General features: G+C 70.9%; 54 protein-coding genes and 1 pseudogene (2 of these 55 running past the window's edge). 24 read left to right on the top strand and 31 right to left on the bottom strand.

Annotated elements, in window-relative coordinates; all coding sequences use genetic code 11:
• Window positions 1-1036 carry the 3' portion of a zinc metallochaperone GTPase ZigA gene (gene zigA, locus BM228_RS08005; RefSeq protein ID WP_092038826.1) on the top strand. 182 nt of this gene lie to the left of the window's left edge, so the window shows 1036 of its 1218 coding nt (coding positions 183-1218); its start codon lies beyond the left edge, outside the window; the stop codon is at window positions 1034-1036.
• Between the two features lie 87 nt (window positions 1037-1123).
• Here zigA and BM228_RS08010 read toward each other — a convergent pair whose 3' ends face one another.
• The 3 genes from BM228_RS08010 to BM228_RS08020 form a co-directional block, all read right to left on the bottom strand.
• The gene (locus tag BM228_RS08010; protein WP_092038827.1) at window positions 1124-1750 is read right to left on the bottom strand and encodes a MarR family winged helix-turn-helix transcriptional regulator; all 627 of its coding nucleotides are present in this window, start codon (window positions 1748-1750) and stop codon (window positions 1124-1126) included.
• 84 nt (window positions 1751-1834) lie between these two features.
• Window positions 1835-2224, bottom strand: coding sequence for a response regulator (locus BM228_RS08015; RefSeq protein ID WP_092038829.1), 390 nt, complete (start codon window positions 2222-2224; stop codon window positions 1835-1837).
• 133 nt (window positions 2225-2357) lie between these two features.
• On the bottom strand, window positions 2358-3626 hold the full coding sequence (locus BM228_RS08020) for an adenosylmethionine--8-amino-7-oxononanoate transaminase (RefSeq protein ID WP_092038830.1): 1269 nt from the start codon (window positions 3624-3626) through the stop codon (window positions 2358-2360).
• Between the two features lie 139 nt (window positions 3627-3765).
• Between BM228_RS08020 and BM228_RS34595 the strand changes: the two genes are divergently transcribed.
• On the top strand, window positions 3766-3933 hold the full coding sequence (locus BM228_RS34595) for a hypothetical protein (RefSeq protein WP_167367691.1): 168 nt from the start codon (window positions 3766-3768) through the stop codon (window positions 3931-3933).
• Window positions 3934-3979: 46 nt separating this feature from the next.
• Here the strand turns inward: BM228_RS34595 and BM228_RS08025 are convergent, their stop codons facing one another.
• From BM228_RS08025 to BM228_RS08035, 3 genes are all read right to left on the bottom strand, one after another.
• A complete protein-coding gene (locus tag BM228_RS08025) occupies window positions 3980-5194 on the bottom strand; it encodes an MFS transporter (protein WP_092038832.1) in 1215 nt (404 codons plus the stop codon).
• Between the two features lie 11 nt (window positions 5195-5205).
• Complete coding sequence (locus BM228_RS08030) at window positions 5206-6072, bottom strand: NAD(P)-dependent oxidoreductase (protein WP_092038833.1); 867 nt, start codon at window positions 6070-6072, stop codon at window positions 5206-5208.
• 64 nt (window positions 6073-6136) lie between these two features.
• Window positions 6137-6721: a TetR/AcrR family transcriptional regulator gene (locus tag BM228_RS08035; RefSeq protein ID WP_092038835.1), complete on the bottom strand. Its 585-nt coding sequence runs from the start codon at window positions 6719-6721 to the stop codon at window positions 6137-6139.
• A 115-nt stretch (window positions 6722-6836) separates the two neighbouring features.
• Here BM228_RS08035 and BM228_RS08040 point away from each other — a divergent pair, with 115 nt between their 5' ends.
• From BM228_RS08040 to BM228_RS08050, 3 genes are all read left to right on the top strand, one after another.
• Window positions 6837-7970: an aminotransferase class I/II-fold pyridoxal phosphate-dependent enzyme gene (locus tag BM228_RS08040; RefSeq protein WP_092038836.1), complete on the top strand. Its 1134-nt coding sequence runs from the start codon at window positions 6837-6839 to the stop codon at window positions 7968-7970.
• 72 nt (window positions 7971-8042) lie between these two features.
• The gene (locus BM228_RS08045; protein WP_092038838.1) at window positions 8043-8552 is read left to right on the top strand and encodes an OsmC family protein; all 510 of its coding nucleotides are present in this window, start codon (window positions 8043-8045) and stop codon (window positions 8550-8552) included.
• Window positions 8553-8565: 13 nt separating this feature from the next.
• Window positions 8566-9420 carry a class I SAM-dependent methyltransferase gene (locus BM228_RS08050; protein ID WP_092038839.1) on the top strand — a complete coding sequence of 285 codons (855 nt, stop codon included), beginning with the start codon at window positions 8566-8568 and terminating at the stop codon, window positions 9418-9420.
• 11 nt (window positions 9421-9431) lie between these two features.
• Here BM228_RS08050 and BM228_RS08055 read toward each other — a convergent pair whose 3' ends face one another.
• Window positions 9432-11027: a gamma-glutamyltransferase family protein gene (locus BM228_RS08055; protein WP_092038840.1), complete on the bottom strand. Its 1596-nt coding sequence runs from the start codon at window positions 11025-11027 to the stop codon at window positions 9432-9434.
• Window positions 11028-11148: 121 nt separating this feature from the next.
• Between BM228_RS08055 and BM228_RS08060 the strand changes: the two genes are divergently transcribed.
• Together BM228_RS08060 and BM228_RS08065 are read left to right on the top strand one after the other, a co-directional pair.
• Window positions 11149-12600, top strand: coding sequence for a carbohydrate porin (locus BM228_RS08060; RefSeq protein WP_092039125.1), 1452 nt, complete (start codon window positions 11149-11151; stop codon window positions 12598-12600).
• A gap of 53 nt (window positions 12601-12653) precedes the next feature.
• Window positions 12654-14189, top strand: coding sequence for a cation:proton antiporter (locus BM228_RS08065; RefSeq protein ID WP_092038842.1), 1536 nt, complete (start codon window positions 12654-12656; stop codon window positions 14187-14189).
• 7 nt (window positions 14190-14196) lie between these two features.
• Here BM228_RS08065 and gshB read toward each other — a convergent pair whose 3' ends face one another.
• Window positions 14197-15153 carry a glutathione synthase gene (gene gshB / locus BM228_RS08070; RefSeq protein ID WP_092038843.1) on the bottom strand — a complete coding sequence of 319 codons (957 nt, stop codon included), beginning with the start codon at window positions 15151-15153 and terminating at the stop codon, window positions 14197-14199.
• 46 nt (window positions 15154-15199) lie between these two features.
• A complete protein-coding gene (locus BM228_RS08075) occupies window positions 15200-15493 on the bottom strand; it encodes a hypothetical protein (RefSeq protein WP_092038845.1) in 294 nt (97 codons plus the stop codon).
• A 402-nt stretch (window positions 15494-15895) separates the two neighbouring features.
• On the opposite strand from BM228_RS08075, the gene BM228_RS08080 reads away from it, so the two are divergent.
• A complete protein-coding gene (locus BM228_RS08080) occupies window positions 15896-16096 on the top strand; it encodes a hypothetical protein (RefSeq protein ID WP_092038847.1) in 201 nt (66 codons plus the stop codon).
• A gap of 43 nt (window positions 16097-16139) precedes the next feature.
• Window positions 16140-16985: a hypothetical protein gene (locus BM228_RS08085; RefSeq protein WP_244537066.1), complete on the top strand. Its 846-nt coding sequence runs from the start codon at window positions 16140-16142 to the stop codon at window positions 16983-16985.
• Between the two features lie 4 nt (window positions 16986-16989).
• Here the strand turns inward: BM228_RS08085 and BM228_RS08090 are convergent, their stop codons facing one another.
• The 3 genes from BM228_RS08090 to BM228_RS08100 are packed head-to-tail and all read right to left on the bottom strand — an operon-like array spanning window position 16990 to window position 20613.
• Entirely contained in the window at window positions 16990-17616 is a 627-nt protein-coding gene (locus BM228_RS08090; RefSeq protein WP_092038849.1) for a DUF1254 domain-containing protein, read from the bottom strand.
• Window positions 17604-18308: a DUF1214 domain-containing protein gene (locus BM228_RS08095; RefSeq protein WP_092038851.1), complete on the bottom strand. Its 705-nt coding sequence runs from the start codon at window positions 18306-18308 to the stop codon at window positions 17604-17606. Before BM228_RS08095 ends, BM228_RS08090 begins: the two co-directional genes overlap by 13 nt.
• Before the next feature lie 4 nt (window positions 18309-18312).
• Window positions 18313-20613 (bottom strand): transglycosylase domain-containing protein, encoded by a 2301-nt coding sequence (locus BM228_RS08100; protein WP_092038853.1) that lies wholly within the window; start codon window positions 20611-20613, stop codon window positions 18313-18315.
• 240 nt (window positions 20614-20853) lie between these two features.
• Here BM228_RS08100 and BM228_RS08105 point away from each other — a divergent pair, with 240 nt between their 5' ends.
• Window positions 20854-21345, top strand: a complete 492-nt coding sequence (locus BM228_RS08105) for a YcgN family cysteine cluster protein (RefSeq protein WP_092038855.1) — start codon at window positions 20854-20856, stop codon at window positions 21343-21345.
• A 3-nt stretch (window positions 21346-21348) separates the two neighbouring features.
• On the opposite strand, the gene BM228_RS08110 is transcribed toward BM228_RS08105, so the two are convergent.
• The 6 genes from BM228_RS08110 to BM228_RS08135 all read right to left on the bottom strand — a co-directional run bounded on the left by BM228_RS08110 (window position 21349) and on the right by BM228_RS08135 (window position 25475).
• Complete coding sequence (locus BM228_RS08110; RefSeq protein ID WP_092038857.1) at window positions 21349-22011, bottom strand: NrsF family protein; 663 nt, start codon at window positions 22009-22011, stop codon at window positions 21349-21351.
• Window positions 22011-22568, bottom strand: a complete 558-nt coding sequence (locus tag BM228_RS08115) for an RNA polymerase sigma factor (protein WP_092038859.1) — start codon at window positions 22566-22568, stop codon at window positions 22011-22013. Before BM228_RS08115 ends, BM228_RS08110 begins: the two co-directional genes overlap by 1 nt.
• 110 nt (window positions 22569-22678) lie before the next feature.
• Window positions 22679-23395, bottom strand: a complete 717-nt coding sequence (locus BM228_RS08120; RefSeq protein ID WP_092038861.1) for a DUF1223 domain-containing protein — start codon at window positions 23393-23395, stop codon at window positions 22679-22681.
• A gap of 70 nt (window positions 23396-23465) precedes the next feature.
• Complete coding sequence (locus BM228_RS08125; RefSeq protein ID WP_092038863.1) at window positions 23466-24260, bottom strand: creatininase family protein; 795 nt, start codon at window positions 24258-24260, stop codon at window positions 23466-23468.
• 187 nt (window positions 24261-24447) lie between these two features.
• Window positions 24448-24981 carry a protein phosphatase CheZ gene (locus BM228_RS08130; protein WP_092038865.1) on the bottom strand — a complete coding sequence of 178 codons (534 nt, stop codon included), beginning with the start codon at window positions 24979-24981 and terminating at the stop codon, window positions 24448-24450.
• Window positions 24982-25091: 110 nt separating this feature from the next.
• Window positions 25092-25475: a response regulator gene (locus BM228_RS08135; protein WP_007560016.1), complete on the bottom strand. Its 384-nt coding sequence runs from the start codon at window positions 25473-25475 to the stop codon at window positions 25092-25094.
• Between the two features lie 292 nt (window positions 25476-25767).
• Between BM228_RS08135 and BM228_RS08140 the strand changes: the two genes are divergently transcribed.
• Complete coding sequence (locus BM228_RS08140) at window positions 25768-26754, top strand: bifunctional riboflavin kinase/FAD synthetase (RefSeq protein WP_092038867.1); 987 nt, start codon at window positions 25768-25770, stop codon at window positions 26752-26754.
• A 52-nt stretch (window positions 26755-26806) separates the two neighbouring features.
• Entirely contained in the window at window positions 26807-27025 is a 219-nt protein-coding gene (locus tag BM228_RS08145) for a DUF2093 domain-containing protein (protein ID WP_092038869.1), read from the top strand.
• Here BM228_RS08145 and lpxK read toward each other — a convergent pair.
• The 3 genes from lpxK to BM228_RS08160 are packed head-to-tail and all read right to left on the bottom strand — an operon-like array spanning window position 27003 to window position 30114.
• Entirely contained in the window at window positions 27003-28001 is a 999-nt protein-coding gene (gene lpxK / locus BM228_RS08150; protein ID WP_092038871.1) for a tetraacyldisaccharide 4'-kinase, read from the bottom strand. The two genes, BM228_RS08145 and lpxK, sit on opposite strands and share 23 nt — an antisense overlap.
• Entirely contained in the window at window positions 28001-29332 is a 1332-nt protein-coding gene (locus tag BM228_RS08155; protein WP_208612002.1) for a 3-deoxy-D-manno-octulosonic acid transferase, read from the bottom strand. Before BM228_RS08155 ends, lpxK begins: the two co-directional genes overlap by 1 nt.
• A complete protein-coding gene (locus BM228_RS08160) occupies window positions 29329-30114 on the bottom strand; it encodes a lysophospholipid acyltransferase family protein (RefSeq protein ID WP_092038875.1) in 786 nt (261 codons plus the stop codon). Before BM228_RS08160 ends, BM228_RS08155 begins: the two co-directional genes overlap by 4 nt.
• A 287-nt stretch (window positions 30115-30401) precedes the next feature.
• On the opposite strand from BM228_RS08160, the pseudogene BM228_RS08165 reads away from it, so the two are divergent.
• Window positions 30402-30896 (top strand): annotated as a pseudogene (locus tag BM228_RS08165) (VIT1/CCC1 transporter family protein); the annotation flags it as partial.
• Between the two features lie 65 nt (window positions 30897-30961).
• A complete protein-coding gene (locus BM228_RS08170) occupies window positions 30962-31870 on the top strand; it encodes a metallophosphoesterase family protein (protein ID WP_092038878.1) in 909 nt (302 codons plus the stop codon).
• A gap of 66 nt (window positions 31871-31936) precedes the next feature.
• Here BM228_RS08170 and BM228_RS34600 read toward each other — a convergent pair whose 3' ends face one another.
• Window positions 31937-32098, bottom strand: a complete 162-nt coding sequence (locus BM228_RS34600; RefSeq protein WP_167367692.1) for a hypothetical protein — start codon at window positions 32096-32098, stop codon at window positions 31937-31939.
• A gap of 320 nt (window positions 32099-32418) precedes the next feature.
• On the opposite strand from BM228_RS34600, the gene BM228_RS08175 reads away from it, so the two are divergent.
• Both BM228_RS08175 and BM228_RS34605 read left to right on the top strand, forming a co-directional pair.
• Window positions 32419-33813 (top strand): amidase family protein, encoded by a 1395-nt coding sequence (locus BM228_RS08175; RefSeq protein ID WP_092038880.1) that lies wholly within the window; start codon window positions 32419-32421, stop codon window positions 33811-33813.
• A 75-nt stretch (window positions 33814-33888) separates the two neighbouring features.
• Entirely contained in the window at window positions 33889-34053 is a 165-nt protein-coding gene (locus BM228_RS34605; RefSeq protein WP_167367693.1) for a hypothetical protein, read from the top strand.
• A gap of 2 nt (window positions 34054-34055) precedes the next feature.
• Here BM228_RS34605 and BM228_RS08180 read toward each other — a convergent pair whose 3' ends face one another.
• The 5 genes from BM228_RS08180 to BM228_RS08200 are packed head-to-tail and all read right to left on the bottom strand — an operon-like array spanning window position 34056 to window position 41527.
• Window positions 34056-34976: an NmrA family NAD(P)-binding protein gene (locus tag BM228_RS08180; RefSeq protein ID WP_244537067.1), complete on the bottom strand. Its 921-nt coding sequence runs from the start codon at window positions 34974-34976 to the stop codon at window positions 34056-34058.
• Complete coding sequence (locus tag BM228_RS08185) at window positions 34973-36115, bottom strand: M20/M25/M40 family metallo-hydrolase (protein WP_092038882.1); 1143 nt, start codon at window positions 36113-36115, stop codon at window positions 34973-34975. Before BM228_RS08185 ends, BM228_RS08180 begins: the two co-directional genes overlap by 4 nt.
• On the bottom strand, window positions 36112-37593 hold the full coding sequence (locus BM228_RS08190; protein WP_092038884.1) for a M81 family metallopeptidase: 1482 nt from the start codon (window positions 37591-37593) through the stop codon (window positions 36112-36114). Before BM228_RS08190 ends, BM228_RS08185 begins: the two co-directional genes overlap by 4 nt.
• A gap of 35 nt (window positions 37594-37628) precedes the next feature.
• On the bottom strand, window positions 37629-39986 hold the full coding sequence (locus BM228_RS08195; protein ID WP_092038886.1) for a penicillin acylase family protein: 2358 nt from the start codon (window positions 39984-39986) through the stop codon (window positions 37629-37631).
• The gene (locus tag BM228_RS08200) at window positions 39983-41527 is read right to left on the bottom strand and encodes an acetolactate synthase large subunit (RefSeq protein ID WP_167367698.1); all 1545 of its coding nucleotides are present in this window, start codon (window positions 41525-41527) and stop codon (window positions 39983-39985) included. Before BM228_RS08200 ends, BM228_RS08195 begins: the two co-directional genes overlap by 4 nt.
• 208 nt (window positions 41528-41735) lie before the next feature.
• Here BM228_RS08200 and BM228_RS08205 point away from each other — a divergent pair, with 208 nt between their 5' ends.
• Together BM228_RS08205 and BM228_RS08210 are read left to right on the top strand one after the other, a co-directional pair.
• On the top strand, window positions 41736-43337 hold the full coding sequence (locus BM228_RS08205; protein WP_092039130.1) for an ABC transporter substrate-binding protein: 1602 nt from the start codon (window positions 41736-41738) through the stop codon (window positions 43335-43337).
• A 5-nt stretch (window positions 43338-43342) separates the two neighbouring features.
• The gene (locus BM228_RS08210; protein ID WP_092038889.1) at window positions 43343-44734 is read left to right on the top strand and encodes an amidase; all 1392 of its coding nucleotides are present in this window, start codon (window positions 43343-43345) and stop codon (window positions 44732-44734) included.
• Window positions 44735-44746: 12 nt separating this feature from the next.
• Here the strand turns inward: BM228_RS08210 and BM228_RS08215 are convergent, their stop codons facing one another.
• Window positions 44747-47077 carry an FdhF/YdeP family oxidoreductase gene (locus BM228_RS08215; protein WP_092038891.1) on the bottom strand — a complete coding sequence of 777 codons (2331 nt, stop codon included), beginning with the start codon at window positions 47075-47077 and terminating at the stop codon, window positions 44747-44749.
• Between the two features lie 119 nt (window positions 47078-47196).
• On the opposite strand from BM228_RS08215, the gene BM228_RS08220 reads away from it, so the two are divergent.
• Window positions 47197-47445, top strand: a complete 249-nt coding sequence (locus tag BM228_RS08220; RefSeq protein WP_092038893.1) for a hypothetical protein — start codon at window positions 47197-47199, stop codon at window positions 47443-47445.
• 110 nt (window positions 47446-47555) lie between these two features.
• Here the strand turns inward: BM228_RS08220 and BM228_RS08225 are convergent, their stop codons facing one another.
• Window positions 47556-48257 (bottom strand): sigma-70 family RNA polymerase sigma factor, encoded by a 702-nt coding sequence (locus BM228_RS08225; RefSeq protein WP_092038894.1) that lies wholly within the window; start codon window positions 48255-48257, stop codon window positions 47556-47558.
• 197 nt (window positions 48258-48454) lie between these two features.
• On the opposite strand from BM228_RS08225, the gene nthA reads away from it, so the two are divergent.
• The 3 genes from nthA to BM228_RS08240 are packed head-to-tail and all read left to right on the top strand — an operon-like array spanning window position 48455 to window position 50078.
• Window positions 48455-49102 (top strand): nitrile hydratase subunit alpha, encoded by a 648-nt coding sequence (gene nthA, locus BM228_RS08230; protein ID WP_092038896.1) that lies wholly within the window; start codon window positions 48455-48457, stop codon window positions 49100-49102.
• A complete protein-coding gene (nthB, locus tag BM228_RS08235; protein ID WP_092038898.1) occupies window positions 49099-49758 on the top strand; it encodes a nitrile hydratase subunit beta in 660 nt (219 codons plus the stop codon). The genes nthA and nthB overlap by 4 nt, the downstream gene beginning before the upstream one ends.
• Entirely contained in the window at window positions 49755-50078 is a 324-nt protein-coding gene (locus BM228_RS08240; protein ID WP_092038900.1) for a nitrile hydratase accessory protein, read from the top strand. The genes nthB and BM228_RS08240 overlap by 4 nt, the downstream gene beginning before the upstream one ends.
• On the opposite strand, the gene BM228_RS08245 is transcribed toward BM228_RS08240, so the two are convergent.
• The gene (locus BM228_RS08245; RefSeq protein ID WP_092039132.1) at window positions 50066-50941 is read right to left on the bottom strand and encodes an MBL fold metallo-hydrolase; all 876 of its coding nucleotides are present in this window, start codon (window positions 50939-50941) and stop codon (window positions 50066-50068) included. The two genes, BM228_RS08240 and BM228_RS08245, sit on opposite strands and share 13 nt — an antisense overlap.
• 143 nt (window positions 50942-51084) lie before the next feature.
• A complete protein-coding gene (locus BM228_RS08250) occupies window positions 51085-52104 on the bottom strand; it encodes an SDR family oxidoreductase (protein ID WP_092038902.1) in 1020 nt (339 codons plus the stop codon).
• A gap of 191 nt (window positions 52105-52295) precedes the next feature.
• On the opposite strand from BM228_RS08250, the gene BM228_RS08255 reads away from it, so the two are divergent.
• Complete coding sequence (locus BM228_RS08255; protein WP_092038904.1) at window positions 52296-52556, top strand: hypothetical protein; 261 nt, start codon at window positions 52296-52298, stop codon at window positions 52554-52556.
• A 270-nt stretch (window positions 52557-52826) separates the two neighbouring features.
• On the top strand, window positions 52827-55290 hold the 5' portion of the coding sequence (locus BM228_RS08260) for an acyl-[ACP]--phospholipid O-acyltransferase (protein WP_092038906.1). The gene runs 950 nt beyond the window's last position; 2464 of the gene's 3414 nt are visible here — the first part of the coding sequence; it begins with the start codon at window positions 52827-52829; the stop codon falls past the right edge of the window.

Raw genomic sequence — 55290 nt, forward strand, 5'->3', positions numbered from 1 at the left:
GTCCCGGACCGACGAGACGCTGGTCGAGATGACCAACGGCTGCATCTGCTGCACCCTGCGGGACGACCTGCTGGAGGAAGTCCGGCGCCTGTCCGAGGCGGGGCGGTTCGACTACCTGCTGATCGAGGGCACCGGCATCGCCGAGCCGCTGCCCATCGCCTCGACCTTCTCGTTCCGGGACGAGGCGGGCCGTTCGCTCTCCGATCTCGCCCGCCTCGACACGATGGTGACGGTGGTCGACGCGGTGAACCTGCTCAAGGATTACGGCTCGGCCGCCTTCCTGCGCGAGCGCGGCGAGACCGCGGGCGCCGAGGATACCCGCACCCTGGTCGACCTGCTGGTGGAGCAGATCGAGTTCGCCGACGTGGTGGTGATCAACAAGGCACCGGACGTCTCGGCCCAGCACCTCGCCCTGGTCCGCTCGGTGGTGCGCGGCCTGAACGCCGACGCCCATATCGTCGAGACCGATCACGGGCGTGCGCCCCTCGACGCGATCCTGGATACGGGGCGGTTCGACGAGGAGAAGGCGCAGGCTCACCCGCTCTGGTTCAAGGAGCTGTACGGCGCCCACGAACACGTGCCGGAGACGGAGGAATACGGGATTTCCTCGTTCGTCTATCGGGCCCGGCGGCCGTTCGATCCGGAGCGGTTCAACGCCTTCGTCAACGCGACCTGGCCGGGGCTGATCCGGGCCAAGGGCCATTTCTGGCTGGCGACGCGGCCGGACTGGGTCGGGGAGTTTTCGCTGGCGGGCGCCGTGGCTCGCGTTTCGGCGATGGGTTTCTGGTGGTCGGCCGTGCCGCGCCGGCGCTGGCCGGATGCGCTCGAGTTCCGCGAGCGCCTCGACGCGGTCTGGAGCGAGGTCTGGGGCGACCGGCGCCAGGAACTTGTGTTCATCGGCACCGGCATGGACCGGGAGGCGCTCACCGCCGCCCTGGATGCCTGCCTGGTGGAGACCGGCACGGATGCGGCCTTCGATCCGGACGCCTATCGCCACCTGCCGGACCCGTTCCCGGCCTGGAAGCGCGCGGCCTGAAGCGGAACCCGGCTGTCCGACATCATCCTGCGACAGGTTCATCCCGAGAGGTGGCACCCACCTTTCGGGATGATGCTTTTGAAGCTCTCAGATCGAGAGCGCCTCAGCCTCGTCTTCCGCCTCGATCTCGGCGTCGACCTCGGTGATCTGGCCGGAGGCGCCGGCCGCCTCGGCGAGGCCGCGGGCGGCCTTGCGCAGGAGCTTGCGCAGGCGGCGCCGGTCGGTCTTGTCGAGATGGTCGAGCAATTCCGCCTCAACCTCTTCCTGGATCCGCTCGATCGCCTCGGCCTTCGCCAGGCCGGCCTCGGTGAGCTGCACCCGGACCACGCGCCCGTCGCCCGATTCGGCCCGGCGCTCGACGATGCCGAGCGCCGCGAGGCGGGTCACCGTCTTCGAGGCGGTGGGGGGCCGCACCCGCAGGAGGGCGGCGAGATCGCCCATCGTCATGGTGCCGGCCGCGGCCAGGGCCTGCACCACCTGCTCCTGCCCGGCGAAGAGGCCGAGCTTGGCCAGCCGGTCGCCGGTGCGCGCCCGATGCAGGCGCGCCGCCTGCACCAGCGCCCAGCCGACGCTGCGCACGTTGGGCGGCCGCATCTTCTTGGAGGAGCCCTCCGACGCGGCCGCGTCCTTGATCTCACGATCGCGTTTCTGCCTGTCGCCCACCGGAGCGCCCGCATCTATGCCGGCGGCCGCCGGACCATCCTGAAGCTGCACGATCCACTCCCGTCCTGCGGCCGCTCGGGATCGTGTGGCGCGGACGGGTGACGCTGCGATGACGGGCGCCGAAAACCTGGTGCATCAGCAGGGCATCAGACGCTGGAGCCGGTCCAGGATATCCTCGCCCGTGCAGGGCCGGGCGATGAAGTCGGCATGCGCCGGCATCCGGGCCGGATCGGGGGCCGCCCGCCCGGACACGATGAGAATCGGCAATTGCGGGCGGGCCTCGGCCACCGCACTCGCCAAGTCGAAGCCGTCGGTCTTCCCCGAGAGCTGCACGTCCGTCACCAGCCCGCAGATATCCGGGCGCGCCTGAAGAATGCTGAGCGCCCGCTCGGCGGAGGCACATTGCACCGTGTCGTAACCGCCATCCTCCAGCACGTCCCCGAGGTCCATGATCGTCAGCGCCTCGTCCTCGACGAGGAGGATCACCGGCCGATCGCCGCCCGAAACCGTCTGCTCGCTCGCCACTGTACACTCCCTCCGGCAGCGTCCGGCGGCGTAGGCCGCCGCACGCATGGTCAGCCGTGAGCCCAACGGCAGAAACGGTTCCAGGTTGCAGGCCGCCGCCGCCGCGCCTCGCGGGACCGTGTTGCGGACGCGCTCAGGACAGGGCCGCCGCCTGCTCAGGCACCACGGCGACGACCGCCTCGATCAGCCGGTCGAGATCCGCCGGCTCGATGGTGAGGGCGGGGGTGAGATAGACGATGTCGCCGAACGGCCGCACCCAGACGCCCCGGTCGAGGAAGGCCGCCTTGAGGGCGGGGAGGTCGGGGGCGCGGGCGAATTGCACCGCCCCGATGGCGCCAAGGGTCCGGACATCCGCCACCCCGGGCAGGCCCTTCAGGCCGGCGAGCCCATCCGCGAGGCGGTGCGCGATGGCGCGGGCCTGGTCGAGGCGCGGCTCGGTCTCGAACAGGTCGAGGCTGGCATTGGCGGCCGCGCAGGCCAGCGGATTGGCCATGAAGGTCGGGCCGTGCATCAGCGCCGCGGCGGGATCCTCGGACCAGAACGCCTCGAACACCGCCGTCCGGGCGACCGTGGCGGCGAGCGCCATGGTGCCGCCCGTGAGCGCCTTCGACAGGCACATGATGTCCGGTACGATCCCGGCCTGTTCGCAGGCGAAGAGGCTGCCGGTGCGGCCGAACCCGGTGAAGATCTCGTCGGCGATGAGCGGCAGGCCGTGGCTGCGGGCGAGGCGCGCGATCGTCGCCAGCACTTCCGGCGGGTGCATGACCATGCCGCCCGCGCCCTGAACCAGCGGCTCGACGATCACGGCAGCCAGCGTCTCGCGATGGGCGGCCAGCGCCGACTCGAGCGCCGCGGTCTCGGCGGCGCTGCGCGGCAGATCGCAAAAAACCTGGCTGGGCAGGTAGGCGCCGAAGCGGCGATGCATGCCCTCCTCGGGGTCGCAGACCGACATCGCGCCCATCGTGTCGCCGTGATAGCCGCCCCGGAAGGCCAGCACCTTGGTCCGGCCGCTCACCCCACGGTTGAGCCACATCTGGGCGGCCATCTTCAGCGCGACCTCGACGGCGACCGAGCCCGAATCGCTGAAGAACACGTGGTCGAGATCCCCCGGCAGCAGCGCCGCGAGCCGCGCCGCCAGCCGCTCGGCCGGGGCATGAGTCAGGCCGCCGAACATGACGTGGGGCATCCGCGCCAGCTGGTCGGCGACCGCCTCGGCGATGTGCGGATGGTTGTAGCCGTGCACCGCCGTCCACCAGGACGCGATGCCGTCCACCAGCGCGCGGCCATCGGCCAGCACGATGCGGCTGCCCCGCGTCGCCACCGCCTCCAGCGGCGAGGGCGCCAACCGCATCTGCGTGTAGGGCCGCCACAGGTTTTTTTTGGAGGGGAGATCGGACGTCATGGCGCTGGGATGAGCGGCTTGGCGGGGGTGGTCAAGCGGAGCGCCCCCTCTGGTTTCGGTGCACCGCGACGCATATCCTCCACGCGCGGGAAGCGTAGTCCGTGATGACGGCCCGATGCCGGCCCGGGAGCCTGCGGGAATGCGCTGGTCGGATCTCTATCTCATGGCCCTCGGGCCGGTTCTCGCCCTGGCCGCGGGCCTGTTCATCTACCTCACGGCGACGATGGGACAGGCGAACCGCGCGCAGAAGACGCCCGGCGCCTGGGAAAAGCTTCGTCCCGTGCCGGGGCGCGGCGAAGATCGATAGCGCGCTGAAGCCAATCCGCGCCGCAGCGCTCGAGCGACAGCCGTCGTCACGCCCCCCGGCCCCCAACCCGGAAACCATGACTCGTCGCTCGCCACGTCGTCGCCAGCGCGAGGACGGTCAAGGGCAGGAGCGTCCAGGGCAGGCGATCGGCGCCGGCCCAATTCACCACCAATCCGCCGGCCACGCCGCCGCCCGCCACGGCCAGGTTGAAGACGGTGACGAAGATGGATTGCGCCACGTCGGCCTGCTCGCCGGCGCTATCGGCCAGTGCCGTCTGCAACAAGGTCGGGGCGCCTCCGAAGGTCAGGCCCCAGATCACGACGCCGACCAGAACCAGGACCGGCGATCCGTGCGAGAGCGCCAGCAGCAGCGCCGCGGCCGAGAAGGCGGCGAGGCTCAGCAGCGTCAGGGCGCGCAGGTGGCGATCCACCAGCACGCCCGTCGCCCAGATGCCGACGACCGACGCGCCGCCGAACACGAGCAGGATGAGATCGACCCTGAGATCGGTGCTGGTCGTGCCGAGGAACGGCGCGACGTAGGTGTACAGGCTGTTATGCGCGAGGATCCAGGCGAACAGCACCAGCAGGACGGTCCGGATGCCCGGGATCGTGACGACATCGCGCACCGGCACGCGCCGATCCCGCGCCTGACCGGGAAAGTCGGGCACGCCCAGCCGCACCCAGGCGAGCAGGAACAGGGCGACCGCGGACAGGATCCAGAAGACCGAGCGCCAGTCGGACAGGCTGCCGAGCCAGGCCCCGAGGGGCACGCCGAGAGAGAGCGCGATCGGCTGGCCGACGCCGACGATGGCAAGCGCGCGGCCCTGCAGATGCGACGGCGCCAGGCGCCGGGCATAGCCGGCGACCAGCCCCCAGACGACGCCCGCCGCCATCCCGGCGATGAAGCGTGCGCCGAGCGTCAGGCGAAAATCCGCGGAAACGGCTGTCACCGTGTTGAAGATCAACAGGCCCAGGATCGCCAGAAGGAACAGCGGGCGGCGGTTCCAGCTGCGCGTCGCGGCGATCACCGGGATGGCGGCGGCGACCGAACCCAGCGCGTACAGCGTCACCGTCTGGCCCGCCACCGCCTCGGAGACGCCGAGACCGGCACCGATTTGCGGCAGCAGGCCGGCCGGCAAGGTCTCGGTCATGATGGCCAGGAACCCCGCCACGGTGAAGGCAAGAAGCTGAACGACCGGGAGACGCCCGGAACCGGCCTCGTCTCCCACGGTCGATGGGCGCAGGGTTTCAGAGACCGTCATCGGAGCCCCCATCAGACCAAAAAAGATGCGGCAATGTCCTTGCCGCCATGGCCAGCCTGGTCCGCCCGCCGGAAGCGGGCGAGACCGGCTTCAGCCAAGTCGGCGCGGATGCCCGTTCCGGCGAGCGCTTCGACGACCAGCCCGGCATCCTTCAGCCCGTTCGCGACGGAAAAACTGGTGGCGTAGTCGCCGTTGAGCATCGCGCCGCCCTTGGCCTGGACATAGGGGCTGTCGAGCGGTCCGCCGGTCACGGCCTCGATCACCAGGGCTGGATTGAGGCCGAGCACCTTGGCAATGGCAAGCGATTCGGCCGTGCCGTGGGTGAGGGCGAACACGAACGCGTTGAGGGCGAGCTTGAGCCTGCTGGCCCCGCCCGGCGCCTCGGAGACCCAGAGCGTGCGCTGGCCGACGGCATCGAAGACGGTCTGGGCCTCGGGGCGCCGGCTGACCGGCCCGGAGGCGAGAATCACCAGCCGGCCCTGCTCGGCGGGCTGGCGGGTGCCCTGCACCGGCGCATCGTAGAGGACGAGGGTGTTTTCGGCGGAGAAGCCCGCGAGCGCCTCGATCGCGCCCACGCCGACGGTGCTGAGCTGGAGCCAGATTGCCCCCTTGGGCAGGCCCGGCAAGGCCGCCGTCATGGCTTCGCGCACGGCGGGACCATCTTTCAGAACCGTCACGACGATGTCGGCGCCGCGAACCGCATCGGCCGCCCGATCGACCGGCTCGGCGCCATCCGCCGCGAGGGCGCGGGCCTTCTCGGGCGTCCGGTTCCAGACCCGGACACGAAAACCCTTGCGGGCGAGGTTGCGGGACACGGCGGCGCCGATCAGGCCGGTGCCGAGGACGGTGACGGCCACCGGAGGCTTGCGATCTGTCATGGGTATCTCCTGCGCGCGCTAGTTTTGGAATATTCGTTCCATAATTGGCTAAAAAAAGGGGCGCTCACCTCAGCGCCGCCAAGGTCTGGTCGATGACGGCGATCAGCGTCGCACGATCCTGTGCGGGCGTCGTCTTAGCCAGCACCCGCAAGCCCTGCACGGCGTTGAACACGAACAGCGCCAGGGTCTCGGCATCCGCGGTGTCGCGGATCTCGCCCGCGTCCTGGCCGCGCCGGATCGTCTCCGCGATCCCCCGAATCAGGATGCTGAAATTGTCGCGCACGAGCTCGGCCACGTGCGGATCGCGACCGGACATCTCGATGGCGCTGTTGGTCGCCAGGCAGCCGCGCCTGTCCGATCCGGCGCAATCGGCCTCGACGATGCCCTCCATCAGGTCGCGCAGCCGCGCCAGGGGCGAGCCCGGCTGGCGAAGCTGATCGACATGGTCCTGCGCGCGCCGCTGGTAGCGCCGCAGCGCCTGCTCGAAGAGCCCGGTCTTGCTGGCATAGGCCGCGTAGAGGCTTCCGCGACCGAGGCCGGTGGCGTCGACCAGCGCCTGCGCCGAGGTGCCCTCGAAACCGGTCCGCCAGAAGGTCTCCATCACGGCGTCGAGGACGCACGCCTCATCGAATTCTCTCGGCCGGGCCAAAAGCCACTCCTGTTCTGGAATGAACGTACCATAACTGGAACAGCCTTCGTGTCAATCGTACCTCGACCCCTTCCACCTTGACATCCGCCGCGCCCGCGGCCCCATCACCCATCCGATGGACAGCCTCGACGCCTTCGCCCGCACCAAACTCGATGCCCTGGAGGCCGGCAGCCTGCGGCGGCGGCTGACGCCCACCGAGCGCGGGTCCGGGGCCGCAGCGGCGCGCGGGGGCCGGGCGCTCGTGTCGTTCTCCTGCAACGATTACCTCGGCCTGTCGCACCATCCGCGGGTGATCGCCGCCGCGCAGGAAGCGGTCGCGGCCTATGGGGCCGGGGCAGGCGGGTCGCGGCTGGTGACCGGCGACCATCCGGTTCTCGGGGCGCTGGAGGCGCGGCTGGCGCAGCACAAGGGCGCCGAGGCCGCCCTGGTGTTCGGCAGCGGCTATCTCGCCAATCTCGGCATCACCCCGGCGCTCGCCGGGCGCGGCGACCTCGTGGTGCTGGACGCGCTGTCCCATGCCTGCATGTGGGCCGGGGCGCGGCTGTCGGGGGCCAAGGTGCTGACCTTCCGCCACAACGATCCGGCCGATCTGGCGAAGGTGCTGGCCGAGCACCGTCCGCATCACGCCCGCGCCCTGGTCCTGACCGAGCGGGTGTTCAGCATGGACGGCGACCGGGCGCCGATCGGCGATCTTCTGGGCGTCGCGGAGGAGTTCGACGCCTGGACGCTGGTGGACGACGCCCACGGGATCGGCGTGGTCGAGGACGGGCCGCGGGCGCCGCTGGAGATGGGCACCCTGTCGAAGGCGCTGGGCTCCTATGGCGGCTATCTCTGCGCCTCGCGGCCGGTGATCGACCTGATGACCAGCCGCGCCCGGAGCTTCGTCTACACCACCGGCCTGCCCCCGGCCTCGGCCGCCGCGGCGCTCGAAGCCCTGGCGATCCTCGAGGAGGAGCCGGCGCGCCGGGCCCGGCCGCTGGCGCTCGCCCGGCGCTTCACCGCTCGCCTGGGCCTGCCCGAGGCCGAGAGCGCCGTGGTGCCGGTGCTGGTCGGCGACGCGCAGGCGGCCCTCGCCATCTCGGCGGCGCTGGAAGCCGCCGGCTTCCTCGTGGTGGCGATCCGCCCGCCGACCGTGCCGGCCGGGACCGCGCGGCTGCGCGTCGCGTTTTCGGCGGCTCACGAGGAGGCGCAGGTCGACGCCCTGGCCGAGGCGGTGGCGGCGCTGACGGGCCGCGCTTCCCGTCCCTGAGCAGCGCCCCTATACGTCATCCGGGATGCTCCCGCCCAAGAGGAGCCCGGATCACCCAGAGGACGACGCCCTATGGACGCCACCGCTTTGCGAGCCCTCCAGGCTCCGATCAAGGACCAGTACCGTTCGGCTCCGGATTCGGCTGTGGTCACCCTGAAGGCCAGGGGCACGCTGGACGACACCAAGATCGCCTGCAAGGTCGAGACCGGCCGCGCCATCGCGGAGGCCGGGCTGCACCCGGCCAGCGGCGGATCCGGTTTGGAGCTGTGCTCCGGCGATATGCTGCTTGAAGCCCTGGTGGCCTGCGCCGGTGTCACCCTGAAGGCGGTAGCGACCGCCCTGGAGATCCCGCTCCGGTCCGGCACGGTGAGCGCCGAGGGCGACCTCGATTTTCGCGGAACGCTGGGCGTCGACAAGGAGGCGCCGGTGGGCTTTCGCAGCATTCGGCTGGTCTTCGAACTGGACACCGACGCGCCGGAGGACAAACTCGCGCAATTGCTCAAGCTGACCGAGCGCTACTGCGTCGTATTCCAGACCCTGAACCACAAGCCCGACTTGTCGGTCGCCGCCACGACGGCCTGAGGGGAGGGCGGCGATGACCGGCGGCATCACCCAGACCGAGTACTGGAACGGCGAGGTCGGGACCCGCTGGGCCCGCAACCAGGCGGTGCTCGACGCGGTGTTCGCGCCGCTGACCGAGGCCCTGTTCGACCGCGCGGCCCTGCGCCCCGGTGACTCCGTGCTCGATATCGGCTGCGGCTCGGGCGCCACGACCCTGGAGGCCGCCCGCCGGGTCGGGCCGCAGGGCGCGGTGACCGGTGCGGACATCTCGGCGCCGCTGCTGGCGGTCGCCCGGAGTCGCGCCGAGGCGGAGACGGGCTCCGCACCGATCCGGTTCGTCGAGGCGGATGTGGAGCATGCCGATCTCGGGACCTACAGCCAAGCCCTGTCGCGGTTCGGGGTGATGTTCTTCCCGGACTCGGCCCGGGCCTTCGCCAATATCCGCCGGATGCTGGGTCCGGAGGGCCGGCTGACCTTCCTGTGCTGGCGGGCGCTCCCCGAAAACCTCTGGGTGACGGTGCCGCGCGAGGCGGTGGTGCCGCTGCTGCCCGAGATCCCGCCGCCTCCGCCGCCGGACACGCCCGGCCCGTTCCGCTTCGCCGCGGCGGACCCGTTGGTCGCACTGCTGCGCGGGGCCGGCTTCGGGACCGTGGCGTGCGACGCGGTCGACCGGGACGTGGTGCTCGGCCGGGGCGCCACCGATGCCGACGCGGTGGAGGCCGCGGCGCATGTGGCGCTCAACCTGGGGCCGACCTCGCATCTCGTGCGCGAGGCCGCGCCCGATCTGCGCGCCCGAGCCGAGTCCGCGGTCACCACCGCCCTGCGCCCGCACGCGGCGGGCGGCACCGTCAGCCTGCGCGCCGCCTGCTGGCTGGTCCAGGCGGGCTGATTAGCGCGGCTTCAGAACCCCAATGCGCCGCCATCCGAGCGCGGGTCGTGCATCGCCTCGATCCGCCCGTCCCGGGCGCGGCGCACCAGCATGCCGGCATGGCCCAGCGTGTCGCTGTAGGGCACGCCGACCGGCTCGATCTGGTGGCCCATGCGCTCCAGGGCCGAGAGGATCGCCGGGTCGAACCGGTCCTCGACCTTCACGCTCAGCGACGGCGCCCCCCAGGTCCGGCCGTAGAGCAGCCGCGGCGCCTCCACCGCGTCGGCGACGGAGAAGCCGTAATCGGCGTAGCGGCAGAAGATCTGGGCCTGGAACTGCGGCTGGCCGTCGCCGCCCATCGAACCGTAGGCCATCACCCGACCATCGTCGAAGGCGGCGAGCGCCGGGATCAGGGTGTGGAACGGGCGCCGGCCCGGCTCCAGCGGGTTCACGGCGTTCGGGTCCAGGGAGAACGAGACGCCGCGGTTGAGCCAGTCGATCCCGGTCCGCGGCAGCACCACCCCGGAGCCGTATTCCCAGTAGACCGACTGGATGTAGGAGACCGCCAGGCCGTCCCGGTCGATCGCTCCCATCCAGACCGTGTCGCCGGGGGAATCGCGCAGGGGCAGCGTGGCGGCGCGCTTCATGTCGATCCGCGCGGCTTCCGCGGCGAGGAAGCCGGGTTCCAGGAAATCGTCCACGTCGTGACGCAGGCGGCCGAAATCGGTCACCACCCGGTCGCGGATCGCGAAGGCGCGCTTCGTCGCCTCGATCAGCCCGTGGTAATGCGCCAGGCTGTCCGGGGCTGCGATGGTCAGCCGGTCGAACAGGCCGAGGATGATCAGAGCCGCCAGCCCCTGGGTCGGGGGCGGGAAGTTGAACAGGGTGGCGTCGCGCCGGCGCAGGGCCAGCGGCCGGCGCTCGGCCGGGCGGTAGGCTTCGAGGTCGGCCCGGGTCACCGGCGCGCCGAGGCGCTCCAGATCGGTGCCGATCTCGTGGGCGATGTCGCCCCGGTAGAAATCATCGAGCCCGGCATGGGCGAGTTGCTCCAGGGTCGCCCCGAGGGCTGACAGCTTGCGGATCTCACCAGCTTGGTAGGGCTTGCCGTCTTTGAGAAAGGTCGCGGCGAAGCCCGGGGCCTCGTGCAGGGTGTCGCCGGGTTGCGGCTTGTAGCGCTCCTCGCTCGGCGAGACCGGCACGCCGTCGCGGGCCTGGGTGATCGCGTCGGCGAGCAGCACGTCGAGGGGCAGCCGGCCGCCGAGCGCCTTGGAGAGCTCTAACGCCAGTTCCCAGCCGCCGACCGCGCCCGCCACCGTCACCATGGCGTCGGGGCCGCGCGATGGGATCGTGTCGTAGCCCTTCTCCCGGTAGCGCTGGATCGTGGCCAGGCGCCCGGCCGGCCCGCAGGCCTCGATGCCGCGCACCCGGCCGCCGCGCTCGCGCACCAGCCAGAAGCCGTCGCCGCCGATGCTGTTCATGTGCGGGTAGACCACGGCGATGGAGGCTGCCATCGCCACCATCGCCTCGATGGCGTTGCCGCCCTGCGCCAGCACGGTCCGGCCAGCCGAGGCGGCGAGGTGGTGGGGGGCGGCGACGGCGCTGTCGGAGAAGACGGGTGTCTCGGGCATCGTGTGTCCTGTGGTGTTCCGGTCGCAGCGTTAGGCAAGTGTGCGGCCGCCGCAAGGTCTCACGCTCCGCCGGGGCGGTGGCGTGTTAGACAGGGTGATGCCCGTCGCGCGGAAGCGGCCGATGCCGTTCAAGAATCTGCCCCGGTTCGCGATGGGCCTTGCCCTCGCCGCGACGCCGGCGGCGGCCCAGCAGCATGCGAAGACGGTCTTCGAGGGGGCGGGCGCCGATCCGCGCATCTCGGTCTCGCAGCCGGAGAGCACCAGCCAGGCCTCCGGCGGCTATGTCCGCTCGATCGAGCCCTCGCTCGGGCCGCTGGGCGATCCCCTCGGGATCCGCCCAGTGCTGAAGGCGCAGGGCATCGAGTACAGCCTGACCTACATCGCCGACGTGCTGGGCAACCCGACCGGCGGCCTCCGCCAGGGCGCGATCGTCGAGGATCGCCTGAACCTGCGGCTCAACCTCGATCTCGACCGGCTGGCGGGCTGGGAAGGCGCCACGATCCATGCCAACGCCTATTTCATCCACGGCACCGGCCTGTCGCGCTACTATGTCGGCGACCTGCTGACCACGAGCGTCATCGAGGCACTGCCGTCGAGCCGCCTCTACGTGCTGTGGTTCGACCAGAGCCTGATGGACGGACAGCTCGGCCTGCGGATCGGCCAGCAGGCCGCCGACACCGAGTTCTTCGTCAGCCAGACCGCGACCCTTTTCGTGAACTCGACCTTCGGCTGGCCGGCGATCACCGGGCTCGACCTGCCGAGCGGCGGCCCGGCCTACCCGCTCTCGGCCCCGGCGATCCGCGCGAAATACGTGCCCGGCAACGGCTTCTCGCTCCAGGTCGGGCTCTATGACGGCGACCCGGCCGGGGCGAACCGTCCGGGCAAGGATCCCGAGGCGCAGCGGCTCAACCGCACCGGCACAAATTTCCGCACCAACGATCCGGCCCTGATCGTCGCCGAGGCGACCTACGCGTACAATATCGAGCCGGGGGCCAAGGGCCTGCCCGGGGACATCACGCTAGGCGGCTGGCAGCATTTCGGCCGGTTCGACAGCCTGCGGTACGACATCACCGGCGTGCCGCTGGCCGACCCGAACGCCACCGGGATCGGCCGCCCGCTGCGGGGCAATGCCGGCCTCTACGCGATCTACGACCAGACCCTGTATCGGGAATCCGGCAAGGACGACGAGGGCCTCGGCTTCTTCGTGCGCGCCGCCTACTCGCCGACACGCTCCAGCTTGGTCGACGCCTATGTCGATACCGGCCTCGCCTATAAGGGCCTGTTCGAGGGCCGGGACGACGACACGATCGGCGTGAGCCTCGCCCAGGCCCGGATCAGCGACGACGCCCGCCGGGCCGATCGGGACACGATCCTCTACACCGGCGTCCCGATGCCGCGGCGGCGGGCCGAGACGGTGCTGGAGGCGACCTACCAGGCGGTGGTGGTTCCGGGCTTCACGGTGCAGCCCGACGTCCAATACGTGTTCCATCCGGGCGCCGGGGTGGCCGGCCCGGACGGGCGGCGCTTGCGCAACGCGGCGGTGCTCGGGGTGCGGGCGACCGTCCAGTACTGAAGCGGCGCCGCGCCGCCCTGGAACGGTGGCGGCACCCGCCCTCTTTCCGCATTATGGTGATCTTCGAGTGGGTTGTCGGCGTCCTGTTCGGCGCCGTTCTGTTGGCTGCGCTGGCGCGACGGCTGGGCGCGCCGTATCCGGCCTTCCTGGCCCTTGGCGGCGTCGGCCTCGCCTTCGTGCCCGGCGTTCCAAACCTGCGGCTCGATCCGGAGCTGGCGCTGGCTCTGTTCCTCGCCCCCGTCCTGCTCGATGCCGGCTTCGACGCCTCGATCCGGGACATGAGGGACAATTGGCGCGCCGTGTTCGGGCTGGCGGTGGGCGCCGTGGCGGTGACGACGCTCGCCGTCGCGTTCGTGGCGCATCTCATCGTGCCGGACATGCCGATCGCCGCCTGCATCGTGCTCGGCGCCGTGGTCGCGCCACCGGACGCCGTGGCGGCCCTGGCGGTGCTCAAGCACGCGCCGATGCCGCACCGCCTCGCCACCATCCTGCGCGGCGAGAGCCTGCTCAACGATGCGGCCTCGCTAATCATCTACCGGCTGGCGGTGGCCGCCGCGATGTCGGACGGCTTCCATCCGGCCGAGGTGGCGCCCGCCTTCCTGCTCGGCGTGGTCGCGAGCCTGGCGGCCGGACCCTGCCTGGGCCTCGCCTTCGTCGCCCTGACCCGCCGCGTCACCGACCCGGCCAGCACCATCGTGATGCAGTTCGTCGCCGCCTTCGGGATCTGGCTGGCCGCCGAAAAGCTGGAGATGTCGGGGGTGCTGACCATCGTGACCTTCGCGGTCACGGTCGCCCGCCGGGCGCCGGGCATCACGGCGCCGCGGACCCGGGTGATCTCCTACGCGGTCTGGGACACGGCGGTGTTCGTGCTCAACGTCCTCGCCTTCATCCTGATCGGCATCCAGATCGACCCGATCCAGGACCGGCTCACCGGCGGCGATGCGTGGCAGGCCATGTTCCTGGCCGCCGCGATCTTCGTCACCGTGGTGGTGACGCGTCTGGCCTGGGTCCTGCCGACCACCGGGCTCAAGGGCCTCGGCCTGCGTCAGGCGGGTGAACGGGCGAAGTACGGGCCGGGGCTCGCTCTGTCCTGGGCCGGGATGCGCGGCATCGTCACCGTCGCGGCCGCCCTGGCGCTCCCGATGGAGTTCCCGCACCGGGACCTCGTGGTGTTCACCGCCTTCTTCACGGTGCTCGGCACGCTGATCGTCCAGGGCCTGACCCTGCGGCCGCTGCTGGCGCATCTGAAGCTCGAGGACGATGATCCGGTCGGGCGCGAGGTCGGCTGGGCGCGGGCCGCTGCCTACGAGGCCGCCCTCGACAGCCTTTCGGATTCCGGCGCGGAGCCGGCGATCGAATCCCTGCGCGCCGAGTTCCGCTCGGCGCTGGAGGAGGCCGAGGCCCATGACGAGGGTCGCGCCCCCGAGAGCCTGCCCTCGGACGCCGCCCGCCGCCGCTCGGTGGAGGCCGCCCGCAACGCGGTCCTGTCCCTGCGCCGACAAGGCCGGATCGGCGACGACGCTTATTTTTTGTTGGAAGAGGAGTTCGACTGGGCCGAGCTCAACGCGACGCCGAAAGCGGAGACGTGAGCGCGGCTCAGACGCCCTTGCGCGCCGCGACCCGGGCCTCGATCGCGTCCCAGACCGCCACCGACAGGTCGGGGCCGCCGAGCCGCTGGATCGCCCGGATGCCGGTGGGGGAGGTGACGTTGATCTCGGTCAGGTGACCGTCGATCACGTCGATCCCCACCAGGATCAGGCCGCGCCGGGCCAATTCCGGTCCGATCGTCGTGCAGATCTCGCGCTCGCGCTCGGTCAGCTCCGAGGCCGAGGCGGCGCCGCCCCGGACCATGTTCGAGCGGATGTCGTTGGCCGCCGGCACGCGGTTGACCGCGCCCATCGCCACGCCGTCGACCAGGATGATGCGCTTGTCGCCCTCGGTCACCCGGTCGAGGTAGCGCTGGATCACCCAGGCCTCCCGGAAGGTGGTGGCGAACAGGTCGAACATCGAGCCGAAATTCGGGTCCTTCTCGGTGACCTTGAACACCGCCGCGCCGCCATGCCCGTGCAGCGGCTTCATCGCCACGGTGCCGTGCTCCAGCCGGAACGCCTCGATCTCCGCCTTGTCGCGGCTGATCAGCGTCGGCGGCATCAGCTCGGGGAAGTCGAGCACGAACAGCTTCTCGGGCGCGTTGCGCACCTCGAAGGGGTCGTTGACCACCAGCGTCTCCGGATGGATCCGCTCCAGCATGTGGGTGGCCGTGATGTAGGCCATGTCGAAGGGCGGGTCCTGGCGCATCAGCACCACGTCCGCCTCGGCGAGGTCGATCCGCTCGGGCGGCGTGAGCGTGAAATGCGCGCCCTCGACGTCCTGGACCGTCAGCCCCTCGACCCGGGCGGTCACGCGCCGGCCCTGCATCGAGAGCCGGTCCGGCGTGTAATAGATGAGGCGATGCCCCCGCCGCTGGGCTTCCAGCAGCAGGGCGAAGGTGGTGTCCCCCGCGATCCGGATATTCTGGATCGGGTCCATCTGGACGGCGACGGTCAGGCCCATCAAAAATGCCCCTCGCCAACGGCGCGTGTCGCGACCGGACGCGTCCTCAATCGTCGGACAGCGACTTGCTGCCGGTGCGCTTGTCGTAGTCGCCGATCGCCGAGCGGCACTCGGGCGAGAGGCGCTTGCGGTTGCGCATCATGCACTTGTCGGCATCCTGGCTGTTCGGATCGACACCGGCGCAGAGCCGGAAATAGTCGTTCGCGCAGCCGAGTTGCAGACCCTGATCCTCGCGCTGGGCGTAGGCGGGGCCGGCGGCGAGCGTGACGAGGGCGAGGGCTGCAGCAGCGAGGCCGCGACGACGGTAGGCGTGCAGGGTGCGTTCCGGAACGAGTCGCATTCAGCGGTGTCCTCAAATCTCGATCGCGCGGAAATTCGATGCGGCGGTAGCCCGTCCGCTTGGGTCCGGCATATCGGTCGCGCAGGGCGGTAGGCAAGCGCCGCAGCTCCGCATGGGTTCCCAGCGCGGAACGCCGCGGTCACGCTCCGCCCCGGTGTGGCGCCAAGGCCGCAGAGAACCGACGCGAAAAAAGGCCCCGTCCGCGCTCGGACAGGGCCTCAGTCAAAGGGAGGAAACGCCCGCCATGGGCGAACACAGCGTCGCAATTCGCGCGCCACATACGCCGGATGGCCGGCAAGACTCCGTTAACCACGTCATGCTGAATGGTTTCTGTAGCCCTTGCCGACCCCCTCTGCAGGGCCCGGGCGCTGCCGCTCGAGCCGCCGACAGGAGCCGGAGATCATGACCCCATTCACGCCGCGGGTGACGCGCGCGCTCCGACCGCCGATGCCCGCCAACGACGCGCGGCCGGACGCGTCCGCGCTCCTGATCCCGTTTCCCAGCGCCGAGGCACGCCGGACGCGCCGCCTGCCGCGCGCCGACGAGCAGCGCGGCGAAATCCTGTTCTTCCTCGGCGTGCGCTACGAGCGCCTCGCCTCCTGAGCACGGCGACCGGCCCGGCCGCGCTGTTTCCGACGGTTTGATCATGCCTGTCCCGGACCGCCCCCGGCCGACTATCCTGCCCGACGCCGGCAGGCGCACGACCCGCACCCGCAAGGCCACCTTGCTCCTCCCCGCCGGCGCGGCTCTGGCGCTGCTCGCCGCCTGCACCCAGAGTGGCGATTTCGGCCGGCCCCGGACCGGGGTCTGGAACGGCCTGATCGACACCACGGGCAGCTTCTCGGTGCGGGATCGCGGCCGCCTGATCCTCGATTCCGGTCTCACCGACGACGAGCAGGCCCTGCGCGACCGCGCCTGGCGGTTCGTGCAGCCGGCCAGCACCTTCTCGGCCTTCCAGGATGCCCTGCTGGGGCTGGCCAGCGCGCACGCCACCCCGACCTGGCGATTCGACGAGGTCGGCGCCTATTACGACACGCTGATTGCCGAGCCGTCGCGCTCCCCCGTTTCGCGCTACCGCCAGCTCGCGGACGACGCCACGGCCGATGCCCGGCTGATCCCGATCTTCACGGCGCTGGCGGCCCGGGTCATCGACGCGGATGCCGCACGGCTGCGCAGCCTGCCCTTCGCCAAGACTCTCGACGACGCGGATATCCGTCTCGCCGCCCAGCATGTCGCCGAGAACCGGTGCCTGATCGCCTGGGTGCGGATCGAGACCGGCCTGCGGCTGGCGCGCTATCGCTACGCCCTGGAGCACCTCTTCGCCCAGGCGCCGGCGCCGGAATCGGTCTCGGCCGAGCGGTCCTTGGCCATGCTCGCCGCCCGCCGCAACCTGCTGGTCCCGCTGCTGCCGCCGGATGCCGCGGCGCGCTGCGGCCTCGAAGCCGCCATCGTGCCGGTCGCCGAGGCCCCGCCGCTCGTCGCGAAGAACTGAGCCGCTACCGCCCCGCGGGCTTGGCCGTCGGGTCCTTGCCGTTTGTGTCATCCGCCGCCGAGTCGGTGGTGCAAGAGACAGCCTGGACCGCGGCGTTGGCGCCGGGCCGCTGGCTCGGCAGGCCGGCGATCACCCGGACGACCACGACGCCGCGCGTATCCGGCGCGACGATGCGCACGTCGCGGCTTGGGTCGTTCTCGTCGTCCTCGGCCAGCGCCTCGTCGTACTGGGCGCGGGTTAGGATCACGAGGTCGAGGGCGCCGCGCACCGCGGCCTGGTCGGTCACCGCGTAGAAGGCGCCGCGCCGGGCATGGGCGGCCAGCGACAGGGACAGCGGCCCGGTCCGGGCCGAGACGCGCATCGGCCCGTCGGCGAGGTCGTAGGCGCAGACGCCCACCGCCACGGCCGGGTCCGGGATCGGCAGCCACGCCTCGGGCGGGGAGGGGTCGTCGCCGGTGGCGACCGTGTAGATCGGCTGCGGGTGGTCCAGGTTCTCGCTGGTCCCGGCGCGCGAGACGGCATCCTTCTCGGACAGGACCGGGATCGCCAGCACCGCTGCGATGTGCACGATCCCGGCGAGCACCAGGCCGATCAGCGTGGCGTAGACGAAGCGCAGGTTCACGAGGCGCATCCCAGGCGGGTGATGGCCGGCACCGAATCCCGATCGAGGGTTCCGACGCTGGCGGCGACCGGGGTGTCGTAGAGGCGAAGCGCCAGGCGCACCGGGCCGCTGTCCCGGGGGCTCGGCAGCCAGTTCCCGGGCTGGACCTCGGGGGCGAGCACCACCGTGAACCGTCCATCGGCCGCGCGCAGGATCTCCGTGGAGGTGAAGCCTTCGCGCACGGCCGGGCGGCCGGGATCGCGGGCGCCGCGGCCGGCGACCGTGAGGGTCCAGGCCCGGGCCGGGGGCGTGCCGCCGCCGATGCGGTAGGAGCAGGTGGCGTCGAGGGCCCGGCCCTGGTCGTCCACCGCCGCCGTCAGCAGCAGGCCCTCGCCCACCGCCAGGGGGATCTCGCCCCGGCGGGCGTTGACCGCCCGCGTATAGGGATCGGCATTGGCCGCCCCGGCCCGAGGCCAGGCGGTCCAGGCGCCGACCTGCACGCCGCCGAACGGATAGCCGCCCCGCGTCGCCCAATCGGCGCTGGCGAGGCCGAGCACACCGCCGAGCGCCAGGGCGTAGACCGCGAGGCCCGCCACCGAGCTCTTGCGCCAGACACGGGCGAGGAAGCGGCCGGCGCCGCCGGGAGAGCGCGTCGTCGGCGCGGGTCGGGGTTCTTCGGCCGCGGCGCTGCGGCCGGGGCCTCCGGGGATCGCGAGCCTCATCGGATCACCGCAGCTCGATGCGGCCGCCGACGGACCGGGCGCCCTCGGCGACCTCCCGCGGCTGGGCGGGGGGCGCCGCCGCCCGGTCGCCGGGCTTCCGCTCGGTCTTCTGGGTGGCCTTGTCGCCGCCGCCGGCATCCGGCCGCGCCTCCCCGGCCGGGGCGCGCTCGACGGTGCGGAACAGGCCGTTGAGGCCGCCGATCACCTCGAAGGAGCGGCGCGAGAGCTTGCCGTAGGCGCTGGCATTGGGGTCGATCGGGGCGGTGGGCCCGCCCGACGCCTGCTGCTGGGCGGCGCGCGGATTGTCCTTCAGGCCCGGCAGGCCCTTGGTCTCGATGCCTTGGTGGGCCGGCTCCATCACGTCGTGCCAGAGCTGGGCCGGGAGCGAGCCGCCGGTGAGCTTGTTGGTCGAGGTGTGGTCGTCGTTCCCGAACCAGACCGCGCCGACATAATTGCCGGTGTAGCCGACAAACCAGGCATCCCGGTAGGCATTGGTGGTGCCCGACTTGCCGGCGACCTTCACGCCTTCGAGCTGGGCGCGCTTGCCGGTGCCCTCCTCGACGACCTTGTTGAGCATGAAGTTCATGTCGGCGACCACCTGGGGCGACAGGACCCGATCCGGCGGCTCGTCGGCATGGCGGTAGATCACCTCGCCGGACGAGTTCTTCACCTCCATGGCCGCGTAGGGCTTGGCCTTGAAGCCGCCATTGGCGAACACCGCGTAGCCCGCCGCCTGGTCGATCACCGTCACCTCGTCGGAGCCGATCGGCATCGAGACCGTGTCGATCAGGTTCGAGGTGATGCCCATCCGGTGGGCGGTCTCGATGATCTTGGCGCGGCCGGCCTTGGCGGCCCGGGCCTCGTGGCTGATGCCCATGGCCTTGCCGAGCGCGATCGAGATCTTGATCGGGATCGTGTTGATCGACTTCGCCACGGCGAGCCACATCGGCACCCGCCCGGAATAGGAGCGGCCGTAATTCTGCGGGCACCAATTGCCGATGCAGACCGGGCTGTCGACCACAACGGTCTCGGGCTTGAACAGGCCCGAGGCGAGGGCGGCGGAATAGACGTAGGGCTTGAACGAGGAGCCGGGCTGGCGCAGCGCGTCGGTGGCGCGGTTGAACTGGCTCTCGCCGTAATCCGCGCCGCCGACCATGGCGCGCAAAGCCCCGTCCGGGTCGAGGATGACCATGGCGGCCTCGTCGACGTCGAAGGCGTCGCCGGACTTGCGCAGGATGTCGGCGACCACGTCGTCGGCCCGCTTCTGGATCGCGAGGTCGAGGGGCGTCTTCACGGTGAGCACCCGGTCGCTGCGGAGCTTGCCCGCATCGGCCATGGCCTTGATCTCGCCGAAGGCCCAATCGAGGTAGTAGTCGGCGGTGATGTCCCGGGTGCGGGTCACCGGCGTGGCCGGGTTGCGGAGCGCCGTCTGGATCTGGCCTTCGGTGACGAACCCGGCCTCGACCATGTTGTGCAGCACGTCGGCCGCCCGGGCGCGGGCGGCGGGCAGGTTGACGTGGGGCGCGTATTTCGTCGGCGCCTTGAACAGGCCGGCCAGCATGGCGGCCTCGGCCAGGCTGATGTCCTTGAGCGGCTTGCCGAAATAGTAATCCGCCGCCGCCACGGCGCCGAAGGTGCCGCCGCCCATATAGGCCCGATCGAGATAGAGCTTCAGGATCTCGTTCTTGGTGAGGTGGCTCTCCAGCCACAGGGCCAGGAACGCCTCGTTGATTTTTCTTTCGAGCGAGCGCTCGTTCGTCAAAAAGAGATTCTTGGCGAGCTGCTGGGTGATCGAGGATCCGCCCTGCGTGCCGCCGCCGCCGCGCGAATTGTTGACCAGCGCCCGCAGGGTGCCGATCGGGTCGATGCCCCAATGCTCGTAGAAGCGCCGGTCCTCGGTGGAGACCAGCGCCTTGATCATGATGTCGGGAAACTCGTCGAGCTTGAGCGAGTCGTCGTGCTTGATGCCGCGCCGGCCGACTTCCATGCCGTAGCGGTCGAGGAAGGTGACCGCGAGGTCCTGCTGCTTCAGCCAGTTGTCGCTGGTCAGCTGGAAGGCGGGCTGCGCGAAGGCGAGCAGCAGCACCGCGCCGCCGGCCCCGAGGGTGACGGCCTCGCTGGTCAGGTCGAGGGCGAAGCGCTTCCAGCCATGCACGGCGAACCGGCTCATGACGCGCTGGAAGCGCTCATAGGCCGCGCCGGTGGACCGGCCGCTGTCGTAGAGGCTGGCATTGACCCAGGCATCGAACGCCAGGGCGGCGCGCTCGATGCGGATCTTGATCTCGGTGAGCGTCGGCAGGCGCACGATGTCGGACCCGGCTTGTCGAGCGCCTCTGCGGCGGATCTTGGCGGCGGAGGATCGAGCGCCCGCGCCGCGGGCCAGGATCCCGCGGCCGAGACACCGCGCGGCGTGCCCATCCTTAGCAGGATCCGGAACGGTGGGCGAGGCTCTGCGCAGTCTCGCGATTCGTCGCGGCCCGGCCCCGCTTGCCCCGGGGCCCCGGCTCGGGCAGAGACACGCTCTTCCCGATCGCGAGATTCACCGATGTCCAAGCCCGAGGCGCTGCGCCGCGGGGTCGCCGAGCCGTTCTGGCGGACCAAGACCCTCGAAGCCATGACGCCGTCCGAGTGGGAAAGCCTCTGCGACGGGTGCGGCCGCTGCTGCCTGATCAAGCTCGAGGACGACGAGACCGGCGAGGTCCACCACACCGATATCGGCTGCACCCTGCTCGACGGGCTGACCTGCCGCTGCCGCGACTATGCCCGCCGCCAGAAGCGCGTGCCCGATTGCGTCCGCCTGACCCCGGAGGCGGTGCGCACGATCCCGTGGCTGCCGCCGACCTGCGCCTATCGCCTCGTCCGCGACGGCGAGCCACTCTATCCGTGGCACCCCCTGGTCTCGGGCCGGGCGTCCAGCGTGCACGAGGCCGGCATCTCCGTCCGCGGCCGGCTCTCCGGCAACGAGGAGGAGTTTTCCGACGACGAGTTGCCGGACCGGATCGTGGCCTGGCCGGGTTCGGATCCGGACGCGCGCTGACGCTCAGCTCAGGTCCACGCGGCTGCCGAGGAGCCGCCCGCCCGCGAGGCCGTTGAGGCCGATCACCCCGAGCACCGCGACGGCGTGGATCAGCAGATCCGAGGCAGTGGCGTCGTGCGGGTGGAACGGCATCAGCAGCGCGGCGGCGGCGGCGGCGGCAGCCAGCCCGCCCAGGGCAGCCGTGAGATTCGGCCGCAGCGGGCAGGCCCGGCGCAGCATCACGACGATCAGCGCCGAGAGCGGCACCGAGACGCAGACCAGGAAGCTGAAGCAGCCGGCGACCTCCTGCGGATGCGCAAGGCCGGTGCCGGGGGCGATCCAGTCGCGCAGGCAGCCGAACCCGCTCGCCCCGATCCAGAGGGCCAAGGGCGGCAGCGGCAGCAGCGCCCAGGCCCGGGAGCGGCCGGGCACGCTGGTGGCGAAGGCGGCGAAAGCCGCGCAGGCCGCCGTCAGCACCGCGCCCAGCGCCGCCAGGGCGAGGTCCGGCACGCCCATGCGCAGCATGAAGCCGTTGGTGTCGATCCGGCTCGCCAGGACCAGCCCGATGAGCAGGGCCGCGCCGAGCCACAGGGCGGCTCGGAGAGCGGGCGCATGCAGCGGCCGGACCGGCTCCAGGCTTCCGGCGAGATCCTCGACGAGCCGCTCGTGGCGGGCGAGATCGGCCATCAGCGCCGCTCCTGCATCAGGTTGGCGCGCAGGGCCTTGAGGGCCCGGTGCAAATTGACTTTGAGCGCGCCCTTGCTGCGCCCGGTGAGGGCCGCAGTCTCGTCCAGCGACAGCTCGCGCAGGCCGAGATGCTCCACCGCCTGCCGCTGACCGTCCGGCAGGGACGCGACCGCGCGGGCCAGCGCCGCGGCCCGGTCGCGCGCCTCCAGCCCCTGGCCGGGCTCGGGACCGGGATCGGCTTCGGCCTCGTAGGCGAGGGGATCGTGGACCTCCCGGGGCCGGCGGCCGGACCGGCGCAGGCGGTCAATCGCCCGGCGCTGGGTGATGGCCCGCAGCCACGGCAGGAACGGCCGCGCCGGATCGTAGCTGGCGCGCGCCCGATGCACGGTCATCAGCGTGTCCTGCACGACGTCGTCCACCGCCTCGCCGCGCACGCCCTGCGCCCGGGCGATCGCCGAGACGAGAGGCAGGCACGCCTTCAGCAGGGCCCGATACGCGGCCGCGTCACCGTCCTGCGCCGCCGCCATCAGAGCGGCCAGTTCCCCTTCGAGCGCCATCCGGGCTCCACCGCCGATCCGTTCTCCGGCCTGTCTCGAGTCTAGCGCGGGGTTGGAGTCCGACGCCAGCGCCCATCCGCCCCCGGCGACGCAGCCCGGCATGGCCAGCATCATCGCGGGCTCCCCTCGGCCGTGGCGAGGCGGTCGCCCAACCGGGCCGCGCCCAGGATGCGGCCATCCTCGGCCTGCAGGAGGAGGGCGGCGGTCTCGCCCGCCGGCGCGGCGGCCTCGAAACTCGCGGCAGCGCCGGACCAGGGACCGAGATCCTGGATCGACCGGACGACATTGGCCTGTTCGAGGGTGCGCCCGGCATTCTCGCCGCGCAGGACCCGGCTGGTGTGGCTCGGATCGAACCCGATCAGCAGGATCCGGCCGGCACCGGATCCAGGCCCCACTTTGGCGGACAGGCGGCTGCCGTCACGGGCCAGCGCCACCCGGACGGTCTGTCCGGTGCCCCGCGCCTGCGCAATCGCCGCCCGCAGACCGGCCTCGTCGGAGCCGACCAGACCGGCCTGCCCGTCGATCACCGCCTGCGGCGTGTAGGTCGGGCCGCCGAACCGGGCGGCGTAGTCGTTCTGGCGGGCGGTGGCGGCCGGCAGGGAATAGGGGTCGCGCCAGTCGAGATGGTTCCAGTAGGTGACGTGGAAGGCCAGCGGCAGCACGTCCGCGCCCTCTCGCGCCAGGCGGCCAATCAGCGCCTCCGCGGGCGGGCAGGAGGAGCAGCTCTGCGAGGTGAACAGCTCGACGACGACGGGGCGCTCCAGGGCTGCGGCCGGACGGTTGGCGGCGAGCAGCAGGGCAGCGGAGATCAACGCGACGATTTTCATGGCCGGGCCTCCCGACACCGGCGAAGGATGCCGGCGCGTGACCGACCTTTCGGCCGAACTCCGGCGGCGGTTACGCCGGATCAGCGCCGTCCAGTTCGAAACGATCCACGTCCCGCAGCAATTCGACGAAGGCGGCGGCGCCGTAATCGAGCGCCGCCTGCCCGGCCTCCGCGGAACCCAGCCGGGCATCGCCTATGGCCCCGGAGGGATGCAGGTCGCCGGCCTTCCAGGCGAAGGCGGCGGGGCGGCCGGCACGCAGATGGGTGAAATCCCGGACCATCGCGCGGCTGCGGGGCGGGAAATCGGCGATCCGGTCGGTCCGCACCAGATCCGGCCGCAGGGCCAGCATCAGCGCGGTCTCGACGCCGCCGGCATGGATGCCGTGGGCGATTTCGTCCGGGGGGAACAGGCCGTCCGGGTAGCCGAACCTCGCCCAGGCGGTCGTGACCGCGACCAAACCGAACCGCGCCCGCAGTTCTCCAGCCACGAGATCGATGAGGGCGCTGTTGCCGCCGTGGCTCGTGACGATCACCAGCTTGCGGCAGCCGGCCCGATGGATCGCAGCGCCGATCCCGGTCCAGGCGGCGAGCGCCGTCCCGGTGTCGAGGGAGAGCGTGCCCGGAAACGCGTCGTGCTCGTCGGATTTGCCGATAGCCTGCACCGGCAGCAACAGCACGTCGAGATCGTCCGACACGCGCGCGCGGACACGGGCGAGGTAGCCCTCGGCGATGATCGCGTCGGTGCCGAGCGGGAGATGCGGGCCGTGCTGCTCGATGGCGGCCACCGGCAGCACCGCCAAGGCCCGCCGCATGTCGCGCCGCGCGAAGTCGTCCGTCGTCAGATCGGACCAGAGCCGCGCCGCCATGATCTGGACCTCAGCAGGTTTCGCAAGAATGCCCGGCGGTTCTGCGTCGAAACCCTGCGCTCCATCAAGACTCTCAGGAGCCACGCGTCGGTTGCCCGACGCGTGGCTCCTGGAATCTTCCGTCGACGCCGCCTGCTGGCCTCGGGTTACCGAGGACGCTCTGCTCCCCGGACCGACCCGGAACCAGTCAGGCGAACATGGCGTCGATGTCGTTCTGGGACGGGGTTTCCTCGACGGCCTGGGGGCCGTTGAGGAGCAGGTCCTCGGCGCGGGCGCGGCGGGCCATCTCGACCGGATCGGTAGAGGCGGCGTCCCGAGCCTTCACGGCGCCGACGAAGCGGGCAAGCCGCTGTTCGAACAGCCGCAGGGCCTCCACGACCTTGGCGATTCGCTGGCCGGTGATGTCCTGGAAGGCGCAGGCCTCGAAGATCGTGTTAATTCGCTCCTCGACCGCGTCCCGGTAGCCCGGCCCGTCCGGGAGGCTGAGCATCGCCTCCGCGGCCTCCATGATCGTGTTGGTCGCCCCGGCCGTGGCCGCGACGACGCTGCCGAGTTCCTCATGAGCCATGGGAATGCGGTCGCGGCTCATCTCGTTCGCTCGAAGCGCGCCGATCTCCTCGCGCAAATGGGCGATGTAATCCGCGATCTCAATCAACTCGGAGATCACGGCGTGCGGTTCACGGAACCGCATATCGGGCTGTCGCGCGGCGACTGACGCCATGCTCTCCTCCTGGGATCGGCGACCATCGATGCCGGCGGCATCGCTCTTGGGCGTCTTCCGGCGTGCCGGGGGCTTCGCCGGTTGGCGCGTGGGACGTGCCACGGGACTCATCAGTTCCCGCAGACGGCCTCGATCTTGGACTTGAGCGTCGCCGCGTTGAACGGCTTGACGATATAATTGTTCACGCCGGCCTTCTTGGCGGCGATGACGTTCTCGGTCTTCGACTCGGCGGTCACCATGATGAACGGCGTCGTCCGCAGATTTTCGTCGGCGCGCACGTGACGCAGCAGCTCGTAGCCGGTCATCGGCTCCATGTTCCAGTCGGAGATGACCAGACCATACTTGCGGTCCTTGAGGCGCGCCAGTGCTGCCGTACCATCCGAAGCGTCATCGACCTCTTCAAAGCCGAGTTGCTTCAGTAGATTCCGAATGATTCGGACCATCGTCTGGTAATCGTCGACAACGAGGATCGGCATGCTCAGATCGAGAGCCATAGACCAACTGCTCCGTATTGCCCGGCGGGAGGCCGCGGCGGCTCCCGAAAAGATGAACGCTTCACTAACGCCGCAAAATAGCCGCGCTGCACAACATTTAAAATAGGGCACGCGCATTGCGAAGCCGTTAATCTGCGGGTGTGGCATTCGCCGTCGACCCCTGCGATGTCGCAGGACGGCCGGTTCCCTTGACCCTCCCGGCGCGTTTCGGCAGGGTCCGGCTCCGTCGGGCCTGCCGCGGACCGCGCAGGCGCTTCCATCCGACCCTTTTCGAGTCTCCGACCCCGAATCGATGGCCTCAGGCGACGAACCGGCCATGCGGCCCTTTACGATTTGCGGCGCGGAGGCGCCGGTGCCGCCGGCCCTGGCCGGAGCCATCGCGGCGATCGGCAATTTCGACGGCGTCCATCGCGGCCATCGGGTTTTGGTGGAGAACGTGCGCGCGGCGGCGCGCGAGGCCGGCCGGCCGGCCGCGGTGCTGACCTTCGAGCCGCATCCGCGCGCCTATTTTGCGCCCGACGCGCCGATGTTCCGCCTGACCTCGCTCGCCGCGAAGGAGATCGTGTTCGCGCATCTCGGCCTCGACGGGTTGATCGTGCGCCGCTTCGACGGGGCGCTCGCCGCCACCGGCGCCCGCGCCTTCGTGCTCGACTTCCTGAAGGGCTCGCTCGGCCTCTCCGGCGTGGTGGTCGGCCACGATTTCCATTTCGGCCGTGGTCGCGAGGGCACGCCGGCGATCCTGGCTGATCTCTGCCGCGAGGCGGGTTTGGGCTGCCGGATCGTCGAGCCGGTCGCCCTGGCGGGCGAGACCGAGCCGGTCTCGTCGAGCGCGATCCGGGCGGCCCTGGCGTCGGGCGACATCGCCCGGGCCAACGCGCTCCTCGGCTATCGCTGGTTCGTGCTCGGCCAGGTCCGCCACGGCGACAAGCGCGGCCGCCAGCTCGGCTTCCCCACCGCCAACGTGATGCTGCCCGATTGCGGGCTGGCCCACGGCATCTACGCGGTGCGCGTGCGTCTCGGGCCCGGCGAGATCCATGACGGGGTCGCGAGCTACGGCCGCCGCCCGACCTTCGACGACGGCGCGCCGCTCCTCGAAGTCTATCTGTTCGATTTTTCGGGCGACCTGTACGGACGCGAGATCGCCGTGGAATGCGTCGGCTACATCCGCGGCGAGGAGCGGTTCGCCAGCGCGGAGGCACTGATCGCGCGCATGCATGTCGATGCCGACGTCGCCCGGACCCTGCTGGCCGCCGACCAAACTCCCTCGATGCTCGCCTGATTCAGCGAACGCGTCAGATCATGTAGACTATGGGATCGATCAGGAGGCGGACGTGCTAGGGCGCTACGAACGTGGACAGAACGGCGAGGCGGTCGTCCAGTACGGGGACGGCACCATGCGGGTGGTCAAGCCGGGCAGTTTCGTGCGCTGCGCGGTGACCGGCGAGTCGATCCCGCTGGACGGGCTGCGCTACTGGAGCGCCACCCGGCAGGAGGCCTACGTGTCGCCCGAGGCGATCCTGACGCGGCTCAAGGAAACCGGTCGGCCGTAGGCTTCTCCAGCGCCTGCCGGATCTGCCGGCGCAAGGTTTCTAGATCGTCCGGCACGAGGCGCACGCGCAGTACGCGGACCCGGGCCGCGAATTCGGTTGGAAGCCGTACCGCATCCTTCTCGGTGGTCACGAGCTCCGCGCCGAGCCTGTCCGCCTCGGCGGCCAGGGCTACGAGATCCGCGTCGCGATAGGGGTGGTGGTCGGGGAACGGCCGTGCCGCGACGAGGGCGGCTCCGGTCCCCCGCAGGGTCGTGAAAAACTTTTCCGGCCGACCGATCCCCGCGAAGGCCAGGCAGCGCCGGCCTGCCAAGTCGGCCGCGTCCGGGACCAGTTGCGCCCGGTGGACCGGCAGCCCGCGTCTTTCCGCGCGCTCCGCCACAGACGCGCCGGGGGCGCCGTCGCCGACCAGGATCAGGCCGGCGATATGGGGCCATTGCCGCGCGAGCGGCGCCCGCAAGGGGCCGGCCGGGAACGGATGGCCGTTGCCGATGCCGGCGCCGCCGTCGACCACCGCCCAGGCGAGGTCCTTGGCGAGCGTCGGGTTCTGCAATCCGTCATCCATGACGATCACATCGGCGCCCAGCGTCCGGCACAGGGCCGCCCCGGCCGGCCTATCCCGGGACACGACCGTCGGCGCGTGGCGGGCGAGGAGCAGCGGCTCGTCGCCGACATCCGCGGCCCCGTGGCCGTCCGGATCGACCCGGACCGGTCCGGAGAGGCGCCCGCCATAGCCGCGGGACAGGAAGGCCGGCCGGCGGCCGAGTTCGGCGAGCAGGGCGGCGACCGTGATCGCGGCAGGGGTCTTGCCGGCCCCGCCGAGGGTGAAGTTGCCCAGGCACAGGACTGGGCAGCCCGCCCGTATACCGGGCCGATCCATGCGCCGGGCGGTGAGGGCGCCGTAGGCCGCGCCGAGCGGCGCGAGGACGCGCGCGACCGAGTGGTCGGCGCCCGCCGCCCAGAAGCGCGGTGGCCGCATCAGGCCCGCGCGAGCGGACGGGCGACCTCGCCCCGGTCGAGCCGCTGAAGCTTCATCTGCGCCACGAAGGGGTCGAGCACGGCGAGCGTGCGCCCGACCGCGCCCTCGAACGGCCGCAGCGCGAGGGGCCCGGCCTGCACCATGCCGCCGAGGCGTGTCGGATTCCCGAGGAGTTCGCCGACCAGGGTGGCGAGTTCGACCCCGTCCCGCACCGGCAGGGCGGCGCCGGCCCGGTCGAGGGCGCGATAGACCGTATCGAAATTCGCGATGTGCGGCCCGTGCAGGACCGCCGTCTCAAGACGCACCGGCTCGATCGGGTTCTGGCCGCCATGCGGGACCAGGGATCCGCCGAGGAACGCCAGCGGCGCGAGCCGGTAGAACAGGCCCATCTCGCCGATCGTGTCGGCGATATAGACCTCGACCGACGGGTGGGGACGCCCGCCGCTGGACCGTCGGGTGCCGCGCAGCCCGTAGGCGGCCGCGGCTTCAGCCGCATCGCCGCCCCGGCTCGGATGCCGGGGCGCGAGGATCGTCAGGAGCCTCGGAAACTGCGCCTTCAGCACCGCGTGGGCGTAGGCGACGATGCTGTCCTCGCCCTCATGGGTGCTCGCAGCGATCCAGACCGGCCGGTCGGCGATCAGGTCGCCGAGATAAGCCAGTTGCTGCGGATCCGCCGGCGGCACCTGGGCGTCGAATTTGAGATTGCCGGCGATGCTGACCCGGGGGGCTCCGAGCTTGGCATAGCGGGCGCCATCCTCCTGGGTCTGGGTGAGGCAGACCGCGATCCGCGACAGCAACGCCTTGGCGGTGCGCGGGCAGCGCTCCCAGCCCTTGAACGACCGCTCCGACATGCGGCCGTTGACCAGGATCAGCGGGATCTCGCGGGCGGCGAGGTCCAGGATCGTGTTCGGCCAGATCTCGGATTCCGCCACGATGGCGAGGTTCGGCTGCCAGTGTCTGAGGAACCGCGCCACCCAACGCGGGGCATCGAGCGGCACGTATTGGTGCACGGCGCCGGGCGGCAGGCGGGAGCCGATCAGCTCCGCGGCCGAGCGCGTGCCCGTGGTCACCAGGACCGAGAAGCCTCGGGCGATCATGCCCTCCACGAGCCCGATCAGCGACAGGACCTCGCCGACGCTCGCCCCGTGCATCCAGGCCAGGGGGCCGACCGGGCGCGCCCGGCCGGGCAGGCCGCGCCGCTCGGGCAGCCGCAGCGGGTCCTCCTTGCCGTGATGGGCGCGCCAGGCGAGGAGCCCGGCCAGAGCGGGCTCGCCGACGCGCAGGCCGGTCCGGTAGGCCAGCAGCGGCAGGGTCATGGGCGGAAGCTTCACGCGGAGTCTCCCACCGGGGCGGCCGCCAGGGCCGGAGACCCATTGCGATAGAGCGCGGCGCGGTCGGCCCGCCCGACCAGCGCGTAGGCGCGGGCATGAACCCGGTTCATCTCGGCTTCGAGGTGGCGTCGGAGCGCCTCGAACTCTTCCCCCTCGCAGTCGCGGGCGACGTAGATCGGGTCACCCAGCACCACCGCGCCCCTTCCGAAGGGGAGGCCGAGACAGGCTCGGTCCCAGGACTTGAAGCGCAGATGCCGGCTCGTCACCACGGCGGCTGGGACGATCGGGCGGCCGGAGAAGCGCGCCAGCGTCAGGATCCCGGCATCGCAGCGGCGCGAGACTTTTGGCACATCCGCACTGAAGGCTACCGACTCGCCGGCCTTCAGGGCCCGCAGCATCGCCCGCAAGCCCTCGGCCCCGCCCTTGGCGCGGGCATCAGTCGCCCGGTCCCGGCCGCGGGCGCCGGAGGCCCGCATCACGCGCACGCCGAGCCGCTCCAGCGCGATGGTGTTGATGTTGCCGTCCGGGTTCTTCGAGATGATCGTCGCGACCCGGTCCCGCGGCCGGCGCATGAACGGCATCATGATGTGCTGGCCGTGCCACATGCCGGCGATCAGGGGCACCTGCGCGTCGATCCACCCGTCCGCGTCACCGGGGCCGGCCGAGCCGGCCTGGACCTCGAACCGGTTGGTCGCCCGCACCAAGCGCAAATACCCGGCCGCCGCGCGCCCGAGGATGCGCTGAACGACGGGATGGCGAAGGATACGCTTGCCGAGATTCATGAGACGCTTGTGGCAGTCGGAACGGCGCGGCCCGAATCGACCGGGCGCGGTTTCGTCCGCCCATGGTCTAGTCCCCCGGCCCGAGCCAACGCAACTCGGCCGCCGGTCGGTCAGCCGGGACCGCCCGTCCGCCACGCCCCAGCCCGGGCGAAGCCACACCGAACACGGAGAAAAGACCGGCCGCGGTCTTGTTTAGACCAATTCTAAAAGATAGATTGGAATTCATCTAAACAGGAGCGCGAACCATGGCAGCTGCCCTTGAGGATCCGGCCGACGCCGCCGCGGAAGCCCGGAAGGCCTTCGCCCTGCGCTACGTGCAGCCGGGCCTCGCCGGCCTGATCGACGGGTCGGTCTCGACCCTGGCGCCGATCTTCGCGGCCGCCTTCGCCACCGGGCATAATGGGGCGACCTTTCTGGTCGGGCTCGCGGCCTCGGTGGGGGCCGGCATCAGCATGGGCTTCACGGAGGCCCTGTCCGACGATGGCAGCATCACCGGGCGCGGCGATCCGTGGCTGCGCGGACTGGTCTGCGGTGTGATGACGACACTGGGCGGCCTCGGGCATACGCTGCCCTACGCGATTCCGGATCGACTCCCGCCCGGCTGGCCGAACCCGTTCGTCCTCGCCACCAGCCTCGCGGTGCTGGTCGTGATCGTCGAGCTGGTCGCGATTGCGGCGATCCGCACCCGCTTCATGGCGACGCCGTTCTGGCGCGCGGCGATCCAGGTGATGCTCGGCGGCGCGCTGGTGCTCGCGACGGGCATGCTGATCGGCAGCGCTTGACGCGCGGGCTCGCGACCGCGATGCGGAGCGCGTCCCGTGCCCCTCGCGAGCGTTGATCCTCGGCCTTGACCTTCCGCCTGGCCCATCTGAGCGACCCCCATGTCGGCCCGCTGGGCCGCGTGCGCCTGCACCAGCTCATCGGCAAGCGCGCCACCGGCTACGCCAACTGGCGGCGCGGCCGCTCGCGCAGCCACGACATGACGGTGCTCGAAACCCTGGTGGCGGACCTGAAGCAGCAGGGCGTGGCGCACGTCGCCTGCACGGGCGACCTCTGCAATATCGGCCTGCCGAGCGAGTGGGAGACCGCGCGGACCTTCCTGGAGGCCCTGGGCTCACCCGAGACGGTGAGCTTCGTGCCGGGGAATCACGACGCCTATGTCCGCGGCTCCCTGGAGGGCCTGCTGGCGACCTGCCAGGGTTATACGAGCGACGATTCGGGCTCGTCTGGCCGCTTTCCCTATCTGCGCCGGCGCGGCCCCGTGGCGCTGATCGGCCTCTCGAGCGCGATCCCGACCAAGCCGTTCGTGGCGACTGGACGTCTCGGGCCGCCGCAGCTCGCCGCCGCCGAATCGCTGCTGCGAGCGCTCGCCACCGAGCCGGGCAAGCCGTTCCGGGTGGTGATGATCCACCATCCGCCGCAGCCCGGAGGCGCCTCGTCCGGGCGGGAACTCAAGGATGCCGCCACCTTCACGGCGATGATCGCCCGGGCCGGCGCCGACCTGATCCTGCACGGCCACAACCACACCACCACCAGCGCCCTGGTCCCGGGACCGGACGGCCGCTTCGTGCCGGTGATCGGCGCACCCTCGGCCTCGGCGCGGCCGGACGGGCATGGCGGCCTGGCGGCGCGCCGGGCCTCCTACCTGCTCTACGAAATCACCCGGCATGGGGCCGGCTTCGCAGTCACCGCACGGCGGCGCGGCCTCGATGCGGCGGGTGTCGTCACTGATCTGGGACCGATCGATCTCGACTGACGGCCTTGGCGTCGTCGGTCCCGAGGCCGGCCGCGCCGATCCGGGCGGGCGGCCTCGGCAGCGTCATCAAAGGCTCGCGGCTGCGAGCTCGGTCCGTTGCTGCTGGCTGATGCTGGCTTCGTAGCGTTCGGCCTGCAGGCGGGTCAGGCCGCTGATCAACGCGAGGGTCCCGCGATAGACCGTGTAAGTGCCGTCGTGAGTCGGCTTGACGCGAATCATCTCTGCCATGGAAGCCTGCCTTGTGCTGGAGGTTGCCTGTCTTCGTCGAAGGAGAGCGATCCTTTTTGCTGATCTGGCCGGTCGAACGCGCGAACGGTAAGGAGGTTATCAATCACTCTATGCCTGGCAAGGGTCGGCTGCGGCGAAATGCTTAGTTAATTCTGTTGCAATGCGGCAAGCCGTTGCCGCCATTCGCAATCGGCCAGTGCTCAAAAATGCGGCCGGGCACTTGCATAATGAATATGGCCGCGTCGGACCGTGACGTGCCCGCGCGCGGCACGGATCCGGCGCGAATCTCTGCCCCACGGGGCTCGGCGAAGGGATCCCTCATGCAGCTCTGGCGTCTGACCGCGACCGACCTCTCGGACCTGATCCGCACCGGTCAGGTGTCGGCCCGGGAGGTGGCGCAGGCGGCCCTCGGGCGGCTCGACGCGGTCAATGGCCGGATCAACGCCGTGGTCGCGCATCACCCGGAGGAGGTGCTGGCCCAGGCCGACGCGGTCGATGCCGCCCGCGCCCGGGGCGACACGCTCGGGCCGCTGGCGGGCGTGCCGGTGACGATCAAGGTCAATGTCGACCAGCGCGGCTTCGCCACCACGAACGGGCTGCGGCTCCAGCGCGATCTCATGGCCGCCGACGACAATCCCGTGGTGGCGAATATCCGTCGGGCCGGGGCGGTGTTGCTCGGGCGGACCAACACGCCGGCCTTCTCGCTGCGCTGGTTCACCACCAACCAGCTCCATGGCGCGACAAAGAACCCGCGCGATCCCGCGCTGACCCCCGGGGGCTCGTCCGGCGGGGCCGGCGCCGCGGTGGCGGCCGGGATCGGGGCGATCGCCCACGGGACCGACATCGCCGGCTCGGTGCGCTACCCGGCCTATGCCTGCGGCGTGCATGGCTTGCGTCCGAGCCTCGGCCGGATCCCGGCCTGGAACGCTTCGTCGCCCGAGCGCGGGATCGGGCCGCAGCTCATGGCGGTGTCGGGACCGCTGGCGCGCAGCATCGCCGATCTGCGTCTCGCCCTCCACGTGATGGCGGCCCCCGATCCGCGCGACCCGTGGTGGGTGCCGGCGCCCCTAGAAGGACCGGCGGTGCCGCGCCGGGCGGCTCTGTGCGTGCGGCCCGGCGGTCTCGCGGTGGTGCCGGAGGTCGAGGCCGCGTTGCGTGACGCCGCCCGGCGGCTCACCGACGCGGGCTGGACGGTCGAGGAGATCGCCGACACCCCGCCGATCCGCGAGGCGAGCGCCCTTCAGCTCCAGCTCTGGCTCGGCGACGGCTACGCCGCGACCCGGGCGGCCGCCGAGCGCGAGGGCGACGCGGCGGCCATCGACCTGCTGGAGTATTTCCGGGAGCCCGCGGAGGCGATGCCCCCCGACGCCATCGCCAAGGCGCTGATCCGGCGGGCGACGCTCGCCCGGGAATGGGCGCTGTTCCTCGCCGAGCATCCGGTGCTGCTGGTGCCGGTCTCGGCCGAGCTGCCGTTCCCGGACGGGCTCGACCGCACCGGCGAGGCCGGAATCGAGCGCGCCTTCGAGGCGAACCTGCTGCAGGTCGGCTTGGCGCCTCTCGGCGTGCCGGCGCTCACCGTCACCACCGGCCTCGTCGGCCGAACGCCTGTGGGCGTGCAGCTCGTCGCCGCCCGCTACCGGGAAGACCTGTGCCTCGCCGCGGGCGCCGCGATCGAGGCGCCCGGCGTGCCGGAGATGCCGATCGATCCAGTCTGACCCAATCCGGCCTGCCGCCCAGGAACCGGATTGCAATGGCCTCGCTTATACAACTGATAGTTGTGTGAGGCACCCATGTCCGTGATCGCGACCGCAGGCTGCGTCGGAAGCGCCCTGGTCTTCACCTTGGCCGCGTCCTCGGGCCCGCTGCTGGCCTTGGCCGGGTTCTTCGGCGGCGGCACGATCGGGGGGATGATCGGCGCCGTGGCGGTGGCGGCCCTCGGCTGGGGCCGCGCCTGATCTCACGCCCGACCGCGCGGCTCGGCGGTCTCCGACAGGAAGGTTCGGACTTTGGTCCAGCGCAGGTCCGGGTAGCGGTCGTTGTCGAGGGGCGTGAGCCGGGCGCGGCCCTCGAACATGTCGCGCAGGTACTGCATGCCCTGCCAGGGCGGGAACACCGCGCCGCGCCCCGGAGCGAGGGTGCGGGCGACGCGGATCATCAGACCCAGAGAGCCGAGGCTGCCGGCGCGCAGCACCCGATAGCGCGTGCCTCGGGCCGCGCTCGCCGCCTCGGCCAAGTCGCGGGCGCTCACGCTATCGCCGGCGATCCGCAGCCAGCGCGGGGTCCCGGGATCCAGGGCGGCCCGGGCCGTGAAGGCCGCGGTGTCGTCCTTGGTGGTGAAGTCGAGGATTTGGTCGGCGCTGCCCCAGGAGAGCACCCGGCGCGGGCGGTGGAGGATCAGCGGCGCCTGCCCGTCGAGCAATTCCATGAACGCGCCGCTGAGCACCGAGGTCGCCTGGATCGAGGCGGCGTCGAGACGGTCCCGGAAGGCGCGGCGCAGGTCGAGGTTGCGGTTCCCGCCGGGCGCGGTCTTGGCGTAGTCGATCGAGAAATCCGAGGGGATGAAGCGCGGCACGCCGGCCCGGACGGCACCCTCCAGCAAAGCGGTCTGCGCATCGATCACGGTCCCGCTCAACCCGTTGAAGGCCGAGACCACGCAGGCCGCCCCCGTGCACGCGACCTGCCAGTTGCCGGGGCGGCCGGGGCCAGCCTCGACCACGCGGGCGCCCAGCGCGTGGAGCGGCGCGACCCGGGCCTGATCCGTCCCGGGCCGGACGAGAGCGGTGACCGCTGCGCCCTCGCGCCGGAGCGCCCGCACGATCCGCAGGCCGAGATCGCCGGTGGCGCCGGCGACCGCGACCGTCACGGGATCGGGGCTCACGATCGGCCCGCGGTGCCGAGATTGGCGAGCAGAGCCGCGAACAGCCGCGCCCGCTGGGGCAGCGTCTCGATCAGCACGTGCTCGTCGAGGGTGTGGTAGCCCTGGCCCAGCGGTCCGAGGCCGTCGAGGGTCGGGATGCCGTTGGCGCCGGTGAAGTTTCCGTCCGAGCCGCCGCCGGCGCTGCGATGGGGCAAGGGCTGGCCGAGCGCCTCGCTCAAGGTCCGCGCCTGCTCGTAGAGGGCCAGGCAGCCGGCATCGGGCTCCCAGACCGGCCGGGTGACGCCCCGGGTCACCGAGAAGCGGACGCCGTCCTGCTCGCCAGACAGGGCCAGCATCCGCGCGACTCCGCGGTCGAGATCGGCCTGACGCTTGGCCATGCTCAGGGCCTGCCCGCGGCACAGGGTCGGGACGCAATTGACCCATTGCCCGCCCGAGACGATCCCGGTGGAGAAGGTGCAATCCGCATCCGATAGGCTGTCGATCGCCAGGATCATGCGCGCCATAGCACGGATCGCCGAGCGGCCCTCGTGGGGCGAGGCGCCGGCATGGCTCGGGCGGCCCACGGCCTCCAGGTCGAAGCGCGCGATGGCGTAACGGCCTGTGACGACGCCGTTGTCGGCTTGGCCGGGCTCGGGCACCAGCACGAAGGCGTGGCGGCCGGCCTCGGCCTCGATCAGGTCCCGGGTCGAGGGGCTGCCGACCTCCTCGTCGCCAGTGAACAGGAATGTCACCGGCAGCGGCGTCTCGATACCGGCGGCGGTGAGCGCGCGGATCGCCGCGAGGGCGATCACGTTGCCGCCCTTCATGTCGAGGATGCCCGGCCCGTAGGCGCGGTTGCCCGCGATCCGCCAGGGCAGGCTCCCGAGGGTGCCGACCGGATGCACCGTGTCGAGATGCCCGAGCACCAGGATGCCGGGCCGGTCACGATGGCGATGGGGGAAGCGGGCGCGGACGCAATCGCTCAGGCCCATCCGGCCGGGGATGGTCTCGACCGCAGCCCCGGCGACCGCGAGGTCGCGGGCGGCCAGGCCCATCATCCGGTTGACCGCGGCCGCGTCGTGGGTCGGGCTCTCGCATTCCACCCAGGGGCGCAACGTCGCCAGGATGGACTCGGCGTCGAACGGCAGGTCCGGGATCATCGGGCGCTCTCGGCGGAGGACTCGGCGAAGGGATCGACCACCTTGGGCCAGTAGCGGCCCGAGCGCTTGGTGTAGGGGATCGCGCCGTAATCCGGCGGGACCGCCCCCGGCGCCGCGACGTAGCGGACCTCGCTCGCGATCGGCGCGAAGGCGGCGTAGAAATGCTGCATCGACTTCACCACCACGATTCGCTTGTCGTCGAGGCTGAGCCCGAGCCCCGTGAAGGCGTCGGGCGCGAAAGCCTGCTGGCGGATATGGGTCAGGACCACGTGGATCCCATCGGCCTCGACCCAGGCGGCAGGCCCGAGGCGGGCCCGGCCGCCGCTGAGGCCGCCCTGGCTGTGATCCTCGGAGAGGCCGCGCACGGTGATGCGCAGGTCCACGGGATCGCCCGAGGTGACGCCGCACTTGCCGCCGATGCGCAGCACGAAGGTCGCGCCGAGCCCGGCCTCGTGGCAGATCCCGACCGCGCCGGGATCCCAGATCAGACCGAGCGCCACATCCGTGATGCCGCGCTCGGCGAGGCGCGCCAGGATCGCGGTGTTATCGGAGGGCGCGCCGGCCCCCGCATTATCGGCGAAGTCGGCCAGCACCATCGGGCGCGGGTCGTCCGAGGCCAAGGCCGCGTCGATGGCGGCATCGATGCTGTCGCAGCGGCTCGCCGCCTCTTCGCGCATCGCCCAGACCTCCCGGGCGAGTTCATCTGCCAGCGCCTGCGCCTTGGCGGCATCGCCGTCGGCGACAACCAGCATTTTCGCGCCGACATCCGGCACGTCGCCCCAGGGGAAGCCGTGCCCGAAGGAGACCGACAGGATGCCGTCCCGGCCCTCCAGCGCCTCCATCCGGCGCACGAAGCCGGCGACCGGCTCGCGGGTGGTGCGCCACATGTTGATCATCCGGCAATCGGCATAGGCCATCACCGGCCGGATGTCTTTCGCGGCTGTCCGCACCACGAGAGGATAGAGGTCGCGGGCGCGGTCGACGATGTCGGTGTGCGGGTATTCCTTGTAGATCACGATCACGTCGGCGCTCCGCCGCATCGCCTCGGTGAGATGGCAATGCAGGTCGAGCTCGACGCCGATCGTCGCGTCCGGGCCGACGATGGCGCGGACCCGCTCCAGGGTGTCGCCCTCGCAATCGTCAGTGCCCTCGGCGACCATGGCGCCGTGCATGAACAGCAGCACGGCATCGACCGGCCTGGCCGCCCGGAGATCGTCGAGCAGGGCGTCGCGCAATTCCTCGTAGACGGCGCGCAGGGTGATCCCGCCCGGCTGCGCGAAGGTCGAGAGGCTCTCGACGACATTGTGACCATCCGCCTCGGCCTGCTCGTGCCAGGCCTTGAGGGCGATGTTGCTGAGGCGAGGCGGGTTCTTGCTGCCGTCCCGGCGGGCATAGTCGGCCAGAAAGGCCGCGCGGCCGGTGGGCAGGGGCGCGAAGGTGTTGGTCTCGGTGGCGAGGCCCGCGATGAAGATCTGCACGGTTTTTCCAGTCCCCGTCTTCGGCCGGCCACCGGTCAGGCGGAGGCCGGGCTCAGCGTGATGATCGTCTCGGTGGCCGCCTCCACGGCGGCGCGGCCGTAGAGCATCGGCACATGGTCCTGGCGGCCCCAGATGGGGGCCAGGTCGGCGTAATGCGGGCTGCCCGGGTCCCCCGACTGGCCGGGCACGTTGATGAAGACCGATCGGTCCCAGTCGCCCACATCCACGACCATGCGGAACGAGGCACCGTGGGTCAGCTGGAACGTGTCGGTCCGGTACTCCGCGTGCATGACCGATGCCGCGGCGCCCCCGACGGCCAGCGGGCCGACATCCCAGCCCGAATCCGGCCGCAGGGCCGAGAGCGGATGGGCGAACAGGGCGTGGTGTAGCCGGCCCCAGGACCAGGTTTTGGGGTCCGTCCCCATCCGCGTGCGGCACTCCCTGAACGCGGCCTCCAGGGAATCTGTCAGAAGGCCGTCGCGGGCGGCCGGATTGAGGCCAGTCTCCAGCCGCTCGATCAGGCTCTGCGTGTCGCCGGGCGGCAGCAGGCGGCGGGTCCGGGCGTCGGGCACCAGGGCTTCGAGCAGGGCCGGGCGGAGATGGCGGACCCAGAACACCTCGATGAGGGCGGCCGCCGCGGAGTCCGTGTGCAGCGATCCGTCGAACGGGGCCAGCAGGGCGCGAGCCGCCTCGATATCGGGATCCGCCCCCGCCGGCAGCGCCCGCACGAGCTTGGCGAGGTGCAGGGCCGGCTCGGAATGGTCGTCGCCCTGGAGCGCCTGGGACTCCGACAGACTGTGCCGGTTCTGACCATCCAGCACCGTGCGGATGCGCCGGGCGCGCCAGGGCTCAGCCCATTCGAAGCCGACCTTGCGGGTCTCGACGGGAAAATCCGGCGGCAGGTTCATCTCGTTGGCGGTGGCGAGGTAGCCCTCCGGCGGGTCGATGCGGCGGGGCAGGGCGTCGGGATCGTGAAACCCGGCCCAGTCGTAGCGGCCATCGCCCGGCAGCGGCAGCAAGCCATCATGGGTCGGCCGGACCGGCGCCTTGCCGGCCATGAACCACGCGCTACGCCCGGTCTCATCAACGTAGAGCTGGTTGACCGAAGGCGCCGACCAGTGGCGCAGGGCCTGCCCGAACGCCTCCGGGCTCGTGGCGCCGAGATAGGCGAGGCTGCTGAGATAGGCGGCAGCGCCGGGCTCGGACCAGACGGTGCGGAGCGCGAAGGCCCGCCCGCCGGTCTCGCGGATCACCGGGCCGTGCCGGGTGAAGGCCAGTAATACGGTCTCGTCCGGGCCGCCACGCACCGGAATGTTTTCGGTGACGCGCTCGATCGGCTCCCAGTCCTCGCCATAGCGGTAGCGATCCGGATCGGCCGGGTCGGTCTCACAAACAAAAAGATCCTCCTGGTCCATCGGCGCGATGGTCAGGCTGAAGGCGGCCTGGCCGTTATGGCCGATGGAGATGCCCGGCAGGGCGGGCTCGCCTGCCCCGATCACGTCGAGACCCGGGGCAGTGAGATGGACGGCGTAGCGCAGCGATGGCTGCAGGTAGATCCGGTGCGGGTCGCTCGCCAGGATCGGGCGGCCGGTCTCGGTTCGAGTCGGCCCCACCACCCAGTTGTTCGAACCCTCGACCGGCTCCTTCGGGGTGGCGCGCGTCCCCCGCGTGACCGCGCCGTGGGCGTCGACCTTGCTCCAGGCCCAGGCCTCCTCGCGCGTGGCGGCCATCCGCTCGGGGGTGAACCCGACCGGGGCGGTGGCGAGCCGGAAATCGTCGAGGAGGTCGACCGGCCAGTCGGCGGCGTCGAGCCCGTCCGGCATCACCGGGTCGTGCGGCGGGCTGATGCGCTTGCGCAGGTCGTCGGCGGCGAGCCCGGCCTCGCGGGTCTCGGCCAGGGCCAGCACCCGGGCGCGGGCGACCTCGGACAGGACGTTGCGCACGAGCCCATGGCTGCGGATCCGGACCACATCCTCGGGCAACCATCGGGCGGGGCAGGTCTCCGTCAGGGCGAATTCGGGCGGCCGCAAGTCCGGCCGCGTCTCGGCCAACGCGACGAAGGCGTTGATCCCGTCCACGAAGGCCGTGACGATGGCCTTGGTATCCTGCGGCCCATAGGCGGCCCATTCGGCCGCCATATCCCCGCGATACAGGAACAACCGGGCGGCGCGGTCCTGGGCGAGATAGCCCGGCCCGAAATCCGCCGCCAGCAGGCCGAGTCCGCGCTTGCGCCAGAGGTCGAGCTGCCACAGCCGATCCCGGGCGGCGTTGAAGCCCTGGACCCGGAAGGCGTCGAGCGCGGTGGCGGCGCGGATATGGGCCAGCCCCCAGCGGTCGATCCGGATCTCGGCGGGGCCTTCGAGCCCGGGCAGCGCGTAGGCGGCTCCGCTCACAGGGCGACTTCGATGAGGTGCGGGCCGGGTGTGTCCAGCCCGTGCCGGAACGCTGCGATGAAGTCCTCCAGGGTCTCGACCCGCCTACCCTCGACCCCGAAGCCGCGGGCGAGGCTGACCCAATCCACCGCCGGATCATCAAGGCTCAGCATGCCGAGCGCCTTCGGACCGGGATTGTGCGCGCCGACATTGGCGAGTTCCGCCCGCAGGATCGCGTAGGACCGGTTCGACCAGATCAGCGTCACCACGTCGAGGCGCTCGCGGGCTTGCGTCCAGAGGGCCTGGGCGGTGTAGAGCCCGCTGCCGTCGGCCTGGAGGTTGATCACCTTGCGGTCGGGGCAGGCCACCGCCGCCCCGGTGGCCATCGGGATGCCGAGGCCGATCGAGCCGCCGCTGAGCTGCAGCCAGGAATGCGGTGCGGCATCCCGGGTCAGGGCGAAGAAGTTGCGGCCGGTGGTGATCGACTCGTCGCAGATCACCGCGCCCTCCGGGATCAGCGCGCCGAGGACTTGGCCGATAGTGTCCTGGTCCAGGGCGCCCGAACCGGGCAGGCTGGGCCGCGGCTTCGCAGCGATCGGCTCGGCCGGCGGCGCGGCGACGGCTTCGGCGAGCCGCTCCAGGGCGTCGATCTGGTCTTCCTCGGGGGTGGCGAGGGTGATGGTTGAAGATCCCTCGGGGGCGAGCAGGCTCGGCTTGCCGGGATAGGCGAAGAACCCCACCGGCTGGGTCGCGCCGATCAGGATGATGTGGCGGAAGCCCTTCAGGGCCTCGATCGCCTGGTCGATCGGGTAGGGCAGGCGCTCGATCGGGACCGTGCCGGCGCCCCGGTCGATCCGGGCGTTGGAGGTCATCGCCATCAGCGTCGCGCCGGTCTTGCGGGCGATCCGGTCGGCGATCACCCGGCCCTCGCCCTGCACCGCCCGATCGCCGAGATGGAGCAGCACCGGCTCGCCGCTGGAGAGCGCTGCCACGGCGGCCGCGATGGCCGATGCCTCGGCTCGCACTCGCTCGGGGATCGGCGGTACCGGCGCGATGCCCGTGCCCGGGTCCCAGGCGGTGTTGGCCGGCAGGATCAGGGTCGCAACCTGCCCCGGCGCGGTGCGGGCGGCCGCGATGGCGGCGGCGCCGTCGGATCCGATCTCGGCGGCGCTCAGGCCGGTATGAACCCAGGACGACATCGGACGGGCCAGCCCCTCGATGTCCGAGGTCAGCGGCGCGTTGTACTCGCGGTGATAGGTGGCGTGCTCGCCGACGATGTTGACGACGGGGGTGCGCGCCTTCTTGGCGTTGTGCAGGTTGGCGAGCCCGTTGGCGAGGCCGGGCCCGAGATGCAGCAGGGTCGAGGCCGGCTTGTCGGCCATGCGGGCATAGCCGTCCGCCGCGCCGGTCGCCCCGCCCTCGAACAGGAACAGGACGCAGCGCATCCCCTCGACCCGGTCGAGGGCGGCGACGAAATGCATCTCGGACGTGCCGGGATTGGTGAAGCAGACCTCGACCCCGCCGGCGACGAGGGTCCGGACGAGGCTCTCGGCCCCGTTCATCGTGGTTGGCGTCCCATCGGTCACGGGCGGCTCCCTCTCGGTCCGGCCCGGTCGGCCGGCAACGCGCATTCATTATTATCGTGGCGCAGCCCGTCCCGAGCGCAAGGGCCGAAACGCGCCATCACCCAGTCATCGGACGCCCGGACTATCGCACGATCTGGCGCGGGATTTGCCGGTGGCGGCCCGCAACGTCGACGAACGGGATCCGATGAAACTGCGCCGCCTCCTCGCCTTCTCCGTCGCCGGTTCCCTCGCGCTGGCTCCTGCCGCTCACGCCGAGAGCGTGCTGCGGATCGCCATGACCGCCTCCGACATCCCCACGGCCACCGGGATGCCCAATAACGGCTTCGAGGGCATGCGCTTCCTCGGCTACCCGATCTTCGAGGGGCTGGTGCAGTGGGACCTGAAGCACACTGACAAGCTCGCCGGCATCATCCCGGCTCTCGCCGAGCGCTGGGAGCAGGATTCCAACGACAAGAAGGTCTGGACCTTCCACCTGCGCCAGGGCGTCAGCTTCCATGACGGCACCCCGTTCAACGCCGATGCGGTGATCTGGAACCTCGACCGCTACTTCAAGAACGACAGCCCGCAATTCGAGCCGCAGGGAGCCGGCATCTCCCGCGCCCGGGCGCCGCTGGTCGGCGGCTACAAGAAGATCGACGATGCCACCGTGCAGTTCACGACCACGCAGGTCGCGTCGTACTTCCCCGACATGGTGGTCTACCTGCTGTTCACCTCGCCCCAATCCTTCGAGAAGGCCGGGCGGGACTGGGCCAAGGTCGCGGCGCTGCCGGCGGCCGGCACTGGCCCGTTCAAGATCACCCGCGTCGCCCCGCGGGAATCGGTCGATCTCGCCAAGTTCGACGGATACTGGGACCCGAACCGGATGGCCAAGGTCGACAAGGTTCGGCTGATGCCGATCCCGGAGGCGAATGCCCGGGTCGCGGCCCTGCGGTCGGGGCAGGTCGACTGGATCGAGGTGCCGGCGCCCGATGCGATCCCATCCCTGAAGCAGGCGGGCTTCGCCATCACCACGGGCTCCTACCCGCATGTCTGGCCGTACATCTTCAACATCGGCGCCAAGGACAGCCCGCTGAAAGACGTGCGCGTCCGCCAGGCACTGAACTACTGCGTCGACCGCGCCGGCATCGTCGAGTTGCTCAACGGCACGGCCGAGCCGGCCTCGGGCTGGCTCAACGACAAGGACCCGAATTTCGGCAGCCCGAAGAACCGTTACGGTTTCGACGCCGCCAAGGGCAAGGCGCTGCTGGCCGAGGCTGGCTACTCCGAGAAGAAGCCGCTCAGCCTCAAGGTGATGATCTCGTCCTCGGGCTCGGGCCAGATGCTGCCGATGCCGATGAACGAGTACTTGCAGGAAAACCTCAAGCAGGCCTGCAACGTCGAGCTCAGCTTCAACGTGGTCGAGTGGCAGGTGCTGCTGAATTCCAGCCGGGCGCTGCCGGACGCGCAGAGCCTCCAGGGCTCGATGGCGCTCAACGTCTCCTCACCCTCGTCCGACCCGAGCGTGATGGCGCGCTACTTCGCCGGCGACCGGTTCCCGCCCGGCGGCTTCAACTTCCCGAACTGGAAGGACGACGCGTTCGATGCCGCCCTCAAGGCGCTGGCCGAGACCGACGACACGAAGGTGATCGACGCGCAGACGGCGCTCGCCCACGAGCGGCTGGTGGACAACCCGCCGTGGTTGTTCATCGTGCACGACCTCAACCCGCGCGGGATGTCGAAGAAGATCCACGGCTTCGTCTCCCCGCAATCCTGGTTCGTCGACCTCACCCTCGTCAGCGTGCAGTAATCCCGATGGCTGATTTTGATCTCGTCGACGCGTCCGCGGCCGAACTCGCCCGGGCGATCGGATCGAAGACACTTTCCCCGGTAGATGCAGTCGACGCGCTGCTCGGCCGGGTCGCGCAGCTGGAGCCGAAGCTCCAGGCCTTCACGGAGGTGTTCGCGGCCGATGCGCGTCTGGCGGCCGAGGGCGCCGACCGGGCGATCCGCGCCGGCCATGCGGTCGGGCCGCTGCACGGCGTGCCGGTGGTGCTGAAAGACCTGATCGACCTGGAGGGCCGGATCACCATGGGCGGCTCGGCCGCCCACCGGGCGCGCCGGGCCGAGCGCACCGCCACCATCGCCCGGCGGCTGATCGCGCAGGGCATGATCGTGCTGGGCAAGACCCACACGGTGGAGTTCGCCTATGGCGGCTGGGGCACCAACCAGCATCTCGGTACCCCCTGGAACCCCTGGGATCCAGAGACCCAGCGCACGCCCGGCGGGTCGAGCAGCGGCACCGGGGTCGCGGTGGCGGCCCGGATGGCGCCCTGGGGCATCGGCACCGATACCGGCGGCTCGGTGCGCCTGCCCGCCTCCTTCTGTGGGCTGACCGGGCTGAAGGTCACGGTCGGGCGCGTCTCGACCTGGGGGATCGTGCCGCTCTCGACGACGCTCGATACCCCCGGCCCGCTGGCGCGCAGTGTCGAGGATACCGCGCTCCTCTACGAGGCGATCTCCGGCCCCGACCCGCTGGATCCCACCACCCGGGGCATCAACCCGGACGCGCCGTGGTCGACCCTGAACCGCGGCGTGCGCGGCCTGCGCCTCGGGCGGATGCCGGAGGCCGAGCGCGAGGGCGTCGCCGCCGACATGCTGGCGGCCTACGATGCGGCCCTCGATCTCCTGGCCGAGCAGGGGGCCGAGATCGTCGACGTCGCTCTGCCGTTCCGGTTCAGCGACTGCGTGGCGATGAGCGGGATCACCAACGCCGAGGCCTATTTCGTCAACGGCGCGCTGGCCGAGGACCCGGGCTCGCAGCTCGGCGACGCCGTCCGGGCCCGGATCCTGGCCGGCGCGAAGGTCTCGGCCCAGGAGTATCTCGGCACGCTCCAGCGCCGCGCCGCCATGAAGGTCGCCTATGCCGCCGCCCTGGAGGGGATCGACGCCCTGCTGACGCCGACGACGGAATGCGCCGCCGTGGCGCTCACCGAGGTCGACGAGGCGCATCTGCCGTCGCGATTCACCCGCTTCGGCAACCTTCTGGACCTCTGCGCCCTGGCGCTGCCCAACGGGTTCACCGCCGCCGGGCTGCCGCTCTCGCTGCAGATCACCTGCCGGGGCTACGACGAGGCGATGGCCCTGCGGATCGGCCAGGCCTACCAGCGGGCGACCGACTGGCATCGGCGCCGCCCGCCGGTCTGAGGCGTCGGGGGTTCAGCCGGCCGCGTAGTCCAGCTGCGGTTCGAGCACGCGGTCGCTGTCCGCATGCATCGTGACCGGGATCATCTTGGCCGCCGGCGTCTTGCTGCCGGAGGCGTAGTGCCAGATCGGCATCAGGACGTTGCATTCCGGGTAGTAGCCGCCGATGCAGCCGATCGGGATGTCGTAGGCGACGACCAGCAGCCCGGAGAGCCGCCGGTCGATGCCGTCATCGGCAACGGTCTTGAGCGTGACCGCCTGCCCGACCTTCAGCCCCAGCCGGTCGATGTCCGACCGGTTCATCAGAACCACCTTGCGGGTGTTGTTGATGCCCCGGAACCGGTCGTCGTAGCCGTAGACGGTGGTGTTGAACTGGTCGTTGCTGCGCAGGGTCATGAGGCGCAGCACGTCGTGCCCGATTGCGGGCATGTCGGCATCCTCGTCCAGGGCGTTCGGCGTGACGAAGTTGGCGCGGCCGGTATCGGTGCACCATTCGCGGCGCTTCACCGGCATGTCGCGCTGGAACCCGCCCGGCTCCCACATGCGCCGCTCGTAATCCCAGAACGAATCCGGCAGCGTCTCGCCGATCTCCTTCCGGATCTCGGCATAGTCCTGCATGTAATCGTCCCACCGCACCCGGGGGTTGGGTTCGAGCACCGCCCGGGCGAGCTCGCAGATTAGACGGATCTCGCTGATCAAGTGCGGGGAGGCGGGTTTGCGCAGGCCGCGATTGCCGTGCACGCAGGCCGAAGTGTCCTCCATCGAGAGGACCTGCGGGCCGGCCTTGGTCTCGTCGATCTCCAGACGCCCGAGCACCGGCAGGATGTAGCTGATCTCCCCCGGAAGGAGCGCGCTGCGGTTGAGCTTGGTGATGACGTTGACGGTCAGGCGGATCCGGCGCCAGGCCGGCTCCATCTGGCCGTGATCGGGGATCGCCCGGACGAAGTTGCCGCCCAGCATGATGAAGGCGCGGACCTCGTCCTTGAGCACCGCCTCGCAGGCCTCAACGGTGTTGTAGCCGGCCTCGCGCGGCGGCTCGAAGCCGAACTGCGCGCCCAGCCGGTCCAGCGGAAACAGCTCGGGCTTCTCGGTGATGCCCACCGTGCGCTGCCCCTGGACGTTGGAATGGCCCCGGACCGGGCAGATGCCGGCGCCGCCGCGGCCCATATTGCCGCGCATCAGCAGCAGGTTCACCAGCATCTGGACGGTCTCGACGCCCGCCCGATGCTGCGTCAGCCCCATGCCGTAGACGGCGATGACGGCCTTCGAGACGCTGTAGACCTTGGCGGTGGATTCCATGTCCGCCCGGTGCAGGCCCGAGCGCCGCTCGAGCTTGTCCCACTCCTGTGTCTCCAGCCAGGCGAGGAACGTGTCGAAGCCGTGGGTGTGCTCTTGGATGAAGGCCTCATCCAGCACCGGCCCGCCGCCCTCGGCAAGTGACGCGTCGTGGAGGGCCAGCACCGCCTTGCAGATCCCGGCCAAAGCCGCGAGGTCGCCGCCGGCCTTGACCTGATGGTACTGCGAGCTGATCCGCGTCTCCTTGCGGGTCAGCATCTCGACCGCTGATTGCGGGTTGAGGAAGCGCTCAAGCCCGCGCTCGCGCAGGGGGTTGTAGGTGATGATCGGAACGCCGCGCTGGCTCGCCTCCTGCAGCGGGTGCAGCATGCGCGGGGAATTGCTGCCCGGGTTCTGGCCAAAGAACAGCAGACAGTCGGCCTTGCCGAAATCGTCCAGCGCCACCGTGCCGATGCCCTGGCCGATGCTGGCCGGCAGCGCCACCGAGGTGGTCTCGTGGCACATGTTGGAGGAGTCCGGCAGGTTGTTGTTGCCGTAGAGCCGGGCGAGCAGCCCGTAGAGGTAGCTGCCCTCGTTCGACAGGCGGCCGGAGCTGTAGAACACCGTGCCCTTTTTTCGGTCCTCCACGGCGCGCAGCTCGCGGGCGATCTCCTCGACGGCATGGCCCCAAGAGACCGGCACGTACTTGTCGCTCGCCGCATCGTAGCGGAGCGGATGGGTCAGCCGCCCGGGCTGCTCAAGGTGATAATCGTCCCAGTCCAGAAGCTCGGTGACCGTGTGCTTGGCGAAGAAGTCCGGCGTGCAACGATGCGCCGTCAGCTCCCAGGCCACCGCCTTGACCCCGTTCTCGCAGAACTCGAAGGGCAGGGGGCTCGCCGGCTTCACCCAGGCGCAGCTGTTGCACTGGTAGCCGTCGACCTTGTTGTGACGCGTCAGCGCGACCGGAACGCTCGCCAGCACCCCTTCACGCCGCAGGATGTTTCCGACGGAGAAGGCCGAGCCCCACCCGCCGGAGGGCAGGCGGTACGGCTTGAAGGTGGGCTTTTGCAACAGATGAACTCCGGACTTCCGTGGCAGGGAAACCCCTGCCGCCCACCGGTGTTTCCTAAAAGAATTCCCGGATCCGGAAATTTATTCGCCCACAACATAAATCAATAACAGGGGTTAGTATGACCGTCAGCCGCGATTACATGCTGAAAAAGCCCGACGGGCCTTCGGCAGCGAAGCATTTTCTTCACACGCAGCTCGTGCCGCGCGCGGTCAACATTGCCGGCGAGGCGGAAGTGGCCTTGAGCCGGGCTTCGGCGCGAACGGGCATCCGCCCGGCTCTGATCCTCGCCGGCGTCGCGGCCGCGGCGGTGATGACGGTTTTCCAGCTTCGGCAAAGCCGCGCCAGCACCGGCAATCGGAGGATCTGAGGCGATCCGTGACCGCTTCGGAGCCGCCCTGTTCGTGCGCGGGAAGCGGTCCAGCGTGGCGCTAGGCTCATCAGACGGTCGCACGCACACCCGGGGCGGCGGCCCCGAACTCAAGGAGCCGGGGCCTGCCCCGCGACTACCACGCCCAGGGTATCGAGCAGCGAGGAGCGCGCCCGGCTGACCCGGCTCTTCACGGTGCCGACTTGGCAGCCGAGCTTGGTCGCCGCCTCTTCGTAGGTATGCCCCTCCGCGCCGACCAGCAGCAGCGCCTGCCGCTGGGCGGCCGGGAGGGTGCCGAGCTGCTTCCACACGACCTTGAGGGTGCTGGCATCTTCTTGGTCGGACAGGCTGGTCATCTGGCTGGCATGGGTGCCGTCCACGTCCTCGACCTCGCGCCGGTTCTTGCGCAGCTCCGAGTAGAACTGGTTGCGCAGGATCGTGAACAGCCAGGCGGTGAAGTTCGTCCCGGGCCGGAACCGCGTCTGGTTGGCCCAGGCCTTCACGAAGGTCTCCTGCACGAGGTCGTCGGCCCGGCTCACGTCGCCGACCAGCGAGAGCGCGAAGGTGCGCAGCGCCGGCAGCGCCTTGATGATGTCGCTGCGGAAATCGAACGCGACGACCTCGCCTTGGGCCGCCACGGCGGCCTCGAAGCGCGCCACGAGGCCGGCGAGCTGAGCCGGCAGCGGCTCCTGCTCGACGATCTGAAAATAGTCTCGGATCGGCAGGGCGAGATGCTGGCCGATAATCGCGGCGTAGCCGGTCGCGCCGCCGCGCTCTGTGCCGTCCGACTCCGTCGCGATATCATCGGTCATACGCGTATCCTGGTCCCGATCGTCTTGTATACTGGAACTGCTCTAACGTCGGTAGCGTCCCAAATCTGAACCGATGCCAAACGCTCCCGGAAAAAACCGGAGGATCGCGCAATCCATCGCGATCATGATTGATACATCGCAACGGCAGTGGCCGTGGGCGAGGCGCCGGTGCAGAATACCGATGGCCAGGAGGACGGATGAGCCACGACCACGCGCACGCGCATGACCACCCGCATGGCAGCGATCTCTCGCCCATCGAGGCGCGGGTCCGCGCGCTGGAATCCCTGCTGACCGAGAAGGGCTATATCGACCCGGCGGCCCTCGACACCCTCGTGGACCTCTACGAGAACAAGGTCGGGCCGCATGCCGGCGCCCGGGTGGTGGCGCGGGCCTGGGCCGATCCCGAATACCGGGCGCGGCTCCTGTCCGACGCCACGCCGGCCATCGCCGAGCTCGGCATCGGCGGGCGCGGCGGCGAGCACATGGTGGTGGTGGCCAACACCCCAGAGACCCACAACCTCGTCGTATGCACGCTCTGCTCCTGCTACCCCTGGCCGGTGCTCGGCCTGCCGCCGGTCTGGTACAAGGCGCCGCCCTACCGCGCCCGGGCGGTGATCGACCCGCGCGGCGTGCTGGCGGATTTCGGGGTGACGATCCCGGAGACCACCCGGATCACCGTCTGGGATTCCACTGCCGAGACGCGCTACATGGTCCTCCCGATGCGCCCCGCGAACACCGAGGGTTTCTCCGAGGAGGCCCTGGCCGCCCTCGTCACCCGGGACGCGATGATCGGCACCGGCCTGCCCGGAACGGTCCCGCCGAGCCCGCCGGAGATGCCGGTATGAACGGCGCCCAGGATCTCGGCGGCGCGCACGGCTTCGGGCCGGTGGTGCCGGAGCCGGACGAGCCGGTGTTCCACGCCGACTGGGAACGCCGTGTCTTCGCGATGGCGATGGCCATGGGCTACACCGGCGCCTGGAACCTCGACGGCAGCCGCGCCAACCGCGAGTCGCTGCCGCCGGCCCAGTATCTCGCATCGAGCTACTACGAGATCTGGCTGGCCGCCCTGGAGAAGCAGGTCGCCGCCGCGGGCCTTGCGACTCCCGACGAGATCGCGGCGGGCCGCGCCTCTGAGGCGCCGAAGCCCGTGGCACGGGTGCTCGCCCGTGAGGGCCTGGAGGCGCGCTTCCGGGCGGGCTTCCCGAGCAGCCGCGATCCCGCCGCCCCGGCCCGGTTCGTGGTGGGTGATGCCGTCGTTGCCCGCAACATCCACCCGACCGGGCATACCCGCCTGCCGCGCTACGTCCGCGGGAAGCGGGGCCGGATCGAGCGCATCGACGGCGCCTTCGTCTATCCCGACACCAACGCCTACGGGGCGGGCGAGAACCCAACCTGGCTGTACACCGTCAGCTTCACCGCTGCGGAGTTGTGGGGTGAGAGCGGCGATCCGGGCGGGATCGTCACGGTGGCAGCCTTCGAACCGTATCTGGACCCGGCGTGAGCGAACCGCTTCCAAAAACCTTCGCGGCGCCTTGGGAGGCGCAGGTCTTCGCCCTGGTGGTGTCCTTGCAGGAGGCGGGGCTGTTCACCTGGGCGGAGTGGGCAGACCGACTCGGCAACGCGATCCGGCCCGCCGCTGCCCCTGAGCAGGCCGCCGATTACGGTGCTTGGCTCGCCACCCTGGAAACGATCCTGGCCGAGCGCGGGATCGCGACCCCCGACAGCGTGGCAGTTCGCACTGAAGCGTTCCTGCGCGCTGCTGCGGCAACACCGCACGGCCGGCCAATCCGTTTGGAGAATGATCCGCTCTACCGGTCCTGAACCGGCAGGCTGTCGAGCGGCACCGGCGCGGCATGCGCACGGCCGCTCAGCAACTGATCCAGCAGCGCCAGAACCTCGCGCCGGCCGCAATTGCGCGCGGGCTCAAACGGCGTCCACGTCTGGGTGAAATCGAGGCGCTCGAACACGTCGCGGTAGCGGCGCAGCTCGCCCGGCGTGAGCGGCACCCCGCGCACGAACGCCTTGTGGGCCGAGATCGTCGTGGCCCGGCGCGGATCGGCCGGATCCAGCTCGAACTTCAGGGCGTCGCCGCAGAAGCAGATTTTCCGCGTCCGGTCGTACAGGACGGCGTGGCCGTCGAAATGCCCCGCGGTGCGATGCAGCTCCAGACCCGGCAGGGGCTCGAGGAAATCGTCATACGGCCAGCTCACCTGAAGCGCGGCACTCCAGATGAAATCGGCTGCGGGCAGGCATAATTCCGGGTCGAACCGGTCCTGGAGCTGCGTCAATGCCCCGTAAGCATGCGGATGCGAGGCCGAGAGCACCTGTAGGCCGCCGAGCATCGCGATCTGCTCGAGGGCGGCCTCGCTGAAGACCGGGCAGCCCTCGAAACCCATATTCCCGTGCTCGGTCTGGATCAGGTAGGCGGAGGGGCCGATGCCGGAGACCGGCTCGTTCCAGAACCGCCAGACACCCGGCTCCAGTTCCTGCCAGTGGCACGGGAAGGCGTCCTGCGCCTCCCGGGCGGTGCGGAACCGCCAGCCGTCCTGCGGCACCACGTGGCGGACATCGAGGCAGAGCGGGCAGGACGGAGGCGCCTCGAAATGGCGCTGCCAGAACCCGCAATTGTCGCAGGTATAGGCGGGCAGCTTCAGGGCGCCCGCGAAGGGCAGATAGCCGGGCATCGTCTCGAACCTCTTCTGGCGCATGGTCCCGGGATTCCAAAGGGCTCAGCCCTTTGGCGGGGTTCGGGGGTGGGACCCCCGAAACACCAGGGCTCCGCCCTGGACCCGCAAAAGGTCTCGGACCTTTTGAAACCAGGACGTGTCTAGCGAGTCCGGTCAGGTAGCGCAGCCCGCCGGGGCCGGGTGGCTGCCACGGCTGCGGCAGCGAGCCCGAGAAGCGCCAGACCCGCGAGGCCGCCGACCGCCAGGTCGCGCGTCCGGCTCGTGACGAACTCGCCCCGTGTGGTCTTCATCCGGTCGGTGAACCGCCCGTCGATGCCGACCTGGCCCGGCACGGGGTCGTAGAGGTTGCCATCCATGTCGGGGATCGTCGTGTCGGACAGCTGGGCTGACCACATCGAGGCCGCCTTGCGGTCGGCGAGCGCCGGGGCCAGCGCCTGCGCGGCGGCCATCATCATCGACGAGCGCCCGACCCAGACCTCCCGGCGCGGATGTTCCACCGCGTAGACGATCGCCTCGGCGCAGAGCCGCGGGTCGAAGACCGGGTCCGGAGCGTATTGACGATGGCCGGTGCGATTGCGCGCCCAGTTGAATTGCGGGGTGTTCACCGCCGGCAGGTAGACCACGCTGAGGCTGACGGCGACCTTGTCGTGGAGCAGCTCGCAGCGCAGGGCGTCGGTGAAGCCGGAGACGGCGAACTTGGCCGCGCAATAGGGCGCCTGAAGCGGCGCCGCCCGGATCGCGAGGCCGGACGAGACCTGGATGATCGCGCCGCGGTTGCGCCGCTTCATGTAGCGGAGCGCCGCCAGGGTGCCGTAGACTTGGCTGAGATAGGTGGTCTCGGTGACCCGCCGATACTCGTCCGGGGTGATCTGGTCGGCCGGGTTCACCACGGTCGACATGGCGTTGTTCACCCAGGCCCGGATCGGGCCAAGCTCGGTCTCGATCCGGGCGGCGGCGGCGTCCACGGCCTGTGGATCGGCAACGTCGGCCGCGATCGCCAGGACCGGCTGGCCGTAGGCGGCGAGCGCCCGCTCGGCGGCGGCGAGCCGCCCGGGATCACGCGCCACCACGGCCACCGACCAGCCGCCGGCGGCGAAGCGATGCGCGGTTGCGAGCCCGATTCCGGCGGTCCCTCCGGTAACGACTGCAACCCGTGCCATCCTGCCTCACTCTTTGGAACAACTGCTGCGGCAACGAGCATCGCCCCCCCCGGTTGCGCCGCACCACCGTGCCGGAACGTCACGGCCGCCGGTCTTTTTAGAACCCAACGCGCAACGTCCGACGATGAGCGCTGTTGGTTCTGCGTAGTCGCGCGCAACCGAAGCGCGGCCGGCCTTCGAGGATCGCAGCCATGCGTTCTGGACGACGGTTCTCCCTGCCGATCGATCCCTGGCCGCAGGCCTCGCTCGGCGAACGGATGTCGGTCGGGCTGGTCCTGACCCTGCTGCTCGCGGTCCCACTCTGCGCCGCCAGCGCCGTGATGGTCGTGAGCGCGACGATCGGGGCCTACATCACCTGGTCCTACGACCTCGGCGCGTCTCTGCGGAACGCCATCGAGCGCCAGATCGGCCGGATGGCCGGCGCGCATGGACGCGCGTTCCGGAAGGTCTGAGAGGCGTCTCGCGTCCAGGCCTGACCGGCGCGCAACTGTTGCAATCGTTTGCCGAACCGTCATTGCGAGCGCAGCGAAGCAACCCAGGGCGGCGCGCGATCCCCGAACCCTGGCGCGTCACTGGGTTGCTTCGCTGCGCTCGCAATGACGGCGTCGTCCGGATGAAGCGCGAACCGGTGTATTGCGACTCCGCAACCACCGCCTGACGCAAGGCCGATTTGACCTCGACGCATCGGCTGGGCCAGTCAGGTTCGGAACCGAGAGATCGCCATGTTCCGTTCCCTGATGAGTGCCCGGCGCTTCGCGCCGCTGTTCTGGTGCCAGTTCTTCTCGGCGTTCAACGACAATTTCCTGAAGAACGCCCTGGCCTTCCTGATCCTGTTCGGGATCGGCGGGCAGGCGGATGCGCATGCGGGCGTGCTCGTCACCCTGGCGAGCGCCGTGTTCATCGGGCCGTTCTTCATCCTGTCGGGCCTGGGCGGCCAATGGGCCGACCGCTACGACAAGGCGCTGATGGCGCGCCGGCTCAAGTTCGCCGAGATCTTCGCCGCCGGCACCGCGGTGCTCGGGTTCCTGCTGCATTCGGTGCCGGTGCTGTTCGTGGCGCTCGGCCTGTTCGGGACGATCGCGGCCCTGTTCGGCCCGATCAAATACGGGATCCTGCCGGATCATCTGCGCCGCGAGGAATTGCCCGCCGGCAACGCGCTGGTCGAGGCCGCGACCTTCCTGGCGATCCTGCTCGGCACGATCGCGGCCGGCGCGGCCTCGGCGCTTGGCGGCTCGGGCCTGGTGTTCGGCATCCTGGTGATGGGCTTCGCGGTCCTGTGCTGGCTCTCGGCCCGGATGATCCCGCCCACCGGGGAGGGGGCGCCGGACCTCCATGTCGATCGCAACGTGGCGCGCTCCACCGCCTCGCTGCTGCGCGACCTCTGGGCCGATACGCGGCTGTGGCGCGGCTCGCTGACGGTGAGCTGGTTCTGGCTGGTCGGCGTGGTCGTGCTGTCGCTGCTGCCTGTTCTGGTGCGCGGCGCCTTCAACGGCACCGAGACGGTGATCACGCTGCTGCTGGCCTTGTTCTCGATCGGCATCGCCGTGGGCTCGGGCCTGGCCTCGTGGCTCGCCAGCGGCCGGATCGTGCTGCTGCCGACGCCGGTCGGGGCGGTGCTGATGGGCCTGTTCGGCCTCGACCTCGCCTGGACGATCGGACACCTGCCTCCGCCGCCCGCGGAGGCGATCGGTCCGTTCGACTTCCTGCAGACCGGCGAGGGCCTGCGCACCGCCATCGGCTTCCTCGGGCTCGCCGTCTCCGGCGGCCTCTACATCGTCCCGTCGTTTGCGGCCGTGCAGGCCTGGACCGAGAAGGCGATGCGGGCCCGCATCATCGGGGCGGTCAACGTCGTGACCGCCGCTTTCATGGTCGCCGGCACCCTGGCGCTCGCGGCCCTGCAGGGCGCCGGCCTGTCGATCGCCAGCCTGCTCGCCCTGGTGGCAGTGCTGAACCTGATCGTCGGCGCCGTCGTGTTCGCAACCCTGCCGACCAGCCCGTTCCGGGACGCGCTCTCGATCCTGTTCCGGGCCTTCTACCGGCTGGAGGTCCGCGGGCTCGACAACGTCGCGGCGGCCGGGCCGAACTGCATCCTGGCACTCAACCACGTCTCGTTCCTCGACGCGCCGCTGGCCCTGTCACTGCTCGACCAGGAGCCGGTCTTCGCGGTCGATAGCGGCATCGCCCAGCGCTGGTGGGTCCGGCCGTTCCTGCGGGTCACCAAGGCGATGCCGCTCGACCCGACCCGACCGCTGGCCACCCGGACCCTGATCAACGCGGTCAAGGGCGGCGAGACGCTGATCATCTTCCCCGAGGGCCGGCTCACCGTCACCGGCAGCCTGATGAAGGTCTATGACGGCGCCGGGCTGATCGCCGACAAGTCTGGGGCCATGGTCGTGCCCGTGAAGATCGACGGGCTGGAGCGCACCGCGTTCTCGCGCCTGTCCCGCTCGCAGGTCCGCCGCCGCTGGTGGCCGAAGGTGACCGTGACGGTGCTGCCGCCGGTGCGGCTCACCGTGGACGACACCCTGCGGGGCAAGGCCCGCCGGCAGGCGGCGGGCGCCGCCCTCTACGGCATCATGTCGGACCTGCTGTTCCGCACCGCCGACACCGACCGCGGCCTGATGGCGGCGCTGATCGATGCCGGCGACCGCCATGGCTGGCGCCGCACCGCGCTCGAGGACCCGGTCACCGGCCGCCTGACCTACAGCCGGCTGGTCCTGGGCGCCAACGTGCTCGGCCGCAAGCTGATGCCGCTCGCCCCCGAGGGCGGCCGGATCGGCGTGATGCTGCCCAATGCCAACGGCGCGGCCGTCACCCTGTTCGCCCTGGCCTCGGCGGGCCGGGTGCCGGCGATGATCAATTTTTCGGCCGGGCCGGCCAATGTGCTCTCGGCGTGCCGGGCTGCGCAGGTCGACAGGATCCTGACCTCCCGGGCCTTCATCGAGAAGGGCCGGCTCGGCAGCCTGATCGAGGCGATCAGGGGAACGGTGGAGCTGGTCTACCTGGAGGACGTGCGCGCCACCGTCACGACTTCGGACAAGATCCGCGCTCTGCTCGCCGGCCGGAAGCCCCTGGTGAAGCGCACCGGCGAGGATCCGGCGGCGGTCCTGTTCACCTCGGGCAGCGAGGGCACGCCCAAGGGCGTGGTGCTGGCCAACCGCTGCATGCTCGCCAACGTCGCCCAGG

The sequence above is a fragment of the Methylobacterium pseudosasicola genome (assembly GCF_900114535.1).
In the GTDB taxonomy this organism is placed as follows: domain Bacteria; phylum Pseudomonadota; class Alphaproteobacteria; order Rhizobiales; family Beijerinckiaceae; genus Methylobacterium; species Methylobacterium pseudosasicola.

Bases quoted from the DNA above. Each gene is read 5' to 3' on its own strand.
- BM228_RS08020 (WP_092038830.1), bottom strand. From the start codon at position 3,626: ATGACGTCCGATCTCCCCTCCAAAAAAAACCTGTGGCGGCCCTACACG.
- BM228_RS34595 (WP_167367691.1), top strand. From the start codon at position 3,766: ATGCGCTGGTCGGATCTCTATCTCATGGCCCTCGGGCCGGTTCTCGCC.
- BM228_RS08025 (WP_092038832.1), bottom strand. From the start codon at position 5,194: ATGACGGTCTCTGAAACCCTGCGCCCATCGACCGTGGGAGACGAGGCC.
- BM228_RS08030 (WP_092038833.1), bottom strand. From the start codon at position 6,072: ATGACAGATCGCAAGCCTCCGGTGGCCGTCACCGTCCTCGGCACCGGC.
- BM228_RS08040 (WP_092038836.1), top strand. From the start codon at position 6,837: ATGGACAGCCTCGACGCCTTCGCCCGCACCAAACTCGATGCCCTGGAG.
- BM228_RS08045 (WP_092038838.1), top strand. From the start codon at position 8,043: ATGGACGCCACCGCTTTGCGAGCCCTCCAGGCTCCGATCAAGGACCAG.
- BM228_RS08050 (WP_092038839.1), top strand. From the start codon at position 8,566: ATGACCGGCGGCATCACCCAGACCGAGTACTGGAACGGCGAGGTCGGG.
- BM228_RS08055 (WP_092038840.1), bottom strand. From the start codon at position 11,027: ATGCCCGAGACACCCGTCTTCTCCGACAGCGCCGTCGCCGCCCCCCAC.
- BM228_RS08060 (WP_092039125.1), top strand. From the start codon at position 11,149: ATGCCGTTCAAGAATCTGCCCCGGTTCGCGATGGGCCTTGCCCTCGCC.
- BM228_RS08065 (WP_092038842.1), top strand. From the start codon at position 12,654: ATGGTGATCTTCGAGTGGGTTGTCGGCGTCCTGTTCGGCGCCGTTCTG.
- gshB (WP_092038843.1), bottom strand. From the start codon at position 15,153: ATGGGCCTGACCGTCGCCGTCCAGATGGACCCGATCCAGAATATCCGG.
- BM228_RS08075 (WP_092038845.1), bottom strand. From the start codon at position 15,493: ATGCGACTCGTTCCGGAACGCACCCTGCACGCCTACCGTCGTCGCGGC.
- BM228_RS08080 (WP_092038847.1), top strand. From the start codon at position 15,896: ATGACCCCATTCACGCCGCGGGTGACGCGCGCGCTCCGACCGCCGATG.
- BM228_RS08085 (WP_244537066.1), top strand. From the start codon at position 16,140: ATGCCTGTCCCGGACCGCCCCCGGCCGACTATCCTGCCCGACGCCGGC.
- BM228_RS08090 (WP_092038849.1), bottom strand. From the start codon at position 17,616: ATGCGCCTCGTGAACCTGCGCTTCGTCTACGCCACGCTGATCGGCCTG.
- BM228_RS08095 (WP_092038851.1), bottom strand. From the start codon at position 18,308: ATGAGGCTCGCGATCCCCGGAGGCCCCGGCCGCAGCGCCGCGGCCGAA.
- BM228_RS08105 (WP_092038855.1), top strand. From the start codon at position 20,854: ATGTCCAAGCCCGAGGCGCTGCGCCGCGGGGTCGCCGAGCCGTTCTGG.
- BM228_RS08110 (WP_092038857.1), bottom strand. From the start codon at position 22,011: ATGGCCGATCTCGCCCGCCACGAGCGGCTCGTCGAGGATCTCGCCGGA.
- BM228_RS08115 (WP_092038859.1), bottom strand. From the start codon at position 22,568: ATGGCGCTCGAAGGGGAACTGGCCGCTCTGATGGCGGCGGCGCAGGAC.
- BM228_RS08120 (WP_092038861.1), bottom strand. From the start codon at position 23,395: ATGAAAATCGTCGCGTTGATCTCCGCTGCCCTGCTGCTCGCCGCCAAC.
- BM228_RS08125 (WP_092038863.1), bottom strand. From the start codon at position 24,260: ATGGCGGCGCGGCTCTGGTCCGATCTGACGACGGACGACTTCGCGCGG.
- BM228_RS08130 (WP_092038865.1), bottom strand. From the start codon at position 24,981: ATGGCGTCAGTCGCCGCGCGACAGCCCGATATGCGGTTCCGTGAACCG.
- BM228_RS08135 (WP_007560016.1), bottom strand. From the start codon at position 25,475: ATGGCTCTCGATCTGAGCATGCCGATCCTCGTTGTCGACGATTACCAG.
- BM228_RS08140 (WP_092038867.1), top strand. From the start codon at position 25,768: ATGGCCTCAGGCGACGAACCGGCCATGCGGCCCTTTACGATTTGCGGC.
- lpxK (WP_092038871.1), bottom strand. From the start codon at position 28,001: ATGCGGCCACCGCGCTTCTGGGCGGCGGGCGCCGACCACTCGGTCGCG.
- BM228_RS08160 (WP_092038875.1), bottom strand. From the start codon at position 30,114: ATGAATCTCGGCAAGCGTATCCTTCGCCATCCCGTCGTTCAGCGCATC.
- BM228_RS34600 (WP_167367692.1), bottom strand. From the start codon at position 32,098: ATGGCAGAGATGATTCGCGTCAAGCCGACTCACGACGGCACTTACACG.
- BM228_RS08175 (WP_092038880.1), top strand. From the start codon at position 32,419: ATGCAGCTCTGGCGTCTGACCGCGACCGACCTCTCGGACCTGATCCGC.
- BM228_RS34605 (WP_167367693.1), top strand. From the start codon at position 33,889: ATGTCCGTGATCGCGACCGCAGGCTGCGTCGGAAGCGCCCTGGTCTTC.
- BM228_RS08185 (WP_092038882.1), bottom strand. From the start codon at position 36,115: ATGATCCCGGACCTGCCGTTCGACGCCGAGTCCATCCTGGCGACGTTG.
- BM228_RS08200 (WP_167367698.1), bottom strand. From the start codon at position 41,527: ATGAACGGGGCCGAGAGCCTCGTCCGGACCCTCGTCGCCGGCGGGGTC.
- BM228_RS08205 (WP_092039130.1), top strand. From the start codon at position 41,736: ATGAAACTGCGCCGCCTCCTCGCCTTCTCCGTCGCCGGTTCCCTCGCG.
- BM228_RS08210 (WP_092038889.1), top strand. From the start codon at position 43,343: ATGGCTGATTTTGATCTCGTCGACGCGTCCGCGGCCGAACTCGCCCGG.
- BM228_RS08220 (WP_092038893.1), top strand. From the start codon at position 47,197: ATGACCGTCAGCCGCGATTACATGCTGAAAAAGCCCGACGGGCCTTCG.
- BM228_RS08225 (WP_092038894.1), bottom strand. From the start codon at position 48,257: ATGACCGATGATATCGCGACGGAGTCGGACGGCACAGAGCGCGGCGGC.
- nthA (WP_092038896.1), top strand. From the start codon at position 48,455: ATGAGCCACGACCACGCGCACGCGCATGACCACCCGCATGGCAGCGAT.
- nthB (WP_092038898.1), top strand. From the start codon at position 49,099: ATGAACGGCGCCCAGGATCTCGGCGGCGCGCACGGCTTCGGGCCGGTG.
- BM228_RS08245 (WP_092039132.1), bottom strand. From the start codon at position 50,941: ATGCCCGGCTATCTGCCCTTCGCGGGCGCCCTGAAGCTGCCCGCCTAT.
- BM228_RS08250 (WP_092038902.1), bottom strand. From the start codon at position 52,104: ATGGCACGGGTTGCAGTCGTTACCGGAGGGACCGCCGGAATCGGGCTC.
- BM228_RS08255 (WP_092038904.1), top strand. From the start codon at position 52,296: ATGCGTTCTGGACGACGGTTCTCCCTGCCGATCGATCCCTGGCCGCAG.